This is a genomic window from Polaromonas sp. P3_B4 (assembly GCF_056402835.1).
This window is the reverse complement of sequence record NZ_JBFUGQ010000004.1, coordinates 55,725-110,038: the sequence shown is the minus strand read 5'-3', so window position 1 is coordinate 110,038 and position 54,314 is coordinate 55,725. Positions and strand designations below refer to the sequence as shown.

Annotated in this window: 57 protein-coding genes and 1 pseudogene (2 of these 58 cut by a window edge); 15 read left to right on the top strand and 43 right to left on the bottom strand. The window is 63.6% G+C overall.

Translation table 11 applies throughout. The features are described from left to right. Positions 1-613, bottom strand: partial view of a thioredoxin gene (gene trxA / locus AC1DVV_RS21870; protein WP_457282403.1) — the 5' portion only. The gene continues 287 nt to the left of window position 1, outside the view; the window shows 613 of its 900 coding nt (coding positions 1-613); it begins with the start codon at positions 611-613; its stop codon lies beyond the left edge, outside the window. A gap of 160 nt (positions 614-773) precedes the next feature. On the opposite strand from trxA, the gene purE reads away from it, so the two are divergent. The 4 genes from purE (at position 774) to AC1DVV_RS21850 (ending at position 4,540) form a co-directional block, all read left to right on the top strand. Continuing rightward, positions 774-1,283, top strand: coding sequence for a 5-(carboxyamino)imidazole ribonucleotide mutase (gene purE, locus AC1DVV_RS21865; protein WP_457282402.1), 510 nt, complete (start codon positions 774-776; stop codon positions 1,281-1,283). Continuing rightward, entirely contained in the window at positions 1,280-2,548 is a 1,269-nt protein-coding gene (locus AC1DVV_RS21860) for a 5-(carboxyamino)imidazole ribonucleotide synthase (protein ID WP_457282401.1), read from the top strand. Before purE ends, AC1DVV_RS21860 begins: the two co-directional genes overlap by 4 nt. After that, the gene (locus AC1DVV_RS21855; RefSeq protein WP_477701608.1) at positions 2,548-3,537 is read left to right on the top strand and encodes an L-threonylcarbamoyladenylate synthase; all 990 of its coding nucleotides are present in this window, start codon (positions 2,548-2,550) and stop codon (positions 3,535-3,537) included. Before AC1DVV_RS21860 ends, AC1DVV_RS21855 begins: the two co-directional genes overlap by 1 nt. Positions 3,538-3,916: 379 nt before the next feature. Then, the gene (locus tag AC1DVV_RS21850) at positions 3,917-4,540 is read left to right on the top strand and encodes a LysE family translocator (RefSeq protein WP_477701607.1); all 624 of its coding nucleotides are present in this window, start codon (positions 3,917-3,919) and stop codon (positions 4,538-4,540) included. A 226-nt stretch (positions 4,541-4,766) separates the two neighbouring features. Here AC1DVV_RS21850 and AC1DVV_RS21845 read toward each other — a convergent pair whose 3' ends face one another. Both AC1DVV_RS21845 and dacB read right to left on the bottom strand, forming a co-directional pair. Beyond that, positions 4,767-5,030, bottom strand: a complete 264-nt coding sequence (locus AC1DVV_RS21845; protein WP_457282398.1) for a SemiSWEET transporter — start codon at positions 5,028-5,030, stop codon at positions 4,767-4,769. Further along, positions 5,027-6,532 (bottom strand): D-alanyl-D-alanine carboxypeptidase/D-alanyl-D-alanine endopeptidase, encoded by a 1,506-nt coding sequence (gene dacB, locus AC1DVV_RS21840; RefSeq protein ID WP_477666942.1) that lies wholly within the window; start codon positions 6,530-6,532, stop codon positions 5,027-5,029. Before dacB ends, AC1DVV_RS21845 begins: the two co-directional genes overlap by 4 nt. A gap of 176 nt (positions 6,533-6,708) precedes the next feature. On the opposite strand from dacB, the gene tsaB reads away from it, so the two are divergent. From tsaB to AC1DVV_RS21825, 3 genes are read left to right on the top strand one after another with little or no spacing between them, the layout of a single operon-like run. Continuing rightward, a complete protein-coding gene (tsaB, locus tag AC1DVV_RS21835; RefSeq protein WP_477701606.1) occupies positions 6,709-7,464 on the top strand; it encodes a tRNA (adenosine(37)-N6)-threonylcarbamoyltransferase complex dimerization subunit type 1 TsaB in 756 nt (251 codons plus the stop codon). Continuing rightward, positions 7,461-7,940, top strand: coding sequence for a ribosomal protein S18-alanine N-acetyltransferase (gene rimI, locus AC1DVV_RS21830; RefSeq protein WP_477701605.1), 480 nt, complete (start codon positions 7,461-7,463; stop codon positions 7,938-7,940). Before tsaB ends, rimI begins: the two co-directional genes overlap by 4 nt. Further along, complete coding sequence (locus AC1DVV_RS21825) at positions 7,937-8,719, top strand: uracil-DNA glycosylase family protein (protein ID WP_477701604.1); 783 nt, start codon at positions 7,937-7,939, stop codon at positions 8,717-8,719. The genes rimI and AC1DVV_RS21825 overlap by 4 nt, the downstream gene beginning before the upstream one ends. Positions 8,720-8,726: 7 nt before the next feature. Here AC1DVV_RS21825 and AC1DVV_RS21820 read toward each other — a convergent pair whose 3' ends face one another. The 3 genes from AC1DVV_RS21820 to AC1DVV_RS21810 form a co-directional block, all read right to left on the bottom strand. Then, positions 8,727-9,617: a DMT family transporter gene (locus tag AC1DVV_RS21820; RefSeq protein WP_477701603.1), complete on the bottom strand. Its 891-nt coding sequence runs from the start codon at positions 9,615-9,617 to the stop codon at positions 8,727-8,729. Between the two features lie 160 nt (positions 9,618-9,777). Further along, entirely contained in the window at positions 9,778-10,557 is a 780-nt protein-coding gene (locus AC1DVV_RS21815; RefSeq protein ID WP_477701602.1) for a hypothetical protein, read from the bottom strand. 21 nt (positions 10,558-10,578) lie between these two features. Next, positions 10,579-11,403 (bottom strand): cupin-like domain-containing protein, encoded by an 825-nt coding sequence (locus tag AC1DVV_RS21810; protein WP_457282457.1) that lies wholly within the window; start codon positions 11,401-11,403, stop codon positions 10,579-10,581. Between the two features lie 271 nt (positions 11,404-11,674). Between AC1DVV_RS21810 and pyrF the strand changes: the two genes are divergently transcribed. Next, positions 11,675-12,514 (top strand): orotidine-5'-phosphate decarboxylase, encoded by an 840-nt coding sequence (pyrF, locus tag AC1DVV_RS21805; RefSeq protein WP_457282391.1) that lies wholly within the window; start codon positions 11,675-11,677, stop codon positions 12,512-12,514. Between the two features lie 707 nt (positions 12,515-13,221). On the opposite strand, the gene AC1DVV_RS21800 is transcribed toward pyrF, so the two are convergent. Next, entirely contained in the window at positions 13,222-13,866 is a 645-nt protein-coding gene (locus AC1DVV_RS21800; protein ID WP_477666936.1) for an NAD(P)-dependent oxidoreductase, read from the bottom strand. A 97-nt stretch (positions 13,867-13,963) separates the two neighbouring features. Between AC1DVV_RS21800 and AC1DVV_RS21795 the strand changes: the two genes are divergently transcribed. Next, positions 13,964-14,890: a LysR family transcriptional regulator gene (locus tag AC1DVV_RS21795; protein ID WP_457282389.1), complete on the top strand. Its 927-nt coding sequence runs from the start codon at positions 13,964-13,966 to the stop codon at positions 14,888-14,890. A 94-nt stretch (positions 14,891-14,984) separates the two neighbouring features. Here the strand turns inward: AC1DVV_RS21795 and AC1DVV_RS21790 are convergent, their stop codons facing one another. From AC1DVV_RS21790 to AC1DVV_RS21755, 8 genes are all read right to left on the bottom strand, one after another. After that, positions 14,985-15,431 (bottom strand): acyl-CoA thioesterase, encoded by a 447-nt coding sequence (locus AC1DVV_RS21790; RefSeq protein WP_457282388.1) that lies wholly within the window; start codon positions 15,429-15,431, stop codon positions 14,985-14,987. A gap of 27 nt (positions 15,432-15,458) precedes the next feature. Next, positions 15,459-16,430: a dipeptidase gene (locus tag AC1DVV_RS21785; RefSeq protein ID WP_477666934.1), complete on the bottom strand. Its 972-nt coding sequence runs from the start codon at positions 16,428-16,430 to the stop codon at positions 15,459-15,461. A gap of 73 nt (positions 16,431-16,503) precedes the next feature. After that, entirely contained in the window at positions 16,504-17,268 is a 765-nt protein-coding gene (locus AC1DVV_RS21780; RefSeq protein ID WP_457282456.1) for an ABC transporter ATP-binding protein, read from the bottom strand. A 23-nt stretch (positions 17,269-17,291) separates the two neighbouring features. Further along, positions 17,292-18,140, bottom strand: coding sequence for an ABC transporter ATP-binding protein (locus AC1DVV_RS21775; protein ID WP_477701601.1), 849 nt, complete (start codon positions 18,138-18,140; stop codon positions 17,292-17,294). Next, a complete protein-coding gene (gene nikC, locus AC1DVV_RS21770; RefSeq protein ID WP_477701600.1) occupies positions 18,137-19,051 on the bottom strand; it encodes a nickel transporter permease in 915 nt (304 codons plus the stop codon). The genes AC1DVV_RS21775 and nikC overlap by 4 nt, the downstream gene beginning before the upstream one ends. After that, a complete protein-coding gene (locus tag AC1DVV_RS21765) occupies positions 19,048-20,142 on the bottom strand; it encodes an ABC transporter permease (RefSeq protein WP_477701599.1) in 1,095 nt (364 codons plus the stop codon). Before AC1DVV_RS21765 ends, nikC begins: the two co-directional genes overlap by 4 nt. Before the next feature lie 13 nt (positions 20,143-20,155). Beyond that, positions 20,156-21,760 carry an ABC transporter substrate-binding protein gene (locus tag AC1DVV_RS21760; RefSeq protein ID WP_477701616.1) on the bottom strand — a complete coding sequence of 535 codons (1,605 nt, stop codon included), beginning with the start codon at positions 21,758-21,760 and terminating at the stop codon, positions 20,156-20,158. Positions 21,761-22,443: 683 nt separating this feature from the next. Continuing rightward, positions 22,444-23,274, bottom strand: a complete 831-nt coding sequence (locus AC1DVV_RS21755) for a YecA/YgfB family protein (protein ID WP_457282383.1) — start codon at positions 23,272-23,274, stop codon at positions 22,444-22,446. 118 nt (positions 23,275-23,392) lie between these two features. Here AC1DVV_RS21755 and AC1DVV_RS21750 point away from each other — a divergent pair, with 118 nt between their 5' ends. Beyond that, positions 23,393-25,120 carry an FMN-binding glutamate synthase family protein gene (locus AC1DVV_RS21750; protein WP_477701598.1) on the top strand — a complete coding sequence of 576 codons (1,728 nt, stop codon included), beginning with the start codon at positions 23,393-23,395 and terminating at the stop codon, positions 25,118-25,120. Here the strand turns inward: AC1DVV_RS21750 and AC1DVV_RS21745 are convergent. Then, on the bottom strand, positions 25,094-25,489 hold the full coding sequence (locus AC1DVV_RS21745; protein ID WP_457282381.1) for a tautomerase family protein: 396 nt from the start codon (positions 25,487-25,489) through the stop codon (positions 25,094-25,096). The two genes, AC1DVV_RS21750 and AC1DVV_RS21745, sit on opposite strands and share 27 nt — an antisense overlap. A gap of 105 nt (positions 25,490-25,594) precedes the next feature. Between AC1DVV_RS21745 and AC1DVV_RS21740 the strand changes: the two genes are divergently transcribed. After that, a complete protein-coding gene (locus tag AC1DVV_RS21740; RefSeq protein ID WP_457282380.1) occupies positions 25,595-26,500 on the top strand; it encodes a LysR family transcriptional regulator in 906 nt (301 codons plus the stop codon). Here AC1DVV_RS21740 and AC1DVV_RS21735 read toward each other — a convergent pair. From AC1DVV_RS21735 to argS, 8 genes are all read right to left on the bottom strand, one after another. Continuing rightward, positions 26,451-26,897: a putative toxin-antitoxin system toxin component, PIN family gene (locus AC1DVV_RS21735; protein WP_477666927.1), complete on the bottom strand. Its 447-nt coding sequence runs from the start codon at positions 26,895-26,897 to the stop codon at positions 26,451-26,453. The two genes, AC1DVV_RS21740 and AC1DVV_RS21735, sit on opposite strands and share 50 nt — an antisense overlap. Further along, positions 26,894-28,324, bottom strand: a complete 1,431-nt coding sequence (locus AC1DVV_RS21730; RefSeq protein WP_457282378.1) for a THUMP domain-containing class I SAM-dependent RNA methyltransferase — start codon at positions 28,322-28,324, stop codon at positions 26,894-26,896. The genes AC1DVV_RS21735 and AC1DVV_RS21730 overlap by 4 nt, the downstream gene beginning before the upstream one ends. A gap of 41 nt (positions 28,325-28,365) precedes the next feature. Beyond that, complete coding sequence (locus AC1DVV_RS21725; protein WP_457282377.1) at positions 28,366-29,901, bottom strand: RNA polymerase factor sigma-54; 1,536 nt, start codon at positions 29,899-29,901, stop codon at positions 28,366-28,368. A gap of 145 nt (positions 29,902-30,046) precedes the next feature. Further along, entirely contained in the window at positions 30,047-30,838 is a 792-nt protein-coding gene (gene lptB, locus AC1DVV_RS21720; RefSeq protein ID WP_457282376.1) for an LPS export ABC transporter ATP-binding protein, read from the bottom strand. A 14-nt stretch (positions 30,839-30,852) separates the two neighbouring features. Further along, the gene (gene lptA / locus AC1DVV_RS21715; RefSeq protein ID WP_457282375.1) at positions 30,853-31,479 is read right to left on the bottom strand and encodes a lipopolysaccharide transport periplasmic protein LptA; all 627 of its coding nucleotides are present in this window, start codon (positions 31,477-31,479) and stop codon (positions 30,853-30,855) included. 159 nt (positions 31,480-31,638) lie between these two features. Next, entirely contained in the window at positions 31,639-32,286 is a 648-nt protein-coding gene (locus AC1DVV_RS21710; RefSeq protein ID WP_477666926.1) for a thiol:disulfide interchange protein DsbA/DsbL, read from the bottom strand. 128 nt (positions 32,287-32,414) lie between these two features. Beyond that, on the bottom strand, positions 32,415-33,047 hold the full coding sequence (locus AC1DVV_RS21705) for an SPOR domain-containing protein (RefSeq protein WP_457282373.1): 633 nt from the start codon (positions 33,045-33,047) through the stop codon (positions 32,415-32,417). A 54-nt stretch (positions 33,048-33,101) separates the two neighbouring features. Continuing rightward, positions 33,102-34,787, bottom strand: a complete 1,686-nt coding sequence (gene argS / locus AC1DVV_RS21700; protein ID WP_457282372.1) for an arginine--tRNA ligase — start codon at positions 34,785-34,787, stop codon at positions 33,102-33,104. Positions 34,788-34,921: 134 nt separating this feature from the next. On the opposite strand from argS, the gene AC1DVV_RS21695 reads away from it, so the two are divergent. Further along, positions 34,922-35,218 carry a PsiF family protein gene (locus AC1DVV_RS21695; RefSeq protein WP_457282371.1) on the top strand — a complete coding sequence of 99 codons (297 nt, stop codon included), beginning with the start codon at positions 34,922-34,924 and terminating at the stop codon, positions 35,216-35,218. 147 nt (positions 35,219-35,365) lie between these two features. Here AC1DVV_RS21695 and AC1DVV_RS21690 read toward each other — a convergent pair whose 3' ends face one another. Next, entirely contained in the window at positions 35,366-36,286 is a 921-nt protein-coding gene (locus AC1DVV_RS21690) for an HTH-type transcriptional regulator ArgP (RefSeq protein WP_477690215.1), read from the bottom strand. A gap of 96 nt (positions 36,287-36,382) precedes the next feature. Here AC1DVV_RS21690 and AC1DVV_RS21685 point away from each other — a divergent pair, with 96 nt between their 5' ends. Beyond that, on the top strand, positions 36,383-37,024 hold the full coding sequence (locus AC1DVV_RS21685) for a LysE/ArgO family amino acid transporter (RefSeq protein ID WP_477701597.1): 642 nt from the start codon (positions 36,383-36,385) through the stop codon (positions 37,022-37,024). Between the two features lie 21 nt (positions 37,025-37,045). On the opposite strand, the gene AC1DVV_RS21680 is transcribed toward AC1DVV_RS21685, so the two are convergent. From AC1DVV_RS21680 to AC1DVV_RS21610, 15 genes and pseudogenes are all read right to left on the bottom strand, one after another. Then, a complete protein-coding gene (locus AC1DVV_RS21680) occupies positions 37,046-37,495 on the bottom strand; it encodes a DUF2214 family protein (protein WP_477666924.1) in 450 nt (149 codons plus the stop codon). 18 nt (positions 37,496-37,513) lie between these two features. Continuing rightward, a complete protein-coding gene (locus AC1DVV_RS21675) occupies positions 37,514-38,446 on the bottom strand; it encodes a LysR family transcriptional regulator (protein ID WP_457282367.1) in 933 nt (310 codons plus the stop codon). Between the two features lie 100 nt (positions 38,447-38,546). After that, on the bottom strand, positions 38,547-39,380 hold the full coding sequence (locus AC1DVV_RS21670; RefSeq protein ID WP_477690214.1) for a shikimate dehydrogenase family protein: 834 nt from the start codon (positions 39,378-39,380) through the stop codon (positions 38,547-38,549). A 98-nt stretch (positions 39,381-39,478) separates the two neighbouring features. Continuing rightward, the gene (locus AC1DVV_RS21665) at positions 39,479-40,267 is read right to left on the bottom strand and encodes an SDR family oxidoreductase (RefSeq protein WP_457282365.1); all 789 of its coding nucleotides are present in this window, start codon (positions 40,265-40,267) and stop codon (positions 39,479-39,481) included. Positions 40,268-40,288: 21 nt separating this feature from the next. Continuing rightward, on the bottom strand, positions 40,289-40,738 hold the full coding sequence (gene aroQ / locus AC1DVV_RS21660) for a type II 3-dehydroquinate dehydratase (protein WP_477690213.1): 450 nt from the start codon (positions 40,736-40,738) through the stop codon (positions 40,289-40,291). A 69-nt stretch (positions 40,739-40,807) separates the two neighbouring features. Then, on the bottom strand, positions 40,808-41,860 hold the full coding sequence (locus AC1DVV_RS21655) for a Gfo/Idh/MocA family protein (RefSeq protein ID WP_477690212.1): 1,053 nt from the start codon (positions 41,858-41,860) through the stop codon (positions 40,808-40,810). An 82-nt stretch (positions 41,861-41,942) separates the two neighbouring features. Further along, positions 41,943-42,950 carry a TRAP transporter substrate-binding protein gene (locus AC1DVV_RS21650; RefSeq protein ID WP_457282362.1) on the bottom strand — a complete coding sequence of 336 codons (1,008 nt, stop codon included), beginning with the start codon at positions 42,948-42,950 and terminating at the stop codon, positions 41,943-41,945. 99 nt (positions 42,951-43,049) lie between these two features. Further along, positions 43,050-44,333: a TRAP transporter large permease subunit gene (locus tag AC1DVV_RS21645; RefSeq protein WP_477666921.1), complete on the bottom strand. Its 1,284-nt coding sequence runs from the start codon at positions 44,331-44,333 to the stop codon at positions 43,050-43,052. After that, positions 44,330-44,860: a TRAP transporter small permease gene (locus AC1DVV_RS21640; protein ID WP_457282360.1), complete on the bottom strand. Its 531-nt coding sequence runs from the start codon at positions 44,858-44,860 to the stop codon at positions 44,330-44,332. Before AC1DVV_RS21640 ends, AC1DVV_RS21645 begins: the two co-directional genes overlap by 4 nt. Positions 44,861-45,010: 150 nt before the next feature. After that, positions 45,011-45,709: a TetR family transcriptional regulator gene (locus AC1DVV_RS21635; RefSeq protein WP_457282359.1), complete on the bottom strand. Its 699-nt coding sequence runs from the start codon at positions 45,707-45,709 to the stop codon at positions 45,011-45,013. Positions 45,710-45,741: 32 nt separating this feature from the next. Next, on the bottom strand, positions 45,742-46,563 hold the full coding sequence (gene aroE, locus AC1DVV_RS21630; protein ID WP_477690209.1) for a shikimate dehydrogenase: 822 nt from the start codon (positions 46,561-46,563) through the stop codon (positions 45,742-45,744). Then, positions 46,560-47,783, bottom strand: a complete 1,224-nt coding sequence (locus AC1DVV_RS21625; protein WP_477701596.1) for a CaiB/BaiF CoA transferase family protein — start codon at positions 47,781-47,783, stop codon at positions 46,560-46,562. The genes aroE and AC1DVV_RS21625 overlap by 4 nt, the downstream gene beginning before the upstream one ends. 58 nt (positions 47,784-47,841) lie before the next feature. Beyond that, a complete protein-coding gene (locus AC1DVV_RS21620; protein WP_477701595.1) occupies positions 47,842-48,324 on the bottom strand; it encodes a MaoC family dehydratase in 483 nt (160 codons plus the stop codon). A 10-nt stretch (positions 48,325-48,334) separates the two neighbouring features. Next, positions 48,335-48,745, bottom strand: a complete 411-nt coding sequence (locus AC1DVV_RS21615; protein ID WP_477701615.1) for a VOC family protein — start codon at positions 48,743-48,745, stop codon at positions 48,335-48,337. An 18-nt stretch (positions 48,746-48,763) separates the two neighbouring features. Next, a pseudogene (locus AC1DVV_RS21610) lies at positions 48,764-49,705 on the bottom strand (ketopantoate reductase family protein); the annotation flags it as partial. A gap of 101 nt (positions 49,706-49,806) precedes the next feature. On the opposite strand from AC1DVV_RS21610, the gene AC1DVV_RS21605 reads away from it, so the two are divergent. After that, on the top strand, positions 49,807-50,739 hold the full coding sequence (locus tag AC1DVV_RS21605) for a LysR family transcriptional regulator (RefSeq protein ID WP_477701594.1): 933 nt from the start codon (positions 49,807-49,809) through the stop codon (positions 50,737-50,739). Positions 50,740-50,777: 38 nt separating this feature from the next. Here AC1DVV_RS21605 and AC1DVV_RS21600 read toward each other — a convergent pair whose 3' ends face one another. Together AC1DVV_RS21600 and AC1DVV_RS21595 are read right to left on the bottom strand one after the other, a co-directional pair. Further along, positions 50,778-51,989: a CaiB/BaiF CoA transferase family protein gene (locus AC1DVV_RS21600; RefSeq protein WP_477701593.1), complete on the bottom strand. Its 1,212-nt coding sequence runs from the start codon at positions 51,987-51,989 to the stop codon at positions 50,778-50,780. Continuing rightward, positions 51,982-52,926, bottom strand: a complete 945-nt coding sequence (locus tag AC1DVV_RS21595; RefSeq protein WP_477701592.1) for a hydroxymethylglutaryl-CoA lyase — start codon at positions 52,924-52,926, stop codon at positions 51,982-51,984. Before AC1DVV_RS21595 ends, AC1DVV_RS21600 begins: the two co-directional genes overlap by 8 nt. A gap of 107 nt (positions 52,927-53,033) precedes the next feature. Here AC1DVV_RS21595 and AC1DVV_RS21590 point away from each other — a divergent pair, with 107 nt between their 5' ends. Then, on the top strand, positions 53,034-53,762 hold the full coding sequence (locus AC1DVV_RS21590; RefSeq protein WP_457282352.1) for an IclR family transcriptional regulator: 729 nt from the start codon (positions 53,034-53,036) through the stop codon (positions 53,760-53,762). A gap of 14 nt (positions 53,763-53,776) precedes the next feature. Here AC1DVV_RS21590 and AC1DVV_RS21585 read toward each other — a convergent pair whose 3' ends face one another. After that, positions 53,777-54,314 carry the 3' portion of an aldose 1-epimerase gene (locus tag AC1DVV_RS21585; protein WP_477701591.1) on the bottom strand. It continues 389 nt past the right edge of the window, so the window shows 538 of its 927 coding nt (coding positions 390-927); the start codon falls outside the window, past its right edge; it ends in the stop codon at positions 53,777-53,779.

The following is a 54,314-nucleotide window of genomic DNA, read 5'->3' as shown; positions in this document are numbered from 1 at the left end:
CTGCAGCGCCCACTCCATGAGCGCCGGTAGCTACAAAATCCATAGCATCCATCCAGCGCTTGAGCGAGTCAAAGCGCCGCACCACGGTGGTCTGGGCGATCACAGGCGCAAACGCCACCTTGGCGTCGTCTTCGCGGCCCAGCTGCAGCAGCAGCTTCACATAGTCAAAGCGGGCGTTGTCGTCGGCCGGGTTGGCGGCGACGGCATGCTGGAGTTTTTCCAGCACGGCAGTGGGGTCCGTGTTTTCTTCTTCGAGCGCGAGTTCCTGCTCTTCGGGCTGCTCTTCAGCCGGCGGCAAATGCTTGTCGAGGAATTCCTTGACCTTGCCTTCGGGCAGGGCGCCGGCAAAACCGTCCACCGGCTGGCCGTTCATCATCAATATGCAGGTGGGGATGCTCCGGATGCCGAAAGCGGCACCCAGTTGCTGCTCCTGGTCGGAGTCGATCTTGACCAGCTTGAAGCGCCCGGCATATTCCACTTCCACTTTTTCAAGGATGGGCCCGAGCGACTTGCAGGGGCCGCACCAGGGCGCCCAGAAGTCGATCAGCACAGGCGTGGTCATGGATGCGGCAACGACTTCCGCTTCAAAGTTGGCAATGGTGACGTCGATCATGGTCTGGCAGAGTTGGGGTATCGGGGCCGGTTTTCAACCGGGTCGGCGCAGCTGGACGCCTGAGAGGCAAGAGCGTAGCACGCACGGCACGGCCCTTGCGGTGGCCTGCCCTTAAAATCATGGGGTTAGAACCTGCAACCCCGGCCTTGAAGGTCCCCGCATGACAACAAGCAACAATTCGGCAAAACCCCTGGTGGGTGTGGTGATGGGCTCCAGCAGCGACTGGGAGACCATGCAGCACGCCGTGCAGATCCTGACGCAATTCGGCATTGCGCACGAAGCCCGGGTGGTGTCGGCCCACCGCATGCCCGACGAGCTGTTTGCCTATGCCGAAGGTGCCGGCGGTCGCGGCTTGCAGGCCATCATTGCCGGCGCCGGCGGCGCAGCGCACCTGCCCGGCATGCTGGCCGCCAAAACCACCGTGCCGGTGCTGGGTGTTCCCGTGGCCAGCAAGCATTTGCAGGGCGTGGACTCGCTGCACAGCATCGTGCAGATGCCCAAGGGCATTCCGGTCGCCACCTTTGCCATCGGCAACGCCGGCGCAGCCAATGCAGCCCTGTTCGCGGTGGCCATGCTGGCCCTGCACAACCCGGCGCTGGCCGCCCAATTGCAGGCTTTCCGTGCAGAGCAAACCGCTGCCGCGCACGCCATGACGCTGCCGCCCGCATGACCGCCTCCACCTCTTCCCGGGCCGCCTCCAGCCTGCCGGAGTTGCCTATTTTTCCCGGCACGGCCTCGGCCTCCGGCCAGCCCGCTACCCTCGGCGTGATGGGCGGCGGCCAGCTGGGCCGCATGTTTGTGCATGCCGCGCAGCGCCTGGGTTATTTCACGGCGGTGCTGGACCCCGATCCGCAAAGCCCCGCGGGCCTGGTGAGCCATCACCACATCCAGGCCGGCTACAGCGATGAAAAAGGGCTGACCCAACTGGCCGCACTGTGCGCCGCCGTCACCACCGAATTTGAAAACGTGCCCGCCGGCGCGCTGCAGGCGCTGGCCGCCAGCCGCCCCGTGGCACCCGGCGCTGCCGCCGTGGCCATCGCGCAAAACCGCATCGAGGAAAAATCCCACTTCACCGCCAGCGCTGCTGAATCCGGCGTGCTGGCCGGCGTTACCTGCGCACCCTACGCCGTGATTGAAACAGCCGGGCAGCTGAAGGCGGTGCCCGCCGGTTTGCTGCCCGGCATCCTCAAGACCGCGCGCATGGGCTACGACGGCAAGGGCCAGGTCCGCGTCAAGAATGCGGACGAACTGGCCACCGCCTGGGCCGGCCTGAAGCAGGTGCCCTGTGTGCTCGAAAAAATGCTGCCACTCAAGGCCGAGTGCTCGGTCATCGTGGCGCGCGGCTGGGACGGCAGCGTCGTGAGTTTTGCGCCCCAGCTGAATGTGCATGTCGACGGCATTCTCGCGGTGACGCAGGCTTATGAAGGAAATATGCCTGCAGCGCTTGCTGGTCGTGCGCAAGCAGCTACCAAAACCATAGCAAAACACATTGACTATGTCGGCGTGCTCTGCGTCGAGTTTTTCCTGGTGGACGACGGCAGCGCCGATGGCGCGCTCATCGTCAATGAAATGGCGCCACGCCCGCACAACAGCGGCCACTACACGATGGACGCCTGTGACGTGTCGCAGTTCGACCTGCAGGTGCATGCCATGGCCGGCCTGCCGCTGCCGCAGCCGCGCCAGCATTCACCGGCCATCATGCTCAACCTGCTGGGAGATGTGTGGTTTGACACCCATGGAAAGATGCGCACACCCGACTGGCAGGCCGTGCTGGCACTGCCCGGCACGCACCTGCATCTCTACGGCAAAACCGAAGCCCGCATCGGCCGCAAGATGGGCCATCTCAACATCACGGGCCCCGACGTCGCTTCAGTCAAGGCCACGGCACGCCAGGTTGCATCCATCCTGGGCCTGCCCGGCCTGGACGCCCTCTGATGATTCTTCCCGGTACGGACCCTGAAGCCATTCTTGAAGGCGCACGCCGCATCCGGGCCGGTGGGCTGGTGGGCTTCCCGACGGAGACGGTGTACGGCCTGGGCGCCGACGCTTCCAGCGATCAAGCCGTCGCCGGAATTTTTGAAGCCAAGGGCCGTCCGTCCGACCATCCGCTCATCGTGCACGTGGCCGATGCGGCGCACGTAGACGCTTACGCCAGCAGCGTGCCGCCGTTTGCCGCGCGCCTGATGAAAGCCTTCTGGCCCGGGCCGCTCACCGTGATCCTGCCGCGCAAGGAAGGCGTGGCGGCGGCCGCGGCCGGCGGCCAGGATTCGATCGGCCTGCGCTGCCCCTCACACCCTGTCGCGCTGGCTTTTTTGAAAGCATGTGACACGGGTGTTGCCGGCCCCAGCGCCAACCGTTTCGGCCGCGTCAGCCCCACCACTGCGCAGCATGTGCAGCAGGAGTTTGGCGACAGCCTGCTGGTGCTCGACGGCGGGCCCTGCGATGTCGGCATCGAATCCAGCATCGTCGACTGCACGCGCGGGCGGCCTGTGTTGCTGCGCCCGGGCATCCTCACGCGCGCGCAACTCGAAGCCGCGTGCGGCGAGGCCGTGCTGGGCAAAGACGAATTCGAGCAAGAGGCTCCGGGCGATGCGCCGCGCGCTTCCGGCACGCTCGAAGCGCACTACGCGCCCGACGCCAAGGTGCGCCTGATGGACGCAGGCCCCATACAAACCGCACTCGATTTGCTGGGCGCCGAGGCCGCCCACATCGCCGTTTACGCGCGCAGCATCGTGCGCATCAAGTCAGAAAAAGTGTTGTACCGCCGCATGCCCGACGACGCGCTGGCCACCGCGCAGCAGCTCTTTGCCGTGCTGCGCGACTTTGATGCCAAAGGCGTCAAGCTGATCTGGATTGAAAACCCGCCGGCGGCCGCCGAGTGGGATGGCGTGCGCGACCGGCTGCAACGGGCTGCCGCGAGCTGAAGCGTCAAGAATCGGCTGCCATGTTGGATGGAACCATCGCTTGTCTCCTCATCGGTGCCGCCGTCGGGTTGTGGATGATGTGGCGCGAGCGCAGGAGCGACCGGCGGAACACTGGCGGGTGTTGCTACCAATGCGGAAGAGCGCTTGGCTTTGACTTCAAGACCGTCACGCGAAGGTACGAAGGAGGGTCAACCAAGCGCGTTGACTTCTGCGCGAAGTGTGCACGCCACCGGCTTGTCTGGGGCTGGCTCGTCCTTGGGCTCGTGATCATTTTTGTTGGGCTAATGTGGTATCACTTGCATCACTCGGGCTGATGCATACCGGCGCATCACATCGAATTTGTCCCCATGTACCTGGGACATCAGGAAAGAGGTAACCCATGCTCTCCATCCTCCTCACCATCTGGTTCCTCCACGTCGCGGCCATGATGAGCCCCGGCGCCAATGTGCTGCTGGTCTCGCAACTCGCTGCCAGCGATAGGGCGCGTAGCGCGGTGTTCGCGGCGCTGGGTGTGACGGCCGGGGCTGCCATCTGGGCGCTGTGCGCGGTGCTGGGCGTCAACGCCATCTTCCAAATTTTTCCGGGGCTGCGCCTGGTGCTGCAGGTGGCCGGTGGCCTGTATCTGCTCTATGTGGCGAGCCGGCTCTGGCGCTCGGGCGGCCTTGCACTGGGCGATGGCGGCCCGGCGGTGTCATCGGCAGCGGCGTTTCGCCTGGGGTTTCTCACCAATATCACCAACCCCAAGTCGGCGCTCTTTTTCGGCAGCGTGTTTGCCGCCTCGTTTCCGGCCGCTCCCAGCCCGGCATTGCAGGCCGCGGCCGTGGCCATGATCGTGGTCAACGCGCTGTGCTGGCACACGCTGCTGGCCTTTTTGTTTTCGCGCGAGCGGGTGCGGTTTGCGTATGCCCGTACGCGGGGCACGGCGGACCGCATCGCCTCGGTGGCTGTCGGCGCATTGGGCCTGGGGCTGCTGGCGGCATCATTGCGCGAAGCGCGCTCCTAGAGCCGGTTCTCAGGGCAGCGCGAATTGCCCGTCAGGCTCCGTGACGGGCCAGGCAGGCAGTTGCCCAAATTTCGGGCATTGTGGCGCAATGCCGCGCCAAGTGGTGTTTTCGTCCACAAGTCCCGCCGCCATCAACAGCCTTGTCCACAGGCGGCAGGGATAACTTGCAGGCACATTGATGAAGCATCCGTGCCTGCCGCGCTGGGCGTCTGTGGTACCGGGCTATTCAGTCGCCGCGCCCGTATACCAGCTTCATCACCAGAATGGCCAGCGCCAGGCCCAGCGTGACCGCGTTCGCCAGCACGATGGGCCAGGCGCCCGCCAGCACACCGTAGGCCAGCCACAGTGCCACGCCAACCGTAAAGGCGCTGTACATCGCCAGTGAAATGCCGCTGACATCGCGGCTGCGAAAGGTCAACCAGGCCTGCGGCGCAAAGCTCGCCGTGGTCAGCACGGCCGCCAGAAAGCCCACGATGTCTGTTGCGTTCATCGCTTGCCCTCCTTGACGGCCCATTCCAGCATCGCATCCAGTGCCGGGCGCGCAGCGGGCGCGTTCGCGTGGTTGATCAGCCCCACCACGATGTAGCGTGCGCCGCTGTCGCCATTGGCATAACCGGCAACCGCGGTCACGTCGCGCAGCGAGCCGGTCTTGACGAAAGCCAGCCCGGCCACCGGCCTGGCGCGTTCGCGCATGGTGGCGTCGGTGCCGGCCACCGGCAGCGAATCGGCGAGATCGGCGGCAAAAGGGCTTTTGGCGGCATGCTGCAGCAGGGCCGACAGGCTGGCAGCACTGATGCGCTCCTCGCGGCTCAGGCCCGAGCCGTTGTCCATCAGCGGGGGTGTGCTGCCGGGCAGGCTTTTGCGCCACCAGGCGGTGAGCGCTGCGCGGGCGGATTCAAGCGTGCCGGCTTTGGGCTGGCCCAGGCCGGCCCAAAGCCCGAGTGTCAAAAAGAGGTGTTGGGCCATGATGTTGTTGGAGTATTTGTTGACGTCGCGCACCATTTCCAGCAACGGCGGCGACTGGTATTCAAACCGCACCGCGGCCTTTTCGCCCGAGAGGGTACCGGTCCTGCGCAGCATGGCCAGCTCTGCCGGCGTGGCGTCGCGCACCGTTCCCGTCAGCAGGCCGCCCAGCTGGCGCCACGACCCTTCGATGGCGCGCGCCGCAAAACTCGCGGGGTCGGCATAGGCGCTGGGCCACACCTTTTCGCCGCAGGCCGAAGAATAGGTACCCAGGAATTCGATGTTGACGGGGTTTTCAACGCTGGCGCGCAGCTCGCTGCGCCAGTCGCCGCAGCGCGCCACACGCACGATCGGCACCGTCGCGCCCACCTGCACACCCGCCAGCGGCGGCTCATAGCGCACCAGCGCACGGCCATTTGGAAGGTCCGGCGTGAATGTCATCACGATGGTTTTGAAATTGATCAGCAACGCATCGGGCCGGGCGTTGTAGGGCCGCAGCGGCTCGCCGTCAAATTCGCCCGGATCGGTGGGCGGCACGCTGAAGGCGCTGCGGTCCAGCACGATGTCGCCGCGGATCGCCCGCGCCCCTCCGGCCTGCACCTCGGCCAGCAAGGCCTGCAGGCGTTCAACGACCAGCTTGGGGTCGCCGCCGCCCTGCACCACCATGTTGCCGTTGAGCAGGCCGCCCGAGGCGCTGCCGTCCAGTATCACCTTCGTCTTCCAGGTGAAGTCGCGGCCCAACGCGTCGAGCGCCGAGTACGTGGTCACCAGTTTCATGACGGAGGCAGGGTTCATTGGCACATCGGCGCGCCAGCTCAGGCGCGGCACCGGTTTGCCGCTGCCGGCTTCCACCACCAGCATGGACACCGCATCGCGCGGCACCCTGGCGCGCGACAGGGCTTTTTCAATCGGGGCCGGCAGGCGTGCGGTTTGTGCCAGGCCGGGGCTTGCGGCCAGGGCTGCCATGGCCGCCAGGGCAGCCAGCGCAACAGTGTGTGTCGTGCGCGGGCGCAGCAAGTCGTGGGTCATGCGGGGATTATCGCGGTTGAGCGTTCTGCAAGGCGCTGCCGGTGGGCGCCGGGGTGGCCGGCCATTGGCGCGGATAATCAGGGCTTACCCATCGGCCCCAGCCTCCGGGTACTCGCAGATTGCTATGAATTTAATAGCTGCTTGCGCCTGATATATAAGGGCTTGAGCCCGATTTAATGCCTGAACTTGTGAAATTCCTCGCTTTTGACACCAGCACCGACCGCATGTCCGTGGCGCTGACCGACGGTGCGCGCGTCTGGCAGCACAACGGCCCAGGCGGCGCGCAGGCTTCCACCACGCTGATCCCCGCCATCCTGGCGTTGCTGGCCGAGGCTGGCCTGGCGCTGGGCGAGCTGGATGCCATCGCCTTCGGGCGCGGCCCCGGCTCCTTTACCGGCCTGCGCACCGCCTGCGCGGTGGCGCAGGGCCTGGCGCTGGGCGCCAACCAGGGCGCCGGCATTCCCGTGCTGCCTGTCGACACGCTGATGGCTGTGGCTGAAGAAGCGCGCTTTCAGCAGCAGGGTGATGGCGAAGCGTCCCTGCGCGTCACCGCGCTGCTGGATGCGCGCATGGACGAAATGTATGTGCAGGGTTTTGAGTTCAGCGGCGGGCACTGCCGGGCGCTCGGCGAATGCGGGCTGGTCCGGCCTGAAAACCTGGAGCCGGACGCTGCGGCCGGTTTGCTCGCGGGCAATGTTTTTACGGTGTACGCCGGGCGTTTGCCGGGCAGCCTTGCGGCATTTGCGCAGGCTGATGCCTTGCCCACTGCCACCGCCATGCTGCGCCTGGCGCCGCAGCTGGCTGCTGCCGGCCTGTGCGTCAGCGCCGACCTCGCCCTGCCGCTCTACGTTCGCGATAAAGTAGCGCTGACCACCGAAGAGCGCGACCAGGTCAAGGCCGCCAAACTGGCGGCCGCCCCACCCCTTTCATGAACGCCGTCCTCAAGCCCCTCGAAGCCCAGTTCGAAGCCATGACACCCGCATGGCTGGATGAGGTGGTGCGCGTGGAAAAAACCGCTTATGACCATCCCTGGACGCACGGCAATTTCAACGATTCGCTCAATGCCGGCTACCAGGCACAACTGCTCACCGCCGGCAATGCGCCCGACGCCGTGCTGCTGGGCTATTTTGTGGCCATGAAGGGCGTTGACGAAGTACACCTGCTCAACATCACCGTGGCCTCCGAACACCAGCGCCAGGGCTGGGCCCGCATCATGCTGGATGCGCTGGCCCTCTGGTCGCGCGGGCAGGGCGCGCAGTGGCTGTGGCTGGAAGTGCGCGTGAGCAATGTGCGGGCCAAGGCCATCTATGAACGCTACGGCTTTCGCCACGTCGGCACGCGCCGCAACTACTACCCGGACGGCGCTTCCACGCGCGAAGATGCGGTCGTCATGAGCCTGGCGCTATGAGCCTGGACCTCGACAAACGCCAGCGCGCCATGCTGCGCGAAATGGGTGTGCGCGTGTGGCTGCCGGTTGCCGCTGCGCCTGCTGAAGCTGCCGTTGCTATTGATTTGGTAGCTGCTGGCGCGCAGTCAGTAACGCCTGCAAGTGAATTCGATCAAAAAGTCAGTGCGCCTTCCACGTCCGCTGCACCGCGAGAGGCTGCACCGCCCGTGCGGCCCGTGCAGGCGCCGGCTCGCCCGCAGGCCGAAGTGCGCGAAACCGCTGCACCCGGCACGACGGCAGCGTGGCGCATGGGAGACGCGCAAGCCCTGTACGCTGACGCCGCCCATGCTGAAGGCGCGCGCTGGCTGGTGCTGGCCGAAACGCCGGCGGCTGCGCTGCAGCGGGAGCCTTTCAACCCCTTTGAAGGTGATGCCGGCAAGCTGCTCGACAACATGCTGCGCGCTGCGCGCCTGCACAAGGCCGGCATGGTGCTGCTGGCGCCGCTGGTCCGGCAGGCGGCATCCGGTGCGGGTGCTGGCCTGCCTGAAGCGCTGCCCGCCCTGGTGGCCAGCGCGCAACCCGATGTCGTGCTCGTCATGGGCCGCCTGGCCGCGCAGGCGGTGTTGCAATCGACAGAGCCTTTCGGCAAACAGCGCGGCCAATTGCACAGCCTGCATGGAGCCCGCATGGTGGTGACCTACGACGCCACCTATTTACTGCGCAACCCGGCCGACAAGGGCAAGGCCTGGGACGACCTGTGCCTGGCCATGAGCTTGGTCGTTACTCCCGGCGTCGCCTGATTTTCCTTCAGGCCTTTTCAGGTACTGTGCGGCTGGGCGCCAGCACTGAAGCAATCGCCACCACCATCAGCACCACGGCAGCCCAGTCTTGCCAGTGCAGCACTTCGCCCAGGCCCAGAGCGCCTGAAAACACCCCGAGGACGGGAATCATCATCACGCTCAGCGTGGAAGCCACCGGCGGCAGCGCGCGCGCCAGCGTGAACCACGCCGCATGCGCAAAACCGAAGATCAGCACCGCGTTGTAAAGAATCGCGCCCCAGGTCGTGGGCGAAGGTGCCTTCCACTGCGGCATCTCAAACACGACACCCAACACGGTCAGCATCACGGCGGTCATCACCGTCATCCAGAACGACAACGTCAGCGTCGCGGCCGGTATCGTGGTCTTGCGCAGCAGCTGCGTGCCCAGCGCCCACACCGCGGCCGCCACCAGCGCGCACAGCACACCCAGGGGGCTGCCCGACAGGTTGGTCATTTCATTCCATAGCAGTAGCGCCACGCCCAGTGCGGCGGCCGCCACTCCCAGCCAGTTGCGGGCTTTTAGCGTCGCGCCAAAAAACCAGGCGCCCAGCAGCGCCGAAAAAATCGGCATGGTGTAGCCCAGAATCGCCGCACGCCCGCTGCTGAGGTTTTTGACGGCGAGGATGATCAGTGCATGCCAGACAAACATGTTGGCCGCAGCCAGCCAGAAGAGCTCACGCCACCTGCCCCGCGGCACCCCAAACGGCACCTTCAGCACCACCATGGCGATGCCCAGCACCGGGATGCCCAGCCAGATCGACATCGCCCGGAACGTCAAGGGTGGAAAGTCCGCAATCCCCAGTTTCATCACCGGCCAGTTCAGGCCCCAGACCAGGGTGAGCAGAACCAGCAGGATGAGTTGGCGTTGCGAGAGTTGCATGGAGTTATTGTGCCCCCACGCTTTTCACTTCGTGTAATGCGCTGCCCCCCGAGGGGGCCGCCCGCCTGCGGCCCGGCAAAGCCGGTTCCGCGGCTCATGCTGGGTTGAAGAATCAGTGGCGTAACCAGCGCGGCTGGGCTGCGCAACACGGGTTGAACGGCTACGCCGCCTTTGGCTCAGCGGCAGACCCTGTTCGTGCGGGCACCCCGTCGTCTTCTGGAATGGCGTAGCGCGGCGCCAGTGCGGCAAGCGACCTCAACACCGGGACGGGTGTCCAGCGAAATAGCGGCGTGAGCCAGGGATACGGCACCCTGGATTTCAGAATGGCGCCGTAATCACACGAGGCTTCGTGGGGGAAGTAGTTCTCACGCACGGCCACAAGCTCACAAAACCCCTTGCCGTGGTAGTAGCGCAGCTGTGGATCAACCGGCAAACCGGCCCGCGTAGTCCGTGCATAAGCCTCTACCGATGCGCCTGGTTTTCGTTGCAAATGACGCTTGAGCCCGGGCATGGGAGAGCCCAGAAACACTTCACGAGTGCCGCATTTCACCGCATACAGATAGTTAAAGGCGATCAGCTGCAAGGCCGCGCCGGCATCCACGCTGGTCAGGCTGATGCCGAACAGGCAGCGGGAGGCGTGCTTGTTCGTCGGCACCTTGCCGTCCAGGGCGGCACTCTTTTGCCAGTCGCCCGGGTTGACCCACTCTGCCTCCGTGGTGGGCTTGCAAAAGAGCGACGCCAGCAATTCACCCGTTTCTGCGCAAAATGCACCCCCGCTCAAATCGGGATGCGCGGCAATGCGTGATCGAAAGTCTTCTGCGGTGGCTTGCTGCTCTTGCGTCCATTGCTTGCGCTCCAGATCCAGCAAGGCTGGAATATCGCCAATACGCAAATTGCGGGTGATGTAGCTGCGCTTTTTGATGGTCGGTTTGGTTGTCATGGGTAACGGTATGCGTGGGTGTTAAAGGAGTTGACTGCCCGGAACGTCGGGGACTGGTGGCGGGTGTGCGGTACCCGAATGGCAGGCGCAATTGCGAGTGCCCAAGGGCTGGAAGTCATGCATCAGCTGCACAGCACCTGTGGTGAGCCACAGCCGGGTGACCCGGGCCTTGTTGCCGAAAAATCCGCTCAGAAAAATGCTGGCTTGCAAATTCACCACCTCATGCCACCAGCCATGAGGCACGTAGATGGCATCACCCGGATACAGATCGACGGCAAACAGTGCGTCTGTTGGCACATCGCTTTGTGCCAGGTCGCGCATGCCCACCGATGCCAGCTTGGCCCAGCGGTCATACTTAGTTGACAACGCACCCAGGTGTTCCACGGTGCCGGGGCGTGCCAGGTAAAAGCGTTTGACTCCGCGCGTGAGCACCGCCAGGTTGTCCAGCAAGTCGTAATGCAAACCCGTGTGTGCACCTTGCGGGCCAATCCATGCGCTGCTGGAGACGATGTTGCCTGGCGGGAATAATGCGTCTTGCTGCACGTCCTGGCGCAATGAGGGTATCTCCTTGAGCAGATCAAACTCTTTGAGGTAGCCGATATGCGAGCCTTCTTCCTGCGCGGCTGTCTGCAACTCCAGTTGTGCCACATAGCGGTCAAGTGTGGACGTCACAAACCGGGTACTGGACCTCTCCCGATTCCCCACCACCAGGGTCACAGGCCTGGCCCCGCCCAGATGGGCAAGGTGCTGAAACGTCCAACGCTCCAGCGCGGCCCAGTTGCGCCCCATGCCCCGCAAAACAACAGGGCCATGACCTATCCACTCATGCCCCCGGGGAGACACCATCTCTGGCACAGCCCCGAGCCTGGAGCGAGGTATTCCCAGCGGGCATTCGCCTTGGGTAATCCACAAATTCACAACGACCTTCAGCACTTGCAATGCGGTGATCGTAAAAATCCACTGTGAAATCCTGATGACGCTAGCGCTTGTTTTTTTGTTGCATCGTGTAAAACGCCGGACAGGTAGCCGCTGGAGACAATCGCGCGTTTGGCATACAGGGGGTTTTCCATCGGGGCCCGGTGCAAGCTGCGGAGATGGTGGGAGCTTAAAATGGGACATGACTTTTCTCGACATGCTGGGCGCCGCAGAACGCCAGAACCGCTCCATGCTCTGCGTCGGCCTGGACCCTGAACCTACGAAATTCCCCGGCAAGCTCAAGGGCGATGCCAACAAGATCTACGATTTCTGCGCGGCGATTGTTGACGCCACCGCCGACCTGGTGATTTCATTCAAGCCGCAAATCGCCTACTTCGCCGCGCACCGCGCCGAAGGCCAGCTTGAACGCCTGATGGAACACATGCGCCGCGTGGCGCCGCAAGTGCCCATCATCCTGGACGCCAAGCGCGGCGATATCGGCAGCACGGCGGAGCAATATGCCAAGGAAGCCTTTGAGCGCTACGGTGCCGACGCGGTGACGCTCTCGCCCTTCATGGGGTTTGATTCGGTCGCACCATATTTGAAGTACGAAGGCAAGGGCGCATTTTTGCTGTGCCGCACCTCCAACCCCGGCGGCGACGATCTGCAGAACCAGCGCTTCGCCTCGATTGAAGGCCAGCCGCTGTTGTACGAGCATGTGGCGCGTCTGGCGCAAGGGCCGTGGAACCTCAATGGCCAGTTGGGCCTGGTGGTGGGGGCGACTTATCCGGCCGAGATCGAGCGTGTGCGTTCGGTGGCGCCGACCTTGCCGCTGCTGATTCCGGGTGTGGGGGCGCAGGGTGGCGATGCCGTCGCGACCGTCAAAGCGGGCTGGCGGGCCGGCGCGCCAATCATCGTGAACTCGTCGCGTGCGATTATTTATGCCTCTTCGGCGGATGATTTTGCGGAGGCTGCGCGGCGCGAGGCGGTGAAGACTCGGGATGTGTTGGAAGCGGCTCGGGGTGAGGCTCTGAAGCTGTAGTCTTTCTTGTTCCAGCGCTTTTTGCTGAGTGTTGCTGGCCGGGGGTTGCCCGGCATGCAACTCACTTTTCTTTGCTTCGCCAAAGAAAAGTAAGCAAAAGAAAAGCGACCCTGGTTCCTGCGTCCCTTCGCTGCGCTACGGGCAACCTGCGGTGCTCGGTCCAGCCGGGGTCAAAAACAACTCGCTTCGCTCAAACAAGTTTTTGCCCTGATCCGTCTGGCCCTGCGCTCCTCGGCGCATCCACAAGGGCCAATCGGGAGCGGGGACAAAAATACAAAATCAACACAAATACCAACAAGGACTCGCCACGGCGAGTCCTTGTTTCTTCAGGTATTCGGATTCCTGTCTTCGGCTGTTGGTATTCCTTCTCCCCATCCCTTCTGTATGCGCCGAGGAGCGCAGGTTCAGGCGGATCAGGGATCGCGATTGTCTGAGCGAAGCGAGTTCGAGCGAGACCCCGCCTGAACCGAGCACCGCAGGTTGCCCGTAGCGAAGCGGAGGGTCGCAGACAGCAGGGTCGCCTTTTCTTTTGCTTACTTTTCTTTTGGCGAAGCAAAAGAAAAGTGAGTAGCCGCCGGGCTACCCCCGGCCAGCAACCCTCAGCAAAGACCGCAAACACCGAAACAACAACAACCAAAAAAGAAAATAGCTATTAATTTAGGAGCTGCCTGCGCCCGTCCCTATTGGGCGTAAGGCCAATAAGACGATTAATTGGCAACCGTGAACCGGCGCCGAACATGCCGCGCGTTTTCAATCTCGTCCACGATGGCCACAGCCAGGTCAGGCACCGAAATACCGGCCGGCTTGTCACCCTGGCCAGGCAGCAGGTCGTCCGCACCCAGCCGGTATTTGCCGGTGCGCTCACCGGGTGCCAGGCCAATGGGAGGCGAGACAAAGCTCCAGTCCAGTGAGGTTTCGAGCTTGAGCTGGTTCAGCGCCTCGCGTGCGGCGAGCGCGCCCTGCTTGTATTGCGCGGGAAACTCCGGCGTGTCCACGAGCTGCAGGCCGGGCGCCACATACAGGCTGCCGGCGCCACCCACCACGAGCAGGCGTTTGACGCCCGCCTGCTTGACGCCATTCACGATGGCTTTGCTGGCCTCAAGGTGCAGGTCGTGGATTTTCGGCTCGCTCCAGCCGGGGTTGTAGGCGCTGATGACGGCATCGTGGCCCGCCACGGCTTTGGCCACCTGGCCGGCATTCAGTGCGTCGGCGGCGACCACGGTCAGGCCGGTTTGCGGGTTGACCTTGCCAGGGTTGCGGGCCAGTACGGTGACCTTGTGGCCGCGGCTCAGCAGTTCGGAAAGAATGGGTGCGCCGATAAAACCTGTGGCGCCGATCAATGCAATGTTCATAAAAACTCCTATGGGTTAAAGAGTCTCTAGTTTCATTACTTCACAACGGCCTGAATAGACGGCAAAATTCGCTAACACTGTGAAGTAGAGCTAACTAATGAGCGATAAATCCATGGACCAGCTCAAGCGCATGGCCATTTTTGCCGAGGTGGTTGCCAAAGGGTCCCTGACCGCGGCTGCTCGGCAGCTGGGCATGACGCCTTCGGCCGTGAGCCAGCATTTGCGGCAGCTTGAGCAGTCGCTCGGCCTGGCCCTGCTGCACCGGTCCACGCGGCGCCTGACGCTGACAGAAGCGGGGGAGCGCTACCACGCCGGTTGTGCCGCCATGGTGGCGGCTGCGCGCTCGGCGGAACAGGCGCTGGTGCGGCTGCGCGACGAACCCGAAGGCGAGCTGCGCCTGGCCGCGCCGGCCGGCTTTGGCAGCCTGCTGGCAGCGGCGCTGGCGCCGCTGCGCGGCTACCCCCGGCTCACGCTGCGTCTGCTGCTGGACGACAAGCTGGTTGACCTGATCGGCGAACGCGTGGATATCGCGGTGCGCGTGGGGGAGTTGGCCGACTCCAGCCTGGTGGCACGCAAGCTGGGCGATATGACGCGCCAGCTCTGCGCCTCGCCGGCCTACCTGGCCGAACGCGGCTGGCCCGCCACGCCGCAGGATTTGCTGCGCCACGACTGGCTGGCCAGCAAACCCAACAGCAGCAACAGCGCGGACATGCTGGAGCTGCTGGGCCCGTCCGGCGAACGCGAAACCCTGAGGCTGGAAGGCCGGGTGCAGGCCTCGCAGGTCACGGCGCTGCATGCGCTGGCCATAGCCGGCTGGGGCATCAGCATGGGTGTGAGCGAGGACGACCGCAAAGCGATGGCCGAAGGCCGCTTGCTGCCGATACTGCCGGGCTGGCGCATGGCGGATGTTCCGGTCTACGCCGTCACGCCGCGGCGTGGCGAGCAGCCGGCCAAGGTGCGGTACACGCTGGAGTTGCTGGCGGCCTGGTTCGTAGGTGTCAGGCCTGTTGCGGACGCGGCCTGAGCACCAGCCCGCCCAGCATCACACAAGCCAGTGCGGCCGTCAGGTCAAGGCCCATCAGGCGTTGCTTCGCATCTGGTAGCGTTGTGCGGCGGGCTCAGGTCAGTTGCATGGAGCGCGCGGCATCCAGGTGCGCCTTCACACGCTGGGCCAGTGCGACGTCGCCGGGGGTCTCCGGCCGCCATTCCTGGGCGGGCAAGGCCTTGCCGTCCAGGTCCACCGCGACAAACACCACCAGGCATTCGGTGATGACCTGCATCTGCCCGACTTTCATGTCGCCGGCGCGCACTTCCACCGAGATGTTCAGGCTGGTCGTGCCGGTGTAGGCCAGGCGGGCTTCGACTTCGACCAGGTCGCCGATCATGATGGGACGCTGAAAACGTATGCTGCCCACCGACACGGTGACGCAATAGCGCTTGGCCCAGCTGGTGGCGCAGGCGTAGCCGGCTTCGTCAATCCATTTCATGACGGTGCCGCCGTGCACTTTGCCGCCGAAGTTGACGGTACTGGGTTCGGCCAGGAAGCGGAGGGTGATGGAGGACATGGGGGCTGCCGGTGTGTTGTGGGTTGTTCAGGCGTGCTGCCAGGCGACGGCGGCGACACGCATCATATTGTCGCCCATCACGCCCTCTACCTCAGTTGCGCTCAGGCCCACCCGGCGCAGCGCTTCGGGCAGCAGTTGCCAGGTTTCAACCGGCGTGTAAGTCATGCGCTGTACGGCGCGGTCGTAGCCGGCCGACCTGGGCCACCAGTAGGTGGGGTCATAGTCGCCCGGCGGGTTGTCATTGAGCTCATCCTGCCGGAAGCTGATGTCCAGGCCGATGCCCGCATGCTGCGCGCCGACCAGGCCCGCCACATGGGCCACATGCCGCGCCATATCGTCAGCCGTAGGAGTGCGCGTACCCAGGAATGCAGAGACGCCCGAGACGCACACCACCCCGCCGGTTGCGGCGCAGGCGCGTATTTGCTCGTCGGTGATGTTGCGCCCGTGCTCGACCAGCGCCAGCGGGTTGGCGTGGCTGAAGATCACCGGCTTGGCCGAGGCGGCCATGATGTCGAGGCTGCAGCGGCGGCCGGTATGGGAGCAGTCCATCAAGAGGCCGGCCTCATTCACGGCCTGCACCATGCGCACACCCAGCGGCATGAGGCCGCGTGCTTCGTCGTGGCAGCCGTCGGCCACGCTGTTGTTGCGGTTGTAGGCGAAATGGATTTGCCGCACGCCGAGTTCGCGGTACAGGGTCACCATCTCGGGCCGCTCCTGCAAGGGCATCGCACCTTCCAGGTCAAAGCCGATGGCAAGCTGGCTCGCCGCCGCGGCTTCGCGGATCTCGTCCACGCTGGATACCAGCCGGTAGCGCCCGGGGTTCGCGGCGATCTTCGCGCGGAAGGCCGCAATGACCGCCATGATTTGCGCCACCGGGTTCATGTCCATGCCGACATTGACGGATACATAGTTCACGCCCGCGGCGCGCAACGCGTCCATCGGCGAAAAATCGGCTGCCGGGTGCAATGGCAGGCAGGCGTGGGCTTCCCAGTGGATCATGGCGTGGCGTGTGGTGTTGAAGAGAAATTAAAGCATGCGGCGCTGCGGCGCGCCAGACCTGCCTGGTAACGATTTACGCCGTAGCGGACACGTCGTCCGCTGCGCGGCGTTTGAACCCGGTGGAAGCCTCCATCAGGCTCAGCGTATAGGCATTCGTGACTTTGTGTGCCGCCAGGTCGGCCGCAGGCAGCATCTCCACCGTCTGGCCGCGCTGCATCACCATGAGCCGCTCGCACAGGTGGGTGACGACGGCCAGGTCGTGGCTCACCATGATGAAGGTCAGGCCGCGCCGGCGGCGCAGTTCCTCGAGCAGGTTGAGCACCTCGGCCTGCACTGAGGCGTCCAGTGCCGAAGTGGGCTCGTCCAGCAACAGGATTTGCGGCTCGAGGATCAAAGCGCGCGCAATTGCGATGCGCTGGCGCTGCCCACCCGAGAGTTGGTGCGGGTAACGGAAGCGAAAACCCGTGCCCAGGCCGACTTCTTCCAGCGCACGTTCGATGCGCGCTTCCGCATCGCTGATGCCGTGGATGGCCAGCGGCTCGGCGAGGATGCGGTCTACGGTGTGGCGCGGGTGCAGCGAGCCGTACGGGTCCTGGAACACCATCTGCACCTGCCGCCTGAAGGCCTTGCTGCCGGGCGCGCTGTCCTGGCCCAGCAACCTGACCGTGCCGGCCGTGCGCGGCGCGAGCCCGCAGATGGCGCGTAGCACGGTGGATTTGCCGGAACCCGATTCGCCGACGATGCCGAAGCTTTCGCCGGGGTTCACGATGAAGGAGGTATCGGCGACGGCGACAAAGCTGTCGTACACCACGCGCAGGCTGCTGACTTCCAGGCCCAGCGATGCGGATGAAGCCACCGGGTTCACAGCGCCCACTCCGGTTGCCTGTCCAGCGTCGCCAGCGGATGCGTGGACGCGCCCAGCTGCGGCAGACAAGCCATCAGGCCGCGTGTGTACGGGTGCTGCGCATTCGCCAGGCCGCCGGCGGCCAGCTCTTCCACCACCCGGCCGGCATACATCACCAGGATGCGGTCGCAAAAGGTGGACACCAGCCGCAGGTCGTGCGAGACCAAAATCAAGCCCATGCCGCGCTCGGCCACCAGCGTGTCGAGGATGGACAGCACCTGTAGCTGCACCGTCACGTCCAGCGCCGAAGTCGGCTCGTCGGCGATCAGGAGGTCCGGGTCGGCGATGAGCATCATCGCAATCATCGCGCGCTGACCCATGCCGCCCGACACCTCATGCGGATACAACTTGTAGACGCGCGCCGGGTCGTCGATGCGCACGGATTCGAGCGCGGCCAGTGCGCGCTTTTTGGCTTCGGCCGACGAGACGCGGGTGTGGGCCTGCAGCGTTTCCACGATCTGTGCGCCTATCGTCATGACGGGGTTCAGCGAAAACTTCGGGTCCTGCAGCACCATGGCAACACGGCCGCCGCGCAGCGCACGGCGTTGGGCGGGCGGGCAGTTGAGCAAGTCCACACCGGAAAATTCGAGACGCTTGGCGCTGATGCGGCCTTCCGGTGCGGTCAGGCCCATGATGGCGCGGCCGGTTTGTGATTTGCCCGAACCCGACTCGCCCACGATGCCCAGGCGCTCGCGGCCCAGCGTGAAGGACACGCCGCGCACCGCCTCGGTCATGCCGCCATCACGGCGCGGAAAGCTCACGCGCAAGTCGTCGACCACCAGCAGGGGCCTGTGGGCGCCCGTCATTTGGCGGCCTTCGGGTCCAGCGCATCGCGCAGGCCGTCACCCAGCAGGTTGAAGGCCAGGCTCACGACAAAAATCGCCGCGCCGGGCGCGGCCGCCACCCACCACTGGTCCAGCACATAGAGGCGGCCGTTGGCGATCATCGCGCCCCACTCCGGCATGGGCGGTTGCGCGCCCAGGCCCAGAAAACCCAACCCGGCAGCCGTGAGGATGATGCCGGCCATATCCAGCGTGACGCGCACGATCACCGACGACACGCACAGCGGCATGATGTGGCCCAGCACGATGCGCCAGGGCGAGGCACCCAGCAATTGCACGGCCGCGATGTAGTCGGTCTGGCGTATCGTCAGCGTCTCGGCCCGCGCCATGCGCGCATAGGGCGGCCAGGAGGTGATGGCGATGGCAATCACCGCGTTCTGGATGCCGGGCCCCAGCGCCGCGACAAACGCCAGCGCGAGGATAAGGCGCGGAAACGCCAGAAAAATATCAGTGATGCGCATCAGCACTGCGTCGATCCAGCCGCCGGCATAACCGGCCACAGTGCCGACGATGAGGCCGAGCGGCGCGGCCAGCACCGCCACCAGAATCACCACCATCAGCGTGATGCGCGAGCCGATGATGATGCGTGAGAGGATGTCCCGCCCCTGGTCGTCGGTGCCGAACCAGTGCGCCCACGAAGGCGGCAGCAGCCGTGTGGTGCGCAGGTCGCCGGTGTAGGCCGAATACGGCGCGAGCAGGTCGGCAAAAATCGCCACGAGGATAAGCCCCAGCACGATGAAGAGGCCCAGCATGGCCAGACGGTTGCGCGAAAAATCGTGGCAGCCGTGGTACATGCGGCCCATGAAGGCCTGGCGGCGCGAGGCAGGGCGGTCGGTGCTCAGCCAGTCGCGCAAAGATGCAACCTTTGAAGTCATCGGATTCGCGTCCTTGGGTCCAGCAATTTGTACAAGACGTCAGAGAGCAAGTTCAAGCCCACAAAAATCGAACCCACCACAATCGTGCCGCCCAGCACCGCATTCATGTCGGCGTTCTGGAGCGAGTTGGTGATGTAGAGACCCAGGCCCGGCCAGGCAAAAACGGTCTCGGTCAGCACAGAGCCCTCGAGCAGACCCGCGTACGACAGCGCGATCACCGTGACCAGCGGCACCATGGCGTTGCGCAGCGCATGGCGCCAGATGATGCGCGACTCCGACAGGCCTTTGGCGCGCGCGGCAATCACGTATTCCTGGGCGAGTTCATTGAGCATGAAGGAACGCGTCATGCGGCTGATGTAGGCCAGCGCGAAATAGCCGAGCAGCGAAGCCGGCAATATCAGGTGCGAAAACACATTGCGAAAAGCCTCCCACTCGCCGGTCATGGCGGTGTCGAGCAGCAAAAGCCCGGTGATGGGCTTGAGTGTGTACTCATAACTCACGTCGATCCGGCCCGGCCCGGAGACCCAGCCCAGTCGCGCATAAAACACCACCAGCGCCATCAGCCCCAGCCAGAAGATGGGCACCGAATAGCCCACCAGGCCGATCACGCGCACCACCTGGTCCACCAGCTTGCCGCGCCGCACTGCGGCCCAGACGCCCAGCGGCACGCCCAGGCCCGCGCCGATCAGGATGCCCAGGCTGGCCAGCTCCAGCGTGGCCGGAAACGCGCGCTTGATGTCCGTCATCACCGGGTTGGCTGTCAGCACCGAGACGCCGAAGTCGCCCTTGAGCACCTTGCCGATGTAGATGTAGAACTGCTCATACAGCGGCTTGTCCAGCCCCAGCTCCTGGCGCGCCCGCTCGATCACATGCGCCGGCGCGCGATCACCCACGATGGCCAGCACCGGGTCAATGGGGATCACCCGGCCGATGAAAAACGTGACCGCGAGCAGGCCCAGGTAGGTGAGCAAAATCACCACCAGGAAGTTGCCGAAGCTCCTGGCGTGCGGCGTGAAGCGCTGGCCCGCCGTGCGCGTGGCTACCGCGCTGAGCGGCGCCACACCGACGGCCGTGGGGTCGGGAATAGCCAAAGTCGGTGGGCTATCAGCGCTTGGAGGCGTTGAACATGTAGTTGCTGTCGAAGGTGGGGCCCAGCTTCAGGCCGTCCACGTTGGTGCGATAAGCCGCCACCTCGGTCTGCTGGTAGAGCATGACAAAGGGGCTGGTCTTGCGGAACTCGGCCTGCAGGTCCTCGTACATCTTCTTGCGCTTGCCGGCGTCGCGCTCGAGCACGGCGGCATCCGACTGCTTGGTCAGCTCGGGGATCGCCCAGGCGTTGCGCCAGGCCAGCGGCTTGGCCTTGGCATCGTCGGCGTTGTCGGGGTTGCGCGTGAAGGTGTCGGCGTTCGAATGCGGGTCCCAGTAGTCGGCGCCCCACTGGCCGATGTACATGTCGTGGGTGCGGGCACGGTACTTGGTCAATGTTTGCTTGCCGTCACCGGGAATGATCTCGACGTCAATGCCGGCCTGCTTGGCTGTTTGCTGGAAGGCCTCGGTGATGCCTTGCACCGGCTGGATGGTGCGCATGTCGATGGTGACCTTGAAGCCGTTGGCCAGGCCCGCTTTGGCCAGCAGCGCCTTGGCCTTGGCCACGTCGAGCTTGTACGGCTTGACGGTGCTGGCGCCCAGCAGGCCCTGCGGCAAGAAGTTCTGGTTGATCACGCCGATGTTCTTGACCAGCGTGTCGCCGATCGCGTCGTAGTCGACCAGGTATTTCAGGGCCTCGCGCACCTCGGGCTTGGCCAGGTTGGCGTTCTTCTGGTTCAGGCTGATGTAGTAGACCGTGCCTTTGGGCGTGGAGGTCATCTTCACGTCCTTGTTGGCCGAGAGCGCCGCGATGTCCTGCGGGCTCAGGTTGCGGGCGATGTCGATGTCGCCTTTTTCCAGCAGCAGGCGCTGCGTGGCCGATTCCTTCACGTGGCGGTAGATCACGCGGGCCAGTTTGGGCTTGGCGCCGTAGTAGTTGTCGTTGCGTTCCAGCGCCACGATTTCATTGGCACGCCATTCGCGCAGCTTGAGCGGGCCGGAGCCGGCGTAATTGGTTTTCAGCCAGGCGTAACCCCAGTCACCGTTGACCTCTTTCGATTGCACCAGCTTCATGTCGACAATGCCGGCCACGTTGGCCGTCAGGCAGTTGAAGACAAAGGTGGGTGCATAAGCCTTGTCGGTTTCCAGGGTCACCACGGTCGGGCTGGTGGCCTTGATCTTGTCCTTGACGTTGGTCTTGGAGAAACCGAACTGGGTCAGGATGAAAGCGGGGGACTTGTCGAGCATCACGGCGCGCTGCAGCGAATACGCCACTTCTTCAGCCGTGAGCGGATTGCCGGAGGCGAACTTGATCCCGGGCTTGAGCTCGAAGGTATAGGTCTTGCCGTCGGCCGAGACGGTCCAGGATTTGGCCACGTCGCCCACCAGTTTGGAAGGGTCGTTCACATCCAGGCGCAGCAGGCGGTCATAGGTGTTGCCCATGATCTCGCCGGCGGACAGCTCAAAGGCCTCGGCCGGGTCCATGGTGATGATGTCATCGAAACCGAAGGCCAGCACCAGGGTGTCCTTGGGCGTGGCGGCCAGCACGGCGCCGGCGCTGCAAGCCAGCATGGCGGCTGCGGCAGTGGCGCAAAGAACGCGGCGGCTGAGGTGGGGAAGCATGTGGTTCAAGATGATTTCCTTCGGTTGGACAGTCAAACAAACATTGCGCCTGACCGCTTGTGGCGGCCGCGCCCGGGGGTCTCAGGGGTGAGCAGGAATCATGCCCATACCGCTGGTGGTTGCCGCCGGTAACTTGTACATACAAGTCAGGGACCTGTTCACGGTCCAGGGCGACTGATGCATTCTGCGCCGCCGACCGCGCGCGTCAAGACCCGGGTTTTCCGCGATTGCTGACTTCATGAAAACCGGCGGTCCGGCGGCGGACCGCCTGGCCGTCGCCTATGTAGCCAACACCGTTGCCCCAAAAAAGTGTCCAGAAGCCGCCTTCCAGGGTGAAGCGTTACGACCTGCTGCTCGGCGGAATATCCTGGTGGACAACCGGCTGGACTCTGCGGGTTTTACCGGTGTTTGTTGTTGCTATTAAAAGCATAGCTGCTGGCGCCCATCCATATTGGGCTTAAGGCCGAAACCTCCCCTGAAAACAGCCTGAACCGGGTCTGGTTTCAGTTTGGGGGGAAGTCCCTTCTTCTGGCGTGCGTTCGGGGGGGGGCGTGGGCCTTGTTTTTTCGGGTCAAAAGTGGCTAGAGGCCAATTAAATCGGGCGCGACAAGCTATGAAATTGATAGCGATTATTCAATGCGCCCGAATCCGGCAAAGGACACATGCCGTCAGATCACCGGCCTTTACCCCGCCCCGTGACATTTCTTGTATTTCTTCCCGCTACCGCAATAACACAGGTCGTTGCGCCCGGGCGTGGCCTCCACCCGCACCGTCTCGACCTTGGGGCCCATGGTCTTCCACAGCTCACGCAAGTCATACACCGCCCAGATGGCCTCGCCAAACGCGTTGAGCCTGGCAATGCTGGTGCTGGGCGTGCCGTCTTCGCTCAGGGGTGACACCTCGGGCGGGGCGCTGTCATCTTCGGTCATGGCGACCACGGCCTGCAGGGCACCATCGAGCCATTTGGCGGCGTCTTTGTCACGCGGCGCCATCCACTCGTCGGGCCAGCTTTCGACGGCAAACATGAAACCCAGCGCCCAGACCTGCGCGAATGCGGGCAGGTCTTCACCCTTGAAGGCGGCACGTTCGTCGGGCGGCATGTCGGCCACGGCGCCGCGTATGTCCATGACCTCGGGGTGGTAGCAGTTGTCGTCTTCAAGCGAGTCCACTTCGGCGTCCAGCGCCGTTTCGACTTCCTGCCAGCGCTGGTTCCAGAGCATGAGGAAGCGCTCACGCTGCGCCTCGCTGGCGAACGAGCCGCCTTCCGGATCTGGCGCCTCGCCCTCAGCGGGGACGGCGAGCAGCACGGGCAGGTATTCGGCTGCCTCGATGGGCCGGCGCGAGCAGATCACGGCGGCCATGAAGCCTTCGCAGAATTCCCACTGCGGTGTTTCGTCGTAACGGATGCGCAGGTCGTCGAGGATGGCATCGAGCTCGTCGAACGCCTCGACTTCCAGGAAAACCGGCTCCGGCGAGGGCTTAGAGGGGATGACGGATTTGGGGGTGGGCTTCATGAAAAAAACAGTTCTGAGCGTCACGTGAGGCTCTTATGATGCAAAGTGTATCTGGCGCGTCGCGGCTGCATGCCTGTGTTTTGTGCCCTTTTGTGACCCCTCCCACGGAAGCCCCGTCATGTTTCTTCAGCGCCTGGATGCCTGGTTCCCCGTCCGTTACACCTTTATGGCCCTGTGCGGGCTTGCCGCGTTGCTGGGGCTGCTCGGCCTGATGGTTTTTGGCGTCGGGAAGCTGGCCCTGGTATCCCTGGTGGCCGGCGTGGTGCTGGTGTGCGTGGGCGTGCGCGACTTGCGGCAAACGCGCCATGCCGTGCTGCGCAACTACCCGGTCATCGGCCACATGCGCTTTCTGTTTGAGTACATCCGGCCCGAAATGCGCCAGTACTTCATCGAAAGCGACAGCGAGGCCACGCCGTTTTCACGCGCCCAGCGCTCGCTGGTGTACCAGCGCGCCAAGGGCGAACCCGACAACCGGCCCTTCGGCACGCAGCTGGACGTGGGCGCGCAGGGGTATGAGTGGGTCAACCATTCGATGTCGCCGACCAAACTGCCAACCCACGACTTCCGTGTCTGGATAGGCGGCACGCCCGATCATCCTTCGCCCTCGGTGGAGCCCTGCACACAGCCTTACCACGCCAGCGTGTTCAACATCTCGGCGCTGAGCTTTGGTTCGCTCTCGGCCAATGCCATCATGGCGCTGAACAAGGGCGCCAAACTCGGCGGCTTCGCGCACGACACGGGCGAGGGCTCGATCTCGCAGCACCACCGGCTGCATGGCGGTGACCTGATCTGGGAAATCGGCTCGGGTTACTTTGGTTGCCGCAACGAGGACGGCACGTTCAGCGAAGAGCGCTTCGCCGCCAACGCACGCGACCCGCAGGTCAAGCTGATCGAGCTCAAGATGAGCCAGGGCGCCAAGCCCGGCCACGGCGGCATTCTGCCCGGCCCCAAGGTCACCGAGGAAATCTCGGCGGCGCGCGGTGTACCGCAGGGCAAGGACTGCATTTCGCCCTCCAGCCACAGCGCATTTTCCACGCCGGTCGAGATGATGCATTTCATCGCCAAACTGCGAAAGCTGTCGGGCGGCAAGCCGACGGGCTTCAAGTTCTGCATCGGACACCCGTGGGAATGGTTTGCGATTGTGAAAGCCATGCTGGAGACCGGCATCACGCCGGATTTCATCGTGGTGGACGGCGCCGAGGGCGGCACGGGCGCTGCGCCCGTCGAGTTCACCGACCACGTGGGCGCACCGCTGCAGGAGGGCCTGCTGCTGGTGCACAACACGCTGATCGGCGTGAACCTGCGCAGCCGCGTGTCCATCGGTGCCGCCGGCAAGGTGGTGAGCGCGTTTGACATGGTGCGGCTGATGGCGCTGGGCGCCGACTGGTGCAATGCCGGGCGCGGCTTCATGATGGCGCTGGGCTGCATCCAGGCGCAAAGCTGCCACACCGGCAAATGCCCGACGGGCGTCACCACACAAGACCCGGTGCGCCAGCAGGCGCTGGTGGTGCCCGACAAGGCCGAGCGGGTGCGCAACTTTCACCGCAGCACGCTGCATGCCTTGCAGGAGCTGGTGCAGGCCGCGGGCCTGTGCCACCCGCGCGAAGTCAACGCGCATCACATCGTGCGGCGCCTGACCGATACCGAGGTGCGGCTGCTGAGCAACCTCATCATGCAAGTCGAGCCCGGTGCGCTGCTGGGCTCGCTGGAAAAGCAGAACACGGTCTTCAGCTACTACTGGCCGCTGGCCAGCGCGCACAGTTTTCGCGCCAACGGCGCCGCGATGCAGGCACCCGCCGGACCCGATGGCGCCGCGACTTCAGGCACCCGCGTCGCAGTGGCCTGAATACGCCTGGCCACGGCCAAGCGACCAGTCGATCGGCGAATTTTCCGTCAGCGCGATCATGATGTCGTCCGGCGAAAAGCCGGCGGCGACCGCCTTAGCGACCACGCGGGCGTAGAGCTCACGCTTGCGCGCGTCGTTGCGGCCACCCAGAAAAGTGATTTCCACAATGCAGGCGCCGGCCGAGCGGCTCACGTCCGGAAATGTCGGATCCAGGATCATCGCGTCGGGCTGGAAACGCGAAACCAGTTGAAACCGGTCACCGGGCGGCACACCGCATGTCTCAACCAACCCCTGGTGAACAGCATCAGCAAGGGCCATGATGAACTCCTGCGAAAGGTGCGCGGGCACCGAAATACGGGCGAGTGGCATGGTCAGGACTCCTTGAAAATGTGGAAATCCGACTTTATAGAGACCAAAAATTAGATAAAGATGCGCATTGGTCAGTCATTGCGACTGAAAACGACATAATGAGGGATGCAGTACACCGATGACATCGCCATCTTTGTTCGCACGGTGGATTTAGGGGCATTTGCTGCGGCCGGCAAAGAGGCGGGGCTCACCGCTTCGGCGGTCGCGCGTATCGTGTCGCGGCTCGAAAGCCGGCTTGGCGCCAAGCTATTGCATCGTTCAACACGGCGGCTTGTACTCACGCAGGAAGGCGAAACCTATCTCCACCATGCCCGCGCGATCATTGCTCGGGTTGAAGAAGCACAGGCCCAGATCGGGGCGGTCAAGGGCCGCCCGCAGGGCTTGATTCGCATCAATACCGGTACCGCTTTTGCGAAACACAAGCTGGTGCGCCTGCTGCCGGAGTTTCAGGCCCTATACCCGGATATTTCTGTCGCACTAACCGTCGGTGATCAGCGCATAGACCCCCTGCTCGACCAGACCGATGTCACCATCCGGGTAGGCCCCTTGCAGGATTCCGGACTTGTGCTGCTGCGGCTGGGAACTGTTCATCGCGTCATGGTCGCCAGCCCAGGCTACCTGGCCAGGCACGGAGTTCCGCAGCATCCCCGTGAGCTTCTCGCGCACAACTGCCTGCAATTAAGTGGATTCACGCGTCTGGCGGAATGGCCGGTGCTGGAGGACGGCAAGCGTGTCATGCTGCCGGTCAAAGGTTCCATCACATGCGACAGCGCCGACCTGCTGCTTGACCTGGCCCTGGCCGGCGTTGGCATTGTCCGCCTCGGTGATTTCCTGGGGGAACAGGCGCTCGCTGACGGACGGCTGGTGCCGCTACTGACGACGCTCCACGACAGCGACCCGACGCCCCTGTCAGCCCTGGTTCTTCCCGGCCGGCAGAACATTCCTCGCGTACGCGCCTTCCTCACCTTCCTGAAGGCTGCTTGCCGTCAGACATCGAGCGCTGCACCCTGACGCCGAGGTTGCCGAGCCGTTTGGTCATGGAAAGCACATGCCGGTCCTTGCTGAGCAGCAAGGCCTTGCCGGCCACCGCCAGGTCGATGAACTTCTGGTCGTCGGGGTCGCTGCAAGTGACACCGGCCTTGGCTGCCACATCCGTCAGGCGAGCATGCCGGTCAAAGGCAGCGAGCACGTCACCGGCGCTTAATTCGTAAAACGCCAGGCGGGGAATGATTTGCGGATAAGCCAGCACGCGCTCAAGTTCGTCGCGCATGGCCCGCGTGGCCAGCCAGTCGAGCTCGCCGGCCTCCAGCGCTTTTTTCAGTGGCTGCGCTGCCGCATCGTTGAAAACAAACACGTCGAGGACGATGTTGGTGTCCAGCACGACAGGCTGGCGCACTGAGGCCGTCACGCCGCCGGCTCGTTCGGTGGAGTGGGGGTGGCTGCGCCGGGCTTGCCGCGTGCGGAGCCCGCCACCATGTCAAAGCGGAACAGGCGGCATTCGATGGGACCATTCCACATCGGCACGCGCCGCGATTCTTTCAGGCGCATCTTGCCCGGCAGTTTGAGGTCGGGCGTGAGCACGTGAGCGGTCCAGCCGGCGTAGTTTTTCTTCCAGTGCGCGGCCAGTTGCGGAAAAAACTCCGTCGCTTCTTCGCCCCAGGCGTTTTGTGCCTGTTCGCGGCCGGGATTGGCAGAACGGTCGCGCGAAGTCTCGAAGGCGGGCTCTTCACGCGTGTCGCCCCGATCGCCGCTGTCCCGGTTCAGCGGCTGGCCAAATTCATCGATGGGTTGGTTGCGGTGGTCCTGCTGCACGCGTCCTTCGGCATGTCCTTGCTGGCGGCGCTGGTCGCGTCCCTGCAGGCCGGTGATGCCGGCCACGCCTGCCACATCGATCCGTTCGCCGTAAGGCGGGTTCACCAGCATCACGCCCGAAGGCGCAGGTGGCATACGCTGCAGCGCGTCGCCGCCGCGGAATTCCACCGCATTGGCCACACCGGCACGTTCGGCATTGCGCTCGGCAAAGTCAACCATGCGGAAAGACACGTCGCTGCCGAACACCGGCGCGGTAGGTTCGGTGATGGCGGCTTCGGCCTGGTCGAGCAGACCGTCCCAGACATGGCCCTGGAAAGGCAGGTACTTCTGGAAGGCAAAACGGCGGTTGATGCCGGGTGCGATGTTGCACGCGATCTGCGCGGCTTCAATCGCGATGGTGCCCGAGCCGCAGCAGGGGTCATAGAGCGGCACGCCTTCTTTGCAGAGCTGGTCCCAGCCGCTGGCGGCAATCATGGCGGCGGCCAGGGTTTCCTTCAGCGGGGCATCACCCTTGTCTTCACGCCAGCCGCGCTTGAAGAGCGGCTCACCCGAGGTGTCGATGTAGACCGTGACGGTGTCCGTCGTCAGGTGCACGTAGACGCGCACGTCGGGCCAGCGCGTGTCGACGCTGGGGCGCACGTCGTCGAACTTGGCGCGAAAGCGGTCGGCGATCGCGTCCTTGATCTTCAGCGCCGCGAAGTTCAGGCTTTGCAGCGGGCTGTGCTGGGCGGTGATCTCGACCTTGAAGGTCTGCTTGGGCGTGAACCAGATTTCCCAGGCCACGTTGGCAGCAGCGTTGTAGAGGTCTTGCTCACTGCGGTACTGGTTGTGCTGCAGTTCGATCAGTACACGCTGCGCCAGCCGGCTGTGCAGGTTGAGCTGCAACGCGTCGCGCCACGACGCCTGCAGCTGCACGCCGGCGCGCCAGGCTTTGCCGTCGATCCCGGTGACACGCTTGACCTCGGTGGCCAGCAGGGTTTCGACGCCTGCGGCGCACGGTAAAAACAATTGGAGTTGATTCATGACTGACTTTGAGGGACGGGCAGCGCGGCCTGATTGGGCGGCTAGAGTGATTTGCGCAGGTTGGCGGGCGCTATGCGCAGGGCTTCGCGGTACTTGGCCACGGTGCGGCGTGCGCATTCAATGCCCTGCTCCTTGAGCATTTCGGAAATCTGGTTGTCGCTGAGCGGTTTCTTGAGGCTTTCGGACGAGACAAATTGTTTGATGAGCGCGCGTACCGCCGTGCTGGAAGCATTGCCGCCGGTTTCGGTGCCGAGCGCGGAGCCGAAGAAATACTTGAGCTCAAAGGTGCCGAAAGGGGTGCCCATGTACTTGGCCGTGGTCACGCGGGAGATGGTGGACTCATGCAGGCCCAGCTCGTCGGCGATTTCGCGCAGCACCAGCGGGCGCATGGCGAGTTCACCGTGCGTGAAGAAATTTTTCTGCCGTTCCACAATCGCACTGCTCACGCGCAGGATGGTGTCAAAGCGCTGCTGGATGTTCTTGATGAACCAGCGGGCCTCCTGCAGGCGCTGCTGCAGCGCCTGGCCGCCCTGGCCCTTGTGCTGCTTGAGGGCATTGGCATAAATGTCGTGCACGCGCAGGCGCGGCATGACGTCGCCATTGAGCGAAACCTTGAAGCCCCGGCCCGACTTGATGACGATGACGTCGGGCACGATCAGGTTGCGCTCCACATTCACGAAGCGGCGCCCGGGCTTGGGATCGAGCCGGCCTATCACCGTGATCGCGCCCTTGATGGCGGCTTCGGTGAACCCACACAGGTGCGACAGGCGCTTGACATCGCGCTTGGCCAGCAGCTCCATGGGTTGCTTGCACATGGCAATGGCTGCGCGGGTTTCTTCGCAGTCCTTGCAGTCGAGCAGCTGCAGGCTCAGGCATTCCGCCAGGTTGCGCGCACCGACACCGGCAGGCTCCATGTGGTGCAGCAGCTTGAGCGCCATCGCAAAACGCTGCTCCAGTTCTTCCGCCTGCGCCATGTCATCTCTTGCAAGACCGGCCGCGAGCGACGCCAGGCTGTCTTCAAGGTAGCCGTCGTCGTTGAGCGATTCAATGAGGAAGTGCAGCGCGGCACGGTCTTCCTCCGACAGGCGCAAGCTCAGCGATTGCCGGTGCAGGTGGTCCTGCAGCGACTCATGGCTGCCCGTGAGGTCGGAGGCCTCGGCTTCGCTCTCTTCATTGTTGTTCTTGCGCGCCGGTGCGTCGCTTCCCCACTCGCTGTCGTCGGGCGTGGTTTCTACCGTGCCATCGCCTTCCCAGCTTTCCTCGAGCTTGGGCTCCGCACTGACTTCTGCGTCATTCGGGGCTGTAGCGCTAGTCTCGTCTGCGCCGCCAGCTATCGAATCCGTAGCAGATTCAAACTCGCGGCTGTCCTGGCTTACCGGCGTGTTGATGTGCTCCAGCCCAAACTCTTCGCGCACCGCCGTCTCTTCCGACACTTCCAGAAACGGGTTTTCGTCGAGCATCTGCTCGACCTCCTGGCTCAACTCAAGCGTCGACAGCTGCAACAGCCGGATCGACTGCTGTAGTTGAGGTGTCAGCGCAAGATGCTGCGAGACGCGGAGTGACAGACCTTGTTTCACTGGATTTTCAAACTTGCGGAAGGTTGAGGCAATACGTCTTTAACCAGCGGGCGCCGCGGAACTGGCTTTGCCAGGCCGCAGGCGCCGTCCCCGGAGGGGGAGAGGGAGCTACACGAAGTGAGCGACAACAGGGGGGAACCATGTTCTACATCTTGAAGTGTTCGCCGAGATAGACGCGGCGCACATCGGCGTTATTCACGATCTCGGACGGTGTGCCTTGCGCCAGCACGTGGCCGTCGCTGATGATGTAGGCGTGGTCGCAAATGCCCAGTGTTTCACGCACGTTGTGGTCGGTGATCAGCACGCCGATGCCGCGCGATTTGAGGAAACCGATGATGCGCTGGATTTCGATCACGGCAATGGGGTCGATACCGGCAAAGGGCTCATCCAGCAGGATGAAGCGCGGCTGGGTTGCCAGCGCCCGCGCGATTTCGACCCGGCGGCGCTCGCCGCCCGAGAGCGCCGGTGCCGGTGAATTGCGCAAATGATCTACCCGCAAATCCTGCAGCAGGGCGTCGAGCCGCGACTCGATGTCTGCGCGCCCCAGCGGTTTTCCGGTTTTGTCGAGCTGCAGCTCCAGCACGGCACGCACGTTTTCTTCCACCGTGAGCTTGCGGAAAATCGACGCTTCCTGAGGCAGGTAGCTCAGGCCCAGGCGGGCACGCAGGTGAATCGGCATGTGCTCGACCGACTCGCCGTCGATGGAAATTTCGCCTGCATCGGCGCGCACCAGGCCCACGATCATGTAGAACGAGGTCGTTTTGCCCGCGCCGTTGGGGCCCAGCAGGCCCACGACTTCGCCTTTTTGCACGGACAGCGAAACGTCCTGCACCACCTTGCGGCTGCCGTACGATTTTTGCAGACCTTGCGCAACAAGGCGGCTGGGGGTCAGGGCAGGAGCGGCCGGGGCCGCTGAAGTGTCAGTCACCACATCCATCTGTGCAGGTCTTTCTAGTTCTTTTCATTGCCCAGCGTCGTGCTGGGGCGCAGAACCGGGGCTGGGCCTGCGGGCGGTGCCGCAACGGGTGCCGAGGCTGTCGCGCGGGGTGACAGCATGGCGCGAACCCGCCCCGTGGGGTTGCTGGCCGTACGGTTTTGCGCGCCCCCATCCACGGTGAAGACGTCGGTGTTGTTGTCATAAACAATCAGGCTGCCGGTGGTTTCGTCCACCAGGGTGGCACCGTTGTAGCGGCGCACCACCGCCCGCTTGATGAACTTCACCAGGTCGGCGCGGCTGTCATATTCAATGCGTTCGCCTTCGCCTTCGATGTACTCGTCTACGCCGTCACGCTTTTTCCGGTAAAACGCCAGCTTGCCGGGCGCCGCGACGGACACCGCCTGCTGGTAGCCCTCGGGATCCTGCATGACGTCAACGCGCTCGCCGCGCACGATGGTCGTGCCCTTGGTGATCACCACATTGCCGGTAAAAACGCTGGTTTGCTTCAGGTCGTCATAACGCAGGGCATCTGCCTCCGCGTTCATGGGTTTGTCCCGATCAGCTTTTTCGGCAGCGGCCGGGAAAGCCGACCCCAGCGCCAGGATGACCGGCAGGATGAGGGAAAAAATGGGGTGTTTCATAAGGCACGAATCTTGCTGCTTGGTGTTGGGTCATTGTAGCCATGCCAGCTGCGGGAATGGCTTGCACGGGGAATATTAGGGGCATAAAAAAACCCGCCGGAAATCGGGCGGGTTTTTTGAGCCGGTGTTTGGCGCGGCGCACGGCCGCGGGCGCTTTCTTTATTTGGCCTTGCGGGATTGGGCGATCAGGTGATCTGTGACCTGCAGCGCGCGGGTCATGGTTTGGGTCTGGTCCGACGAGGTGTAATAACGCCCGGCGATACCCAGCGACGGCACGCCGGCCACTTTGTAGCTGTCCTGCAGCTGTGTGGCCTTGCGCGCCTTGGAGGCGACCGAAAAGGAGTTGTAGAACTCAACGAATTTGGCCTTGTTGAGGCCCTGCTTTTCAGCCCATGCAGCTATCAGCTCGGGCGTGTTAAGCGGTTGTTTTTCCACATGAATCGTGGCAAACACCTTCTTGTGAAGTTCCTCAATTTTTCCCATGGCCTCAAGCACGTAATACAGGCGCTGCTGAGGTTCGAAATCGGGCCGGAAGGACACTGGAACACGCCGCACGGACACGTCCTTGGGGATCTGCTTCATCCAGGCTTCGAATTGCGGCTCGAAGGCGTTGCAATGGGGGCAGTTGTACCAGAAGAATTCCACCACCTCGACCCGGCCGGCGGCGGCTTCGGTCGGCGCCGGCTTGTCCAGCGTCAGGTAATCCTCGCCGTCCTTGAAGGCCTTGGCCTGGGCTTGTGCCAGGGTGGGCAGGGCGGCGATGCCGCCCAGGGCGGCGGCTGAAAACGAAAACTCACGGCGTTGCATCAGATTTTTCTCCTGGAATGACAGAAATAGCCCGGAAACCGCCCCTCTGGCGGATGCCTCGTGGCGCGGGGTATAGGGGTTTGTACACCAGCCTCGTGAAAAGTTCAGCCTATCGTTGGACGAGGGCTTCAGCGCTGGACCCGGACCAGCGCGGTTTCAATGGAATTGTTGTCCAGGCGCTCCTTGGCCTTGTCGGCATCTTCCTTCTTGTCGAAAGGGCCAAGACGCACGCGGTACACGGTGCGGCCAGCCTGCTCGCGTTCCGTCACTTTGGCCTGCATGCCCAGCAGCAGCAACTTGGCGCGTTGCTGTTCCGCATCTTCCGGCGTGCGAAAGGCACCGGCCTGAATGAAATAGCTGAAGGGATCCGCTCCCGGACCGGATGACAGGCCTTCGACCTTGGCCTTTGCCAGATCGCCCAGCGGATCGGCAGGCGCTGGTTTGGCCACTTTGGCCGGCGCTGAAGCGGCGGCCTTGGGGGTGGCTCCGGCGGAGGGGTCGGGTACTGGAACACCAGGCACTTCAACCGCTGCCGGAGGAGGCGGCTTGGGCTGGTTTTTGCCGGCCAGCGGGGCGTTCGGGTTCCAGTCCTTGTTTTTCTTGGCTTCAACAGCATCGCTGTCGGGGTTGCGTGCCTGGCTCTTGTTCATGAAAGGAACCGGCACCTTGGTGATGTAAACCGCTACCGCCAGCGCCGCGCCCAGGCCGATCAGCGCGCCAATGATCAACCCCAACAGGGTTCCGCCTCGTTGTGTATTCATACCTTGCCCACGTTCATTGCCTTGTCCTGAAATTCGCATGGTTTTCGCCACGGTTTACATCTTGCGCGGGGCGCTCACGCCCAGCACTGCGAGGCCATTGTGCAACACCTGCGCAGTCGCGGCGACCAGCGCCAGACGGGCAAGCTTCACAGCTTCGTCGTCCACCAGGATGCGCTCGGCATCGTAATAGCTGTGATAACTGGCCGCCAGCTCACGAAGGTAAAAAGCCACGTCGTGCGGTGCAAATCCGTCAGCCGCGTTGGTCAGCATGTCGGGGTACTTGGCCAGCAGCAGCATCAATGACTGCGCCTGCGGGCTGTCCAGCGCCGAGAGGTCGACAGCTTTGAGGCTGGCTTCGTCGCCACCCTGGCCGGCCCAGGTGGTGAGGATGGAGCAGATGCGCGCATGCGCGTACTGCACGTAATACACCGGGTTTTCATTGTTTTTGGCCAGCGCCAGGTCAATGTCGAAGATGTATTCGGTGTCCGGCTTGCGGCTGAGCAAAAAGAAGCGCACGGCGTCGGCGCTGGTCCATTCGATCAGGTCGCGCAAGGTGACGTAGCTTCCGGCGCGCTTGGAAATTTTGACCTCTTCGCCGTTGCGCACCACGCGCACCATGGTGTGCAGGACGTAGTCGGGGTAGCCCTGGGGAATGCCTTCGCCGGCGGCCTGCAGCCCGGCGCGCACGCGGGCAATGGTGCCGTGGTGGTCCATGCCCTGGATGTTGATGGCCTTGCCGAAGCCGCGCTCCCACTTGGCCAGGTGGTAGGCCACGTCGGGGACGAAGTAGGTGTAGCTGCCGTCGCTCTTTTTCATCACGCGGTCTTTGTCGTCGCCGTAGTCGGTCGACTTCAGCCACAGCGCGCCATCCTGCTCGTAGGTCTTGCCGGCCTCTTTCAGTCTGGCCACGGCGCTATCGACACGGCCCGAGCTGTACAGGCTGGACTCAAGGTAGTAGTTGTCGAACTTCACCGAGAAGGCCTTCAAGTCCAGGTCCTGCTCGTGGCGCAGATAGGCCACGGCGAACTGGCGTATCGAGTCCATGTCTTCCACGTCGCCCGAGGCGGTGTATTCGCGGTCGTCCGATTTGACGGTCTTTTTGGCCAGAAAGTCGGCCGCGATGTCGGCGATGTAGTCGCCGTTGTAGGCCGACTCGGGCCAGCCGGCGTCACCGGGCTTGATGCCTTTGGCGCGCGCCTGTGTGCTGGTGGCCAGGGTCTGGATCTGCACGCCCGCGTCGTTGTAATAAAACTCGCGCCAGACCTTGGCGCCTTGCGTGGCGAACAGGTTGCAGATCGCATCGCCCAGCGCGGCCTGGCGGCCGTGGCCCACATGCAGCGGGCCGGTCGGGTTGGCCGAGACGAACTCGACGATCATCTTGCGTGCCGGGTCGGCCGGCTGCACGCCGAACTGCGCGCCGGCGGCCAGCACTTCGCGCACGGTCTCCTGCTTGGCGGCGGGCTTGAGGCGGATGTTGATGAAACCGGGGCCGGCGATTTCGATGGCGTCTACCCAGCGTTCAAACGCGGGCTTCTTGAGCAGGTTGGCGCGCAGGCTTTCGGCCACCTGGCGCGGGTTGAGCTTGAGCGGTTTGGCCAGCTGCATGGCGGCCGTGCAGGCGAAGTCGCCATGGGCCGCCACCTTGGGGGATTCAAAGGCAGCTTTGTCGCCTGCGCCGGGGGAAAGTTCTTCCAGCCCCGCGGCCAGAGCCGCGAGCAGGTCTTTTTTAATCGAGAGCATGGTCTGATTTTACGGTTAAGCCATCTGCCGTTCGGACCCCTCAGATACCCGGTCATCGAATTTGCCCGGCGCGGCGTTATGTGTTGGAATTCCAGCCGGAACTCAAACCTGTTTCCCAACCCAATGGAGCCACCATGAAAAAGCTGTTATCCCTGATCGCCGCCGTTTTTGCCGTCTCGATGGCCTTGTCTCCGGTGGCGCACGCCGCGGACGCTCCAGCCAAAACCGCACAGCAAACCAAAATGGGCGCCTGCAACAAGGACGCTGAAGGCAAGAAGGGCGATGAGCGCAAGGCATTCATGAAAGAGTGCCTGAGCGCCAAGAAAGAAGCACCAACGCAGCAAACCAAAATGAAAACCTGCAACGTCGACGCCAAGGGCAAAAAAGGCGACGAACGCAAAGCCTTCATGAAAGAGTGCCTGAGCAAGTAAGCCGGTCTTTTCAGATCAAACCAGCCCGCCATGAATGTCATGGCGGGCTTTTTTTGTGCCAATATTCCTCCTGGGCGCTATTAATTCGATAGCTGTTTGCGCTTGTCTACAAAGCGCTAGCGGTACTTTTCATCTATAAACGCACCGTCACACCTGCAGCAGCTGCCCCTGCGCCGCCTGCTTGACCGCCTGTGTCAATCGCTGCGCCGCAACGGATTCACGTGCCCAGTGCTGCCAGTACAGCCGCACGTCGACCGTGCTGCCCGGCAGCACTTCCTGCAGCGGCGGCTTGCGGGTGCGCGCGGCCAGCAACAGGTCGGGCACCATGCCCCAGCCCATGCCAAGCTCCAGCGCAAGCTCGAACGCATCCACCGCCGGCACGAAGTGGCGCGGGTACAGCGCGTCGCGCAGCCCGAAATGCTGTTCAAGAAAAGTATCCTGCAGCGCGTCCTTGCGGTTGAAGATCACGGCAGGGCTGGCTAGCAGGCGATGGGCCAGCCGGTTCGGTGCGGCCTTGCCACCCGCCGCGGGCTCGTTCCACTGCGCCACCAGCGCGGGCGAGGCCATGCAGCGGTAACGCATCACGCCCAGCGGTTCAGCCACGCAGCCCCGCATGGCCTGCGCCAATGCGGTGACGCAGCCCGTGACATCCCCGCTTTTCAGGGCTTCCTGGGTGTGGTCCTGATCGTCCACCACGACATCGAGCAGCAGGCCGTTAGTGTGCAGGGCTGAGGCCACGCCCGGCAAGAACCACGTGCTCAGGGAGTCGGCGTTCACCGCCACGCTGAGGCTTTGCAGGCGAGCGGGCTTTCCCCCGCCCTGCAGCCCGGCCAGCAGATCACCCTCCATGAGGCGAACCTGCCGGGTGTGCCCGAGCAAAGCCTGGCCGGCCGACGTGGCGCGTACCTGTTTGCCGCGCACCAGGAGCCGCTGCCCCAGTGCGGTTTCAAGTGACTTGATGCGCAGGGACACGGCAGCCAGCGTCAGGCTCAGGGCCTTGGCGGCTTCGCCGAAACTGCCGTGCTCAATCACGGCGGCCAATGCTTCAAGTTGTCGGGCATCGAGCATGTTGTTAGGCGCGTACTAAATCAATTAATAATTGACTAAAGCTAATTTTAGTTAATTCTATTTAACTATTATGAGCCCTGGCACACACTTGCGGCCATGAACCCGCTCACCGCCCCCGCCTTCCTGACTGGCATGGTCCTCAGCCTCTCGCTCATCATGGCCATAGGCCCGCAGAACGCTCACGTGATCCGAATGGGCCTGCTACGCCAGCATCTCTGGCTCACCGTCGCCGTCTGTGTGCTGACCGATGTGGCCCTGATCGCCGCAGGCGTTGCCGGCCTTGCGCAACTGGGCGGTCTTTCCGACAAGCTGCTGGGCGCCATGACCGGCGCGGGCGCGCTGGTGCTGCTGGTGTATGGCGCCCAGGCCATGCGGCGCTTTCTGCAGCCTGCGCACGCGTCTGCCCAGAACCCCGATATGGCCGGCGCAGAGGCCATGCCGCGCCGCAAGGCCATCGGGCTGGCACTGGCGCTGTCGTGGCTCAACCCCCATGCATGGCTGGACACCGCCGTGGTCATCGGCACCGCATCACTGGCTTACGCCCGGCCGGACAACGCCGTCTTCGGCCTGGGCGCCATCACGGGTTCATTGCTGTGGTTTACCGGCCTGGGTGTGGCGCTGTGGTGCGCGGGGCGCAGGCTCAACACACCGGCCATATGGCGCGCGATGGACCTGTTGGTAGCGCTGATGATGTGGGGCACCGCCTTCTGGCTGGTGCATGGCCTGTTTTCAGCCTGACGCTGCAGCGCGGGTGTGTGCCTAACCAAAGCCTCGGGCCAGAAAGACGGCGGCCAGCGGAATGAACGGCAGGATGTGCGCCTGCACCATCACCAGCCGCCGCGCTTGTTTGACTTCCAGCGCATCGGGCAGGGCGCCGCTGGCGCGCAACTCACGGCGCCAGCGCAAAAACATCATGGTCGGCTTGATGGAAATCAGCCCAATCGCCAGGAACATGACGAGCTTGACGTACAGCAAGGGGTTGTGGACGTACCAGGCCGCGCCCTTGCTGCCCAGAAACACGCGCGCCAGGCCGGTCAGGAAAACCGCGCCGGCCGAGATGCCGTAGACCATGTCGATCTTGCCGAGCCTCTCGATCACGGCGGCGTTCAGCCACTCGGTGCGGCACAGCGCCGCCTCGCTCGCCAGAAAAACCACCATGGTGAGAATCGCCAGCAGGTGGGCATAGGCCAAAAGAGATTCGAGAACCATCGTCGGGATCCTTTCCAGTCAGGGTTTTGTGGTGGTGGCGGCTGGCGACGAGCACCAGAACTCCGGTTGGCTGTAATGGTGTTTCAGAAAATCCAGCCAAAGGCGAACCCGCAGCGGCAAGTGTTTGCGTTGCGGAAATACGGCGTAAATACCGTTGGGCGGCGCGGCAAAATCCTCCAGCACCGCCACCAGCTGGCCGGCGGCAATTTCTGCCTCGACCTCCCAGGTGCTGCGCCAGGCAATGCCGTACCCTCCCAGGCACCAGTCATGCAGGACCTGGCCGTCCGAGCAGTCGAGCGGCCCGCCCGGCTTGAGATGGATCAATTCGTCCTGGACCCGGAACGCCCAGCCCCGCGTTTGCGAGGCGTCGCTGGACAGCGTCAGGCAGTCGAATTTCGCCAGCTCGCTGGGGTGCTGGGGCGTGCCGTGGCGGGCCAGGTAGACCGGCGTGGCCACGCACAGCCGGCGGTTGTCAGCCATGCGCACGCTCACCAGCGAAGAGTCCGGCATGTCGCCGACGCGCACTGCGCAGTCAAAACCCTCGCCGGCCAGGTCAACTACCCGGTCGCTCAGGTTCAGCGAGATCGTGACATCGGCATGCACTTCGCGAAAGCGTGTGACCAGTGGCGCCACGTGGCGGCGGCCAAAGCCGGCCGGCGCGGTGATGCGCAGATGCCCGCTGGCCTTGACGCCGCCGGCCGAAACGCTGGCTTCGGCGTTGGCAAAATCAATCAGCAGACGCTGGCAGTCTTCAAGAAAAGCGCTGCCTTCGTGTGTGAGCGTGATGCGCCGGGTGGTGCGTACCAACAGCTTGACGCCCAGGCGGCCTTCCAGTGCATCAAGCCGACGCCCCATGATGGCCGGCGCCACGCCTTCGGCGTTCGCGGCAGCGGTCAGGCTGCCGCGTGTCGCAACCGACACGAACGATTCAAGCTGCTTGAGTTTGTCCATGCTGGATTATGTCCATGAACGTCTGAAATCAGCCGTTTTTAGCATTGATTCCAACACTTCCCACCCAGGACGCACGGTGCGCGTGTCCTCTTACACTTTTTTAATAACTCAGCCGGGCCACCGATCGCAAGACGTCCGGTGTGGTGGTCGGCAGGCCAAAAAACTCGAGGTAGGCCGGGATCTGCTCGAACAGCATGTCGGACCCCACTTGCACCGTACAGCCACGCGCCTTGGCCGCTGCCAGAAACGCGGTCATCTCCGACTTCATGACCACTTCGCCCACAAAACTGTTGGCGGCGATACGTGAAACGTCCATGGGCAGAGGATCGCCTTCGTTCATGCCCATGGGCGTGGCGTTGACCACCAGGTCGTAACCCGCCGGGTCGTTTGAGCCTGTGAGGAGTTCCAGCGTTGCGTAATGCTGGCGCAGCCGCCCAGCCAGCGCCTGCGCGGAGGCCGCATTGACGTCGCACAGCCCTAGCGCGCGCGCGCCGGCCTTGGCCAGCGAAGCCGCGATTGCCGAGCCCACGCCGCCGCTGCCGACGACGAGGGCACGTTTTCCGCGCGGATCAAAACCCTTGCGTTGCACGCCGCGCACAAAGCCTTCCCCGTCGAACATGTCGCCCACGAGCTTGCCGTCCGCGTCACGCCTGACGGCATTGCAGGCGCCGGCGATGCGTACTGTGGGTGTGGCTTCGTCCAGCAAGTCGACTGTTGTGACCTTGTGCGGCATGGTGATCAGCGCGCCCCGGAAGTTCTCCAGGCAAGACACCGACCGCAGAAAGGCCGGGTAGTCTTCGGCCTTGCAACCCATGGGCACGACCACCGCGTTCACTCCCGCCTGTTCAAAGTAGGGGTTGTAGATCATCGGCGCCTTGAAAGAATGCGTCGGGTAGCCGATATGGGCGATGAGTTCGGTATGGCCGTTGATCATGGAAGTTCCAGAAATTTGCAGTTAAACCGCTGTTGAAAATAACGCCGAATGATCGGTGCTGACGGTCATTCGCCGGCAACAAAAAAAGCCTTTGGCGATCAATACAGGCCTGGGGTGCCACCGCCGTCCACAGCGATGGCCGTACCTTGAATGTGGCGGGCACTCTCCGAACACAGGAATATCGCAAGTGCGGCGACATCCTCGGGTGTACCCAGCCGGCTGAGTCCCTCGCGTGCGATTTGTGCCTGTCGTTCTTCTTCGACGGGCTTTCCACTTGCGGCTGCACGCTGCTGAAACAGTTGCGCCACACGGCCGGTTTCAGTCAAGCCCGGAAGAATGGCGTTGACATTGACGCCGTCCCGCTTTCCAAGACCGGACAGGCCCTTGGTGAAGTTGTGCATCGCAGCGTTGACCGACCCACCGATCAGGAAGCCCGGGTCGGGCGTACGGGCAGCGCCGCCAATGATGTTGACAACGTGCCCACCCGCAGTTTTCAGCATCGGCCAAAACAGGCGGCACAAGTTCACACAGCCGAAGAACTTCAATGCAAAGCCGTCATGCCATGCGTCCTCCGGAAGGTCCAGAAACGCACCGGCGCGCGTGGCACCCGCGGAATTAACCAACACGTCACAGCGTCCAAATTTTTCGGACACCAGGGTGAATACCGCTTTGCAACCTTCTTCGCCTCGAAGATCCGCAGCACATACCTCAGGGCGGAGTGCTCCAGTGCCTGCAATTGCATCTGCGGCAGTCTTCAGGTTCTCAATGGACGATGCGGCCAAAACGGTTTGCGCACCGCGTGCGGCAAACGCAGCGGCGATGCCATGGCCGATGCCCCGGCTGGCGCCACTTATAACGATGACTTTTCCAGCGAACTCCTGTGACATGGCCGCTCTCTTTCTGATGATTTACGAAACCCTTGCGGCATTGATCGCCGAAACAGCGGCGCGCAAAGCCAGCAGGTAGCTGTCAGCGCCAAAGCCGCAGATCTGCCCCTTGACGATTTCGGCGAACACCGACACATGGCGGAAAGGCTCGCGGGCATGGATGTTCGACATGTGGAGCTCGACAACCGGCACGGTGAGGATGGCCAGCGCGTCGCGGATGCCGTAGCTGTAATGCGTCCAGGCGCCGGCGTTGATCAGCACGGCGTCGACCTTGTCGGTGAATGCCTGGTGAATCCGTTCGCACATGTCACATTCGCTGTTGGTCTGGAAATGTTCCACCTCGGCGCCGAGGTCCCGGCCCAAAGCCTGCAGGCTGGTGTTGATTTCGTCCAGCGTGATGGTGCCGTACTGCGCCGGGTCGCGTTTGCCGAACATGTTGTGGTTGATGCCGTGAAGCATGAGCACTTTCATGGTGATTTCTTTCCTGGTTGTTGACGTTGTTTGTCGTGGTTTGATTTGTATGTGGGAGGGTCGAGCTGCTTAACCAACGGGCAACTCGATCACCTGGCCGGTTTGGGCGGCCTGCGCGATGGCTTCGGTGATGCGCAGGTTCAGCAGGCCGTCGCGGGCACTGACCAGCGGCGGTGCTTCACCACGAATGACGGCGCCGAAGTGCTCCAGCTGGTGCTTGAGGGGATCGTCGCGCACCATGTCGGCCACGCTCTCGTCAAATGGCTTCCACCAGGAACGGTCTTCCGGGCTGGGATAGGTTTTCAGGCGCATGGTCGGAACCGACAGGCTTCCGTTGGTGCCCGAAATCACGTAGCAGTCTTCGTCGCCATAGCTTGGGTAGGCCTTGTTTTCCTGGGAGGTCTGCTCCCAGCTGCGCGCGCATGCGGCGGTGTCCGACAGCATGAAGCTGCCCAGCGCACCGTTGGCAAAACGCAGATTGATGGCCACCGTGTCTTCCACCGGAAAACCGCGTGTGGCATTGGAGGCAAAGGCCTGCACTGCCACGATGTCACCGCACAGCATGCGCAGGTTATGCACCTCGTGAATCATGTTCAGGAGGATGGGGCCGCCGCCGATCTCGCGGCGCCATGACGCGTCTTCGTAGTAGCGGTCGGGCTTGAAGAATGTGGCACTGCCCGTCACGGCAACCAGCTTGCCGAGTTTTCCCGAATCCACGATTTCTTTCGCTTTGGCCATGATGGGGCTGTGCGCGCGATGGTGGCCGATCAGTACCTTGGCGCCCGTCTCAGCGACCGCCTTGACCAGCTGCTCGCCTTCGGCCAGCGTGGGTGCAATGGGCTTTTCCAGCAGGATGGGCACCCCGGCCTTGATGCATTGCAGGGCCTGCGGCACATGCAGCTGGTTCGGCGTCGCAAGGATCACGCCGTCAGGGCGGTCCTTGCTGAGCAGCTCATCCAGCGATGGGTACAGCGGAACACCCGCCCTGGCGGCGATAGCCTTTGCCGCCGGCGCAGGATCGACAATGGCCGAAAGGACGCAGGTTGGGCTCTCTTGAGCCACATCCATGTGGGCCAGGCCGATGTAGCCGGCCCCTGCGACAGCGATGCGGATTTTGCTCATGAAGGAAAGATACCCGGAACCGGAATGAAAGAACAGGCCAGCCCGGCGCTCCGGTGCGCTGGGCCGGCCGGGGCGTGAAATCCTATTTACGCAGTTTGGCGAGCTCTGCCTGCAGTGCGCCGACCACATCGGCACCCACGATGGCCGAGTGCTTCTCGATAACGGGCTTCATCTTCTCGCGGAATTTGGCCATTTCTGCGGGGCTGAACTCGCTGACCTGCATGCCGTTCTTCTTCAGGTTTTCGAGCGCGGTGCCGGACTGTTCACGCGAGGCCTTGCGCTGGTACGCAGCAGCTTCGGCGGCCGCATCCGAGAAGATTTTTTTCTCATCATTGCTCAGGGTGTCCCACAGCTTTTTGCTGACGATGACGGTTTGCGGGTTGTACTGGTGGTTGGTCACCGCCAGGTACTTTTGCACTTCGTAGAACTTGTTCGCGTTGATGACCGTGAACGGGTTTTCATGGCCATCAATGGCTTTCTGTTCCATCGCGGCATAAACCTCGGGAAAAGCCATGGGCGTCGGGTTGGCGCCCAGTGCGGTCACCCAGTCGATGTTGATGGCGTTCGGAATCACGCGCAGTTTCAGGCCGGCAATGTCGTCCACCTTGGTGATGAGGCGCTTGCTGTTTGTGATGTTGCGAAAGCCGAGTTCCCAGTAGGCCAGCCCATGGATGTTTTTGGCATCGAGCTTGGTGAGCATCATTTTCCCGAAAGGCCCATCCACCACGGCATCGGCTTCCTGCGAGCTTGCAAACATGAACGGAAAATCGAAAACGGCAAATTCCTTGGCCTGGCTGGCCAGGATGCCGGAATTCATCACCACCATTTCCAGCGTGCCGCCTTGCAGCGCGGAGATGTTCGGTGCATCGCCGCCCAGCACACCGCCGGGGAAGAGGTTGACCTTGATCTTGCCGCCCGATTTCGCTGCCACGGTTTCAGCGAATTTTTTCATGCCCAGCACAATCGGGTGGCCGTCCGGGTTTTGCGTGGCGAACTTGACGGTGCGTTCCTTGATGTCCTGGGCTGAGGCCATGCCGAAGGCCGCCAGGGCGACGGTAGCGAGGACGGATTTGATAAACAGGCGTTTCATGGTTGTCTCCGGTTTTTTGAGGGGATGAGGTGTCACGGTACGCTTTGACGTGGCTGCCGGCCGTGGCGTACCCAGCACGCCCGGCAGCGCGGAAAGTTGTCAGCCGCCGTAAAACCAGCGCGCCGGGATGATGACGATTTGCGGAAAAGCCACCATCAGGAACATGATGGCGAACTGGGCCCACATAAAGGGCAACACGCCCTTGGTGACTTCGTCCATGCTCACCTTGCCCACCCCGGCCACCGTGTTCAGCACCGTGCCCACCGGCGGGGTGATCAGCCCGATGGCGTTGTTGATGATGAACAACACGCCAAAGTACACCGGGTCAATGCCGGCGGCCTTGACGACCGGCATGAGCACCGGCGTCAGCAGCAAGATGGTGGGTGTCATGTCCAGCGCGGTTCCCACCACCATCACCAGCACCATGATGGCCAGCATCAGCAACTTCGGGCTGTCCAGAAGCGGCTGCAGCAGGGCAACCACCTGGCCCGGTATCTGCGCCACCGTGATCAGCCAGGCCGACACCATGGCCGCGGCCACCAGGAACATCACGATCGCGCTGGTCTTGGCGGCGCCCACGAACAGCGGATAGAGCTTCCTCAGCGTGAGCTCCTTGTAGATTAGTACGGAAACCAGCGTTGCGTACACCGCGGCAACCACAGCGGCCTCGGTCGGCGTGAAGATGCCGAACTTCAGGCCGAACACCACAATCAGCGGCAGCACCAGCGCCCAGGTCGACTCCTTCAACGCCACCAGGACTTCTGCACGGCTCTTGCGCGGCGGGGCTTTCACCACTTCCTTGCGCACCAGCCACCACCAGGTGAGCCACAGCGACAACCCCAGCAAGAGACCGGGAAAGATGCCGGCCAGGAACAATTTGGAAATTGACACATTGGCTGCCACACCGAAGATGACAAAGGCAATCGAAGGCGGGATGACCGGCGCGATAATGCCCGCCGATGCGATCAGCCCTGCGGAGCGCGCCTTGTCATGGCCGGCGGCCACCATCATGGGCAGCAAAAGCGACGCCAGCGCAGCCGCATCGGCCACGGCAGAGCCCGACAGCGCCGCCATGATGACTGCCGCCACAATCGTGACATAGCCCAGGCCGCCCTTGATGTGGCCGACCAGGGCCATGGCGAGGTTGACGATGCGGCGCGACAGGCCACCTGCGTTCATGACCTCGCCGGCGAGCATGAAAAAGGGCACGGCCAGCAGCGGAAAGCTGTCGGCGCCGTTCACGACGTTCTGTGCCAGGATCTGCGCGTCAAACATGTCGAGGTGCCACATCAGCGCCGCGCCGCACAGCAGCAATGAAAACGCGATCGGGATGCCCAGCGCCATGGCGGCAAGCAGCGATCCGAGGAATATAGCGATGGTCATGCCGGACCTCCTTCATGCGGCTGGTCTTCGGATTCCCTGATCATCATCAGCTCACCGTCCCCGGTCTTGCCGCTGAGCAGCCGGACCAGGTCCCGCAGCAGCAACAGGCCGCCGAGCACGGCGAACACCATGCCCGAGCCGTAGAACCAGCTCATGGACACTTCCATCACGGCACTGGTGGTGGTCCAGTTGATCTTGACCTGCTCCCACGCACCACGGAACATCAGCCAACAGGCAAAAAGCATGAGCAGGTAACTGATGCCGAGGCAAATTTTCTTGCCCCTGGGGCCCAGGCGACCCACCAGCATGTCGGTGCCCAGATGCCCGCGCTCGTTGATCGCCACCACGGCACCGAGAAAGGTCAGCCAGACGAACAGCCAGCGAGACAGCTCCTCTGACAGATTGATGCCCGAGTTGAAGCCATAGCGCAACACCACGTTGCCGAACACCAGCACCACCATCAGCGCCAGGAACAGCGCAATCACGCCGTCCAGCACCCGGCAAAACCGGTCTATCCACTTGTCCATGTTGTCTCCTTTTTATGCGTGGCTGCGCGCGCAGCCGTCCAGCCCTGAGCCTGTTGAAGATTGCTTTAATCCATAATGTACGAACTAGTTAGTTTTAAACGAATCGGTAGAAACCCGACATGCCGGCCCCTGGCCGGCGCGATCCGGAAGTTACTTGCGCACGAAGCGCACGATCATTTCGATGATGCTGTCGCGCCGCGCCGTCATGGCGCGCCCCGACTGGGTGTCGCTCTTGAAGATCAGTCCGAAGGTGTGCTGGTTGGAGACATTGAAGAATGTCAGCGCAGAAATCGACGCATGGATGTCGATCGGGTCCAGGCCTATGCGAAATATGCCCGCCGCCACGCCGCGCTCGTAAAGCTTGCGGATGGCATCGATGGCCGGCACATTGAGCTGCTGGATGATCTTGCTTTGGGCCAGGTAGCTGCCGCGCTCCATGTTCTCGGACATCACCAGCCGGATATAGCCCGGATTGCTGTGGTGATGGTCGAAGGTAAAGCCCACCAGGCGGCGCAGCGCATCTTCCGGCAGCAGGTCTTCCAGGTGCAGTTCCGCCTCGATGCTGCGCATGCGCCGGTACGACTCCTCCAGCACGGCGAGGTACAGCCCCTCTTTGCTGCCGAAGTAGTAATAGATCATGCGCTTGCTGGTCTTGGTGGCCGCCGCGATCTCGTCGATGCGCGCGCCGCTCAGGCCCTTCTCGGCGAATTCGGCCGTTGCCACTTCGAGGATGCCGGCCATCGTGCGTGCCGGGTCGTTGGTGCGCGTGGCCGTCTGCACAGCCGGGGCCTTGCTTTTGCGCCCACGCACCTTGGTCGAAGCTGCCTGCGAATGTACTGTTTCGTCCATTCGCGCAGTATAGGGGGCAGGCTGAGGTCATGTCATACCAGCGCAATGGTGATGCGTTCAATCGCAGCGCGTGTATCGGGCCGCACGCCGCGCCACCATGCAAAGGCTTCGGCTGCCTGCTCCACCAGCATGCCCACGCCATCGGCCAGCCGCCGGGTTCCCGCGTTTTGCGCCAGGCGCAAAAACGGCGTGAGCCCTTTTCCGTACGCCAGTTCGTAGGCCAGGCAACCAGGAGCAAACACGCTTGCCGGCACCGGCGGCAGTTCGGCGCGCAGGCTTGCCGAGGTGGCATTGAACACCACGTCAAAGGTTTGCCCCGCCAGATCCGGATAGCCGCAGCCGCGGACGTTTGCCTGGGCCGCGCCCATGGCCTGCAGTTCATGTGCCCTGGCAACCGTGCGGTTGGCAATCACCAGTTCGGCCGGGGCCTGCGCCAGAAACGGCAGCAACGCGCCCCGGGCCGCTCCGCCGGCGCCCAGCAGCAGCACGCGTTTGCCTTGCAGCTGGCAGCCCAGGTTGTGCGTGACGTCGCGCACCAGGCCCACGCCGTCGAAGTTTTCGGCAACCACGCGTGTGCCGTCAAACCTCATGGCATTGGCCGCCCCCGCGAGCTGCGCCCGCTCTGAGCGTTCGGTGGCATAGGCAAAGGCGTCGAGCTTGAATGGCGCGGTAATGTTCATGCCTTTGCCGCCCAGGGCGCGGAAGGCATCAACGGCCCCGGTGAATCCGCCTGGCGGCCCTTCGATGGCCGTGTATTCCATGTCCTGCCCGCTAGCCTGCGCGAACATGCCGTGGATCAGCGGCGATTTGCTGAATCCTATCGGGTTGCCGATGACGGCATAGCGGTCGGTCATGGCTGCACCTCTGCATACAGCACGCCGTCGTGCTCCATCGCCTCAATGTCAGCAGCGCTATAACCAACGCTCGCGGCGATCTCGCGGTTGTGTTGACCCATGCCGGGTGCAACGCAGGCAGGTGAGGTGTCGCACTCCGAAAACCTGAAAGGCAGGTTGGGCAGGCGGATCTTGCCCAGCACCGGGTGGTCCTGCTCAATCACCATGTTGCGCGCCTGAATTTGCGGATCGTTCAGCACTTCCTCGATGTTCTGCACCTTGGCGCAGGGCACGTCAATCGCATCCAGCGCAGCCAGGCACTCGGCCACAGTACGGCCCGCTACCCAGGCTTTCGCCAGGGCAAGTATTTCGGTGCGGTTTTCGTTGCGCCCTGCGGCGCTGTGAAAGCGCGCGTCAAGCGCCAGAGCTTCGCCGCCTATCAGCAAAGCAAAACGCTTCCATGCGTCGTCGACCTGCGCGGCAATCACGAGGTAACCGTTGCTGGCGGCAAATACGCCGTACAACGTGCTTTGAGGCATGTCGTGGCCGGTTTGCTGCGGAATTTCCTTGCCGCCTGAGAGGGTGTAACACTGCACCGCATAGTCATGCATGGACACCAGGCAGTCGTAGAGGGACAAGTCAATATGCTGACCCCTGCCCGACTTGATGCGGCCCAGCAGTGCGGCACATACCGCCGCCACGCCGTGGATGCCGGTGTACATGTCGCCCAGTGAAACGCGCAGCAGCGGCGGCACGCCGCCGGGCTCGCCGACCATGGCCATGATGCCGCTCTTGGCCTCGGCAATCAGGCCGAAGCCGGCACGGTGCGCGTCGGGGCCGGTATGGCCATAGGCGGAGATCGAGCAGTACACCAGGCCAGGGTTGCGCCGGGACAGCTCTTCGTAGCCCAAGCCGAGCTTTTTCAACGCACCGGGGCGGTAGTTCTCGACGAACACGTCAGCTGTGTCGGTGAGCTTGTGCATCATTTCCAGGCCGCGCGGGTCCTTGAGGTTGATGCACAAGCCCTTCTTGCCCATGTTCTGCTGCAAAAAGTAGCCGCTTTGTCCCTTGATGAAGTAAGCGTGAGCGCGTCCCGCATCCCCGTCCCTGGGCCGCTCGACCTTGATGACGTCTGCACCCATCGCTGCCAGGCAGCGCGACAAATAGGGCCCGGCCAAGAAATGGCTGTAATCGACGACGCGGATGCCCGCCAGCGGCAGCGCTTGGGTAGTTCTATTCATAAAAACCTGAATTCATCTTTGTATATCGGGCGCAAGCAGCTATGTTTTTGATAGCAAATCATTTTTCAGATGATGGCCGGCGCGGCACCATCAGGCGGTGCTCGCCCTTTTGCACCACCTGCCCGGCCTGGTTGATCAGCTCGGCCGGCAGCACCACGATGCCCCAGCCCGGCCTGCTTTTGGAGGGCCGCATGCTGGCCACACGAAATTTCACGTGCAGCGTGTCATTGATCTTGATCGGCAGCAGGAAGTCCCAGGTCCAGCCCAGCGACATGCCGGGCAGGAAGCGGTATTCGCTCTGGGTTTTCAGGCCGTCGGCAACCGACAGCCCCATCAGGCCGTGCGCAACACGGCAGCCGAAGTGCGAGGCATTGGCGTAGGCTTCATCCACATGCACGGGCGTGAAGTCGCCCGTGAGTTCGGCGTAGGCATCGATGCGCGCGGCGGTGAAGGTGTAGGACGGGCTGGTGCACTCGTCGCCGACCTGGGCGTCGTCCCAGTATTTTTCCGGCGTGGCGAACTGGATGTTGGGGTTGGGCATGAGGCGCCTTTCAGGCAGTGGTGGCTCTGGGATTGACTGCCAATACAGCAGACACGCAGCCGGTGCTGGCCTGGATCAGCTCGACGGCCAGGCCATCGGGCAGTTGCAGCCAGTTGCGACCCTGGGGCAGTTGCTTCACGCCCCATGTCTTCGCCCCGGCCAAGGCGGCCTCCAGGTCGTCCACCATGATGCCCAGATGCGCCAGCCAGCCGGCGTCGTTCGACGGCGGCGCTGCAAAGCCTGGCGTACTCATGAGCTGCAGGCCGCCGATCGTCCAGTACTGGTGCGGTGCATCGGCGGGTCCGTCGATCTCGCGCGCATCCATGCCCAGCACCTCCAGGAAGAAGTTGATATGCCACCGGATGTCTTTGACGCGCACCGCAACGTGTTCTACATAGGATTTTTGTTTGTGGGGGGCCAAGGTGTGCTCTTTTGAATCGCGTTGACGCGGCTGTGCGCGCTCAATACCCTTGATGCAGGCCACCAGGGCCTGGTTGACGGGTGTGGGTACGCCGCATTTCGCGCCCTGGCGCACCACCGCGCCGTTCACAAAGTCGATCTCGGTGATGGAGCCCTTCTCCAGGCTTTGCAGCATCGAGGTCTTGAACGCGTAGGGCAGGCCTTCGCCCGCCTTGACCCACGGCTGGCGCGGGTCAGTGGTGGCGAGCGTGATGCCGCTGGCTTGTGCCACCGCCATCGCTTCGGCCACGGCCGCAATGCCGCAGGCCTCAAGCTCAGGCACCTGGTACATATCGCCGTAGGTCAGGCGCGTGATGGCGCTCACGGCGCCGGTGGCCACATTGACCAGCAGCTTGTCCCAGATGGTGCCGATGATGTTGCGGCTGACGATGGTGTCGAGCCCGGCGGCGTTGAAGGCGGCGGCGATGCGCTGCACGCGCTCCGTGATGCGGCCATCCAGTTCACCCAGGTGGGTGTCCTTGCCGCGCGTTCCAATCAGCACATGCCCGGCGCCGAGCTGCGTGCCGCCCGCATAGGTTTTGCCGGCCAGCACGCGCTCGCGGCCCACGATGCTGCCCAGGATGTCTTCGTGTCCCAGCCCGTTTTGCAGTGACAGCACCACCGTGTCCGGCCCCAGCAGCGACAGGGCTGCCTCCATGGCCGGGCGGGTGTCGAAGGACTTGACCAGCACGATCACCAGGTCCACCGCACCGGTGTTCATGGCCACGCCTGCGGCGGAGGTCGCGGCATGCACCTGCACGCAGCGGTCTACACCGCCGTCGCGCAGGATCAGCCCGCGGCTGTTCATGGCCTCGACCTGGGCAGCATTGCGGTTGATGAGCCAGACCTCGTGACCAGCCTCCGTCAGCACGCCGCCTAGTGCACAGCCCAGCGCGCCGGCGCCCAGAACACAAATCTTCACTGCACAACTCCTTCGTGATTCAGGAGCGAATTCTGGGTGGGTCCGACCATGTCGTCCATGCAATGAGGGCAATACCAATCATTGCGTATCACAATAGAGGTATGGAAAAGGACCTGGATCTGCTGGACATCAAGCTGCTGCGGCTGCTGGACCAGCTCTACACCACCCGCAGCGTCACCCGGTCGGCCGAGGCCTTGGGGCAAAGCCAGCCCACGGTCAGCATCTGGCTGGCGCGCCTGCGCAAGCAGCTTGGCGACCCGCTGTTTGTGCGCACGGCCGAGGGCATGCTGCCCACGCCGCGCACCGATATGCTGATTGCCACGGTGCGCGAGGTGCTGGGCGGATTGCAGCGACTGGCCCAGTCAGAGGCTGCCTTTGAACCGTCTACGGCGCAGCGGCGCTTTCGCATCTGTATGACCGACGCCAGCCACGTCACGCTGTTGCCCCGGCTGCTGTCCCACGTGCGGGCGGTGGCGCCGGGCGTGGCGCTGGAAGCCGCGCGTATCGATGCCGGCCTGGCGCATGCCCTGCAAGCAGGTGAGGCCGATCTTGCCGTCGGCTTTCTGCCCTGGCTCGACACGGGCTTCTACCAGCAGACGCTGTACGGCCAGGACTGGATTTGCCTGGCCAATGCCCGGCATCCGCGGGTGGGCAGCGAATTGGGTGCCGACTGGAGCCTGGCTGTCTACCAGGCCGAGGCGCACATCGGCATCAGTTCCGGCACCGGCTACCAGCTGCTGGACAGCGCCCTGGCGTCACAAAACATCTCGCGCCGCGTGTTGCTGGAGCTGCCGGGCTTTCTGGGCCTCTCGGCCATTTTGTCCACCACCGACCTGATCGCCACGCTGCCGCGCCACATCGGCGAAACCCTGGCCCGCGCCGCCGGCCTCCAGGTGCTGCCCTGCCCGCTGGCGATTCCCGGATTTACCGTGAAGCAACACTGGCATGCCCGCTACCACCACGACCCGGCCTCCCGCTGGCTGCGCAGCGTGTGTGCCGAGTTGTTTATGAAAAATGCCACCAGCCCTTTATAGCTGTGCGCGAGCAGCTACATTTTTTATAGCAACAAAACTCAGCGCGTCACCCGGTTGGCTTGCAGAGCCTGGATGGCGTCGTCGTCATAACCGAGCTCCCGCAGCAGTTCGCGCGTGTGCTCGCCCAGCCTGGGCGGGTTCAGGCGCACCCCGGGACGTTTGCCGCCCAGGGTCAGCGGCAGCAGGACGGTGGCGCTTGTTTGCCCGGTGCGGGCGCCGTCGGTCAAGGTGATGGGCGCCAGCCCGCCCGTGGCCTTGAGATGCGGGTCGTCAAACAGATCCTGCGGCCGCGTGATGGGCGCAAACGGCAGTGCATGTTTTTCGAACACGGCGCCCAGTTCAGCCGCGCTGTGCTCCGCCAGGTGCGAACGCAGCAGGGGCATCAGCCACTCGCGCGCAAGTACCCGGTCGTTGTTGGTCAGCAGCCGTGCGTCGGCCCGCAGGTCTTGCAGCCCAAAAGCCCCGCAAAAAATGGCCCACTGCGTGTCGCTGACCACTGCCAGGAAAATCTGCTCGCCGTCCCTGACCGTGAACACGTCGTAAATCGCCCAGGCCGAAATGCGGCTCGGCATGGGCGCGGCAGGCTGCCCCGTCACCGCGAACTGCATCATGTGCTGGGCGACCAGGAAAACATTGTTTTCAAACAGCGCGGCCTGCACTTCCTGGCCCTTGCCCGTCTTCTCTCGCGCGGCCAGCGCGGCCATGGCGCCGATGGCGCCGAACATGCCGCCCATGATGTCGTTGACACTGCTGCCGGCGCGCAGCGGGTCGCCGGCGCGGCCCGTCATGTAGGCCAGGCCGCCCATCATCTGCACCACTTCATCGAGGGCGGTGCGATGGTCGTAAGGGCCGGGCAAAAAGCCTTTGTGGCTTACATAGATCAAGCGCTCGTTGAGCTGCGAGAGGCTGGCGTAATCCAGGCCAAGCTTCTTCATGGTGCCGGGCTTGAAGTTTTCGCTCACGATGTCGGCGGTGGCAACCAGCTTGAGCACCAGCTCGCGGCCCTCGGGGGTCTGCAGGTCGACGGCGATGCTTTTTTTGTTGCGATTGAACAGGGGGAAAAATCCCGCACCGGAGCCGAGCAGCTTGCGGGTGTTGTCCCCCGAGATCGGCTCGACCTTGATGACCTCGGCCCCCAGGTCGGCCAGCAGCATGCCGCAGGTCGGCCCCATGACCATATGGGTGAATTCGACGACACGCAGCCCTGCATAGGGCAGGCTTTGTTCGCCGGATACGCTGGCTTCAGGCATGCAAACGTCCTTGTACAAAATCTTTGGGGAGGCCCGCCTCGGGTGTCATGCCATAAAGCGGTTCGCCCGGCAATCCGGCCTTGAGCGGCTCGCGCGCAGCCATCAACTTGACGAGATCCGCTCCCGTGGAAATACCCATGGCCTCAAACATGAAAACCAGGTCTTCAGTGACCACATTGCCTGACGCGCCCGGTGCATAGGGGCAGCCACCCAGGCCGCCCAGCGAAGCATCGAAGGTGCGCACGCCCTCTTCATACGCAGCCAGGCAGTTGGCCAAGCCCAGTCCGCGCGTGTTGTGCATGTGCGCGGCGCCTGCCTTGTCGCCAAGCTCGGCGCGCAGGCGCCTGAAGAGGCGGCGCACCTGCGCGGGGTTGGCATAGCCGACCGTGTCCGACAAACCCGACTCATCCGCGCCGGCGGCAACACATTGCGCGGCCAGGCGGATCACGTCGTCCTCAGGCACTACGCCCTGCAGCGTGCAGCCGAAAGCCGTGGAGATGGCGGCCTCGAGTTTTACCTGTGGTGCAAGCTTACGGCGCAGGCCGGCAATGGCCCGCACCTCTTCGACCATCTCTTCGCGCGTCTTGCGCACATTGGCCAGCGAATGCGCCGCGCTGGCCGACACCGGCATGGTCAGCTTGTGCACGCCGGCCTGCAGCGCTGCTTCAGCGCCGCGGCGGTTGGGCACCAGCGCCATCACGGTGAGGCCGGGCAAGGTGAGCGCGTGCCGTACCACCTCCGCCACATCGGCCATTTGCGGCAGCAACCTGGCGGGAACAAACGAACCCACTTCAATCTCGCGAAGGCCGGCCGCGTGCAGGGCGGTGATCCAGCGCAATTTGTCGGCGGTCGCCATCGTGCGGGAAACGCTTTGAAGACCATCGCGTGGGCCGACTTCGCTGAGCAGCACCTGGCTGGGCTGGGTGTTTTGCATCATTCCCGATATTCTGTAAGATAGAACTATATTCTTTCTAATGAAATGATGAAGCAGGTTGCCGGCACTGTCAAGCAGGCAATCGACACGAAAGCCCAGGAGATCGAGCCATGCCGCGCAAAGCCCAGACCGAATCCGTTGCAGACGCCCATGCCGCTCCCGGCGGTGCCGCGGCAGTGGACCGCGCCCTGTCGCTGCTGTCGGCCTTCAGGGCGGGCGACGCCTCACTGGGCCTGAGCGAGTTGGCGGAGCGCACGCGGCTTTACAAGAGCACGGTGCTGCGGCTGCTGGCTTCGCTGGAACACGCGCGACTGGTCCAGAAACTCGGCGACGGCCGCTACGCGCTGGGCGCCGAGGTGGCGCGCCTGCATGGTGTGTACGCCGCCTCGTTTTCGCTGGACCGCGTGGTGCTGCCGGTGCTGCGTGAGCTGGTTGCGGCCACCGGCGAGAGCGCGGCCTACCATGTGCGCCAGGGCGCGGCCCGCCTGTGCCTGTACCGCGTGGACTCGCCGCACCCGATCCGCGACCACATCAAGGCCGGCGATCTGCTACCCGCCGACCGCGGCACGGGCGCTCGCATTTTGATAGCATTCGGCGCAGGACAGCTAAGGGTTGGAGGCCAAAAAGACCGTCAGCTATACGCCAAAATCCGAGAACAGGGTTACTACACGGCTGTGGGCGACCGGCTGGCCGAGGTGGCCGGCATTTCGGCCCCGGTGTTTGGGGCCGATGGCGCACTGGCGGGCGCACTGACGCTGACCATGCCCGGCAACCGTTACAGCCAACGCCATGTCAAGCCGGTACTGGAAGCGGCCCGCCGCCTGACAGGCCGGGTTTAAAGGCTTCCCCCGGTTCAGCCTTGCGCCGAAGTGGGCTCGATGCGCCACTGGATGTTGAGCGAAAACTGTTCCCCTGGGCCCAGCACACGCAAGCCGGGCTGCCCTGGCAAATGAAAGGCATCGATAGGCTGCGTGATGGGCTCAAAACAAAACGCGGGCCCTTGCGGTGGGCGGTAAACCAGGCAGAAGTGCTGCGCAGCACCGCCGTCACGCGCAAAGTCCGGCATGCTGGCCGTGACCTGCAGGCCCAGCTCGGGCCAGGCAACGAAGGCCTTGCCGCCCCAGCCGGTGTAGCCGTTGTCGATGAGCGGGCCGTTGGCCGGCGCACCCTTGTTCAGGTCCCAGCCCGCCGGAAAGTCGGTCGTGTGCGCAACCGGCAGCGGGTCGTCGCCGCAGAGCCAAAGGCCCTCCACCGGCGCGGTAATCCGTGTTTGCGGGGTGCGGGGAAACCAGGGATGCACGCCCAAGCCATATGGCAGCGGCTTGACGCCCAGGTGGCGCACCTGCACCTGCTGGTCCAGCCCGCCTTCGACCAGCCGGAAGGTCTGCACG

What these genes read in the sequence shown, in the direction of transcription:
- purE (WP_457282402.1), top strand. Translation starts at nt 774, where the DNA reads ATGACAACAAGCAACAATTCGGCAAAACCCCTGGTGGGTGTGGTGATG.
- AC1DVV_RS21860 (WP_457282401.1), top strand. Translation starts at nt 1,280, where the DNA reads ATGACCGCCTCCACCTCTTCCCGGGCCGCCTCCAGCCTGCCGGAGTTG.
- AC1DVV_RS21855 (WP_477701608.1), top strand. Translation starts at nt 2,548, where the DNA reads ATGATTCTTCCCGGTACGGACCCTGAAGCCATTCTTGAAGGCGCACGC.
- AC1DVV_RS21850 (WP_477701607.1), top strand. Translation starts at nt 3,917, where the DNA reads ATGCTCTCCATCCTCCTCACCATCTGGTTCCTCCACGTCGCGGCCATG.
- AC1DVV_RS21845 (WP_457282398.1), bottom strand. Translation starts at nt 5,030, where the DNA reads ATGAACGCAACAGACATCGTGGGCTTTCTGGCGGCCGTGCTGACCACG.
- dacB (WP_477666942.1), bottom strand. Translation starts at nt 6,532, where the DNA reads ATGACCCACGACTTGCTGCGCCCGCGCACGACACACACTGTTGCGCTG.
- tsaB (WP_477701606.1), top strand. Translation starts at nt 6,709, where the DNA reads ATGCCTGAACTTGTGAAATTCCTCGCTTTTGACACCAGCACCGACCGC.
- rimI (WP_477701605.1), top strand. Translation starts at nt 7,461, where the DNA reads ATGAACGCCGTCCTCAAGCCCCTCGAAGCCCAGTTCGAAGCCATGACA.
- AC1DVV_RS21825 (WP_477701604.1), top strand. Translation starts at nt 7,937, where the DNA reads ATGAGCCTGGACCTCGACAAACGCCAGCGCGCCATGCTGCGCGAAATG.
- AC1DVV_RS21820 (WP_477701603.1), bottom strand. Translation starts at nt 9,617, where the DNA reads ATGCAACTCTCGCAACGCCAACTCATCCTGCTGGTTCTGCTCACCCTG.
- AC1DVV_RS21815 (WP_477701602.1), bottom strand. Translation starts at nt 10,557, where the DNA reads ATGACAACCAAACCGACCATCAAAAAGCGCAGCTACATCACCCGCAAT.
- AC1DVV_RS21810 (WP_457282457.1), bottom strand. Translation starts at nt 11,403, where the DNA reads ATGGTGTCTCCCCGGGGGCATGAGTGGATAGGTCATGGCCCTGTTGTT.
- pyrF (WP_457282391.1), top strand. Translation starts at nt 11,675, where the DNA reads ATGACTTTTCTCGACATGCTGGGCGCCGCAGAACGCCAGAACCGCTCC.
- AC1DVV_RS21800 (WP_477666936.1), bottom strand. Translation starts at nt 13,866, where the DNA reads ATGAACATTGCATTGATCGGCGCCACAGGTTTTATCGGCGCACCCATT.
- AC1DVV_RS21795 (WP_457282389.1), top strand. Translation starts at nt 13,964, where the DNA reads ATGAGCGATAAATCCATGGACCAGCTCAAGCGCATGGCCATTTTTGCC.
- AC1DVV_RS21790 (WP_457282388.1), bottom strand. Translation starts at nt 15,431, where the DNA reads ATGTCCTCCATCACCCTCCGCTTCCTGGCCGAACCCAGTACCGTCAAC.
- AC1DVV_RS21785 (WP_477666934.1), bottom strand. Translation starts at nt 16,430, where the DNA reads ATGATCCACTGGGAAGCCCACGCCTGCCTGCCATTGCACCCGGCAGCC.
- AC1DVV_RS21775 (WP_477701601.1), bottom strand. Translation starts at nt 18,140, where the DNA reads ATGACGGGCGCCCACAGGCCCCTGCTGGTGGTCGACGACTTGCGCGTG.
- nikC (WP_477701600.1), bottom strand. Translation starts at nt 19,051, where the DNA reads ATGACTTCAAAGGTTGCATCTTTGCGCGACTGGCTGAGCACCGACCGC.
- AC1DVV_RS21760 (WP_477701616.1), bottom strand. Translation starts at nt 21,760, where the DNA reads ATGCTTCCCCACCTCAGCCGCCGCGTTCTTTGCGCCACTGCCGCAGCC.
- AC1DVV_RS21755 (WP_457282383.1), bottom strand. Translation starts at nt 23,274, where the DNA reads ATGAAGCCCACCCCCAAATCCGTCATCCCCTCTAAGCCCTCGCCGGAG.
- AC1DVV_RS21750 (WP_477701598.1), top strand. Translation starts at nt 23,393, where the DNA reads ATGTTTCTTCAGCGCCTGGATGCCTGGTTCCCCGTCCGTTACACCTTT.
- AC1DVV_RS21745 (WP_457282381.1), bottom strand. Translation starts at nt 25,489, where the DNA reads ATGCCACTCGCCCGTATTTCGGTGCCCGCGCACCTTTCGCAGGAGTTC.
- AC1DVV_RS21740 (WP_457282380.1), top strand. Translation starts at nt 25,595, where the DNA reads ATGCAGTACACCGATGACATCGCCATCTTTGTTCGCACGGTGGATTTA.
- AC1DVV_RS21730 (WP_457282378.1), bottom strand. Translation starts at nt 28,324, where the DNA reads ATGAATCAACTCCAATTGTTTTTACCGTGCGCCGCAGGCGTCGAAACC.
- lptB (WP_457282376.1), bottom strand. Translation starts at nt 30,838, where the DNA reads ATGGATGTGGTGACTGACACTTCAGCGGCCCCGGCCGCTCCTGCCCTG.
- lptA (WP_457282375.1), bottom strand. Translation starts at nt 31,479, where the DNA reads ATGAAACACCCCATTTTTTCCCTCATCCTGCCGGTCATCCTGGCGCTG.
- AC1DVV_RS21710 (WP_477666926.1), bottom strand. Translation starts at nt 32,286, where the DNA reads ATGCAACGCCGTGAGTTTTCGTTTTCAGCCGCCGCCCTGGGCGGCATC.
- AC1DVV_RS21705 (WP_457282373.1), bottom strand. Translation starts at nt 33,047, where the DNA reads ATGAATACACAACGAGGCGGAACCCTGTTGGGGTTGATCATTGGCGCG.
- argS (WP_457282372.1), bottom strand. Translation starts at nt 34,787, where the DNA reads ATGCTCTCGATTAAAAAAGACCTGCTCGCGGCTCTGGCCGCGGGGCTG.
- AC1DVV_RS21695 (WP_457282371.1), top strand. Translation starts at nt 34,922, where the DNA reads ATGAAAAAGCTGTTATCCCTGATCGCCGCCGTTTTTGCCGTCTCGATG.
- AC1DVV_RS21690 (WP_477690215.1), bottom strand. Translation starts at nt 36,286, where the DNA reads ATGCTCGATGCCCGACAACTTGAAGCATTGGCCGCCGTGATTGAGCAC.
- AC1DVV_RS21685 (WP_477701597.1), top strand. Translation starts at nt 36,383, where the DNA reads ATGAACCCGCTCACCGCCCCCGCCTTCCTGACTGGCATGGTCCTCAGC.
- AC1DVV_RS21680 (WP_477666924.1), bottom strand. Translation starts at nt 37,495, where the DNA reads ATGGTTCTCGAATCTCTTTTGGCCTATGCCCACCTGCTGGCGATTCTC.
- AC1DVV_RS21675 (WP_457282367.1), bottom strand. Translation starts at nt 38,446, where the DNA reads ATGGACAAACTCAAGCAGCTTGAATCGTTCGTGTCGGTTGCGACACGC.
- AC1DVV_RS21670 (WP_477690214.1), bottom strand. Translation starts at nt 39,380, where the DNA reads ATGATCAACGGCCATACCGAACTCATCGCCCATATCGGCTACCCGACG.
- AC1DVV_RS21665 (WP_457282365.1), bottom strand. Translation starts at nt 40,267, where the DNA reads ATGTCACAGGAGTTCGCTGGAAAAGTCATCGTTATAAGTGGCGCCAGC.
- aroQ (WP_477690213.1), bottom strand. Translation starts at nt 40,738, where the DNA reads ATGAAAGTGCTCATGCTTCACGGCATCAACCACAACATGTTCGGCAAA.
- AC1DVV_RS21655 (WP_477690212.1), bottom strand. Translation starts at nt 41,860, where the DNA reads ATGAGCAAAATCCGCATCGCTGTCGCAGGGGCCGGCTACATCGGCCTG.
- AC1DVV_RS21650 (WP_457282362.1), bottom strand. Translation starts at nt 42,950, where the DNA reads ATGAAACGCCTGTTTATCAAATCCGTCCTCGCTACCGTCGCCCTGGCG.
- AC1DVV_RS21645 (WP_477666921.1), bottom strand. Translation starts at nt 44,333, where the DNA reads ATGACCATCGCTATATTCCTCGGATCGCTGCTTGCCGCCATGGCGCTG.
- AC1DVV_RS21640 (WP_457282360.1), bottom strand. Translation starts at nt 44,860, where the DNA reads ATGGACAAGTGGATAGACCGGTTTTGCCGGGTGCTGGACGGCGTGATT.
- AC1DVV_RS21635 (WP_457282359.1), bottom strand. Translation starts at nt 45,709, where the DNA reads ATGGACGAAACAGTACATTCGCAGGCAGCTTCGACCAAGGTGCGTGGG.
- aroE (WP_477690209.1), bottom strand. Translation starts at nt 46,563, where the DNA reads ATGACCGACCGCTATGCCGTCATCGGCAACCCGATAGGATTCAGCAAA.
- AC1DVV_RS21625 (WP_477701596.1), bottom strand. Translation starts at nt 47,783, where the DNA reads ATGAATAGAACTACCCAAGCGCTGCCGCTGGCGGGCATCCGCGTCGTC.
- AC1DVV_RS21620 (WP_477701595.1), bottom strand. Translation starts at nt 48,324, where the DNA reads ATGCCCAACCCCAACATCCAGTTCGCCACGCCGGAAAAATACTGGGAC.
- AC1DVV_RS21605 (WP_477701594.1), top strand. Translation starts at nt 49,807, where the DNA reads ATGGAAAAGGACCTGGATCTGCTGGACATCAAGCTGCTGCGGCTGCTG.
- AC1DVV_RS21600 (WP_477701593.1), bottom strand. Translation starts at nt 51,989, where the DNA reads ATGCCTGAAGCCAGCGTATCCGGCGAACAAAGCCTGCCCTATGCAGGG.
- AC1DVV_RS21595 (WP_477701592.1), bottom strand. Translation starts at nt 52,926, where the DNA reads ATGATGCAAAACACCCAGCCCAGCCAGGTGCTGCTCAGCGAAGTCGGC.
- AC1DVV_RS21590 (WP_457282352.1), top strand. Translation starts at nt 53,034, where the DNA reads ATGCCGCGCAAAGCCCAGACCGAATCCGTTGCAGACGCCCATGCCGCT.